Here is a 50,270-nt window from a genome sequence, read left to right as displayed (position 1 = left end):
CGCCTCAGACAGCGTATCGCGAGTCGCGGTCGTGGTCGACTTCGGCGACGCCGAGACCGACGCCTACCCAGGCGAGCAGCCGCCCGCCGCGCTCACCAGGTGCGTCAGCGGGGCCGAGGGGGCCACGGGCGTGGACCTCCTCTCGCTCGCCGGCAGGGTGCGCGCCGAGGGCGCGGGCGCGGTCCTCGCGGTCAACGACTACCCCGCGAGGGCGAAGGGCGGCTCAGAGGTCGCCGCCGCGCCCTCGGAGCCTGCCGAGGGCGGCCTTCCCGTTCTGTGGATCGCGGGAGGCGCGGGCGCCGCGGTGCTCCTGGCGGGAGGGGTCCTCGTGGCGCGACGCTCCCGCGGGCGTGCCACGCTGTGAGGCGTGCTTGTCAGGTTCATCGGTACGGCGGGGCGCGAAGGCTGGCCCTCACCCGGCTGCTCGTGCGTCTCGTGCGCGTCGCTCCCATCAGGATCGCGGTCACCGCTGGAGGTGGTGGTCGACGAGGCGCTCAGGCTGCCCGGTGAGGGGCTCGCGCCCGGCTACCGCCTCGACGGTCCCGTCCTCGTCGCCCCTGACGGCTCCCGGCTCCTCTTCCCTCCCTTCCCCGCACCATCCGCCTGGGCCTCCCCTCGGGAGGCGGCCTGCGACGTCGTGCTGCTCGATCTGATCCGCGACCCCTTCGTCCTCGGCGACCTGCGCGGGCGCGGCGTCGTCACCTCCTCGACCCATGTGGTCGCCGTCGGGCTCGACCACCGCGTCAGGCCCGAGGAGCTGGCCAGGCGGCTGGCCCTGTGGGGGGCGAGAGCCGTACCCGACGGCGGCGTCCTGGACACCTCCCACACCCCCTCGCCCATGCCGCCTCCCGCGCGGCGCACGCTGCTGCTCGGCGGCTCACGCTCGGGCAAGTCCGCGGAGGCCGAGCTACGGCTGGCCGGCGAGCCGCACGTCACCTACCTCGCCACGGGGCCCTCGGGTCACGGCGATCCTGAATGGGCCGCGCGGGTGGCCGCCCACCGGGCCAGGCGCCCCGCGCACTGGGCAGGCGAGGAGACGACCGCGCTGGCCGAGGCGATCGCGCGGGCCACGACGCCGCTGCTGGTGGACGGGCTCGGCACGTGGCTGGCGGCGATGTTCGACGAGGCGGGCGCGTGGGAGGAGCCCTCCCGCCGCGACGAGGTCGTACGGCGCTGCGACGAGCTCGTCGAGGCGTGGCGCTCGACCCCCCAGCGCGTCGTCGCGGTGTCGGACGAGGTCGGACTCGGCGTCGTCCCCTCCACCTCCAGCGGGCGCGCCTTCCGCGACGCGCTCGGCCGGCTCAACCAGCGTATGGCGGCCGAGTCCGAGGATGTCGCACTCGTCGTCGCCGGCCGTCTCCTGCCCTTGTAGGCACACCGCTTCCAGCGGCGCGGCGGACCGGCCTCGGCAGGCGCGCCGCTTCAAGGGAGAGCAGCGGACGGCGCGGGCCTCCTCCGACCTCCGGAGGCACGCGCCGCCTCAGGGGAGCGGCGGACGGTGTGGATCTCCTCCTGTCTAGGTGGGCGCGCTGCTTCAGGGGCGGGGGCTGCGGACCGCGCGGGCCGACCAGCGCCCTTCCAGGCGGTCCACGCGCAGCTCGCGCCCGAAGCACTCCGAAAGCGCCGGCGCGGTCAGCGTCTCCTCCACGGGACCGGCCGCCAGGATGCGGGTGTCGCGCATGAGCAGCGCGTGCGTGGTCGTGGCCGGCACCTCCTCCAGGTGGTGCGTCACCGTCACCGTGGTCAGCCCTTCGCGCTCCGCCAGGTCCTCGACGGCGGTGATGAGGTCCTCGCGCGCGGGGAGGTCGAGGCCGGCGAAGGGCTCGTCGAGCAGCAGCATCGCCGGCTGGGCCATGAGCGCCCTCGCCACCCTGATCCTGGCCCTCTCCCCCTGCGAACACACCATGAACAGCCGGTCGGCCAGGTCCTTGCAGCCCATGTCGGCCAGCAGCGCGTGCGCCCTGTCGTGCTCGGCCTGCCCGTAGCGGTCCCAGAGCGGGGCACTGGTGCCGGTGTGCCCGGTGAGCACGACGGTGTGCGCGGTCGCGCCCTCCTCCTCCAGCAGGCTCTCGTCCACCAGGCGCTGGCTGGCGGCGACGAGGCCGATGTCGCTGCGCAGCTCCCTGAGGTCGACCCTGCCCAGACGGCGGCCGAGGACGGTGGCCGCGCCTTCGGTCGGATGCCGTACGGCCGCCGCCAGCGACAGCAGCGTGGTCTTCCCCGCGCCGTTGGGACCGAGGATCACCCAGTGCTGGCCGTAGGCGACCCGCCAGTCGATCCCCGCCAGCAGCGCCCTGCCGACCACCTTGACACTGACACCTTCGAGTTCCACGGCATGCATCCGGCCACCCTAGCCACCGCCGCTCCACCGATCGGCCCGAGGGTTCGAGATACAGGGCCGCCATCAAGGGGTACGGGGGGTGTCCGACGCAACGAGGGATGTCCGAGGCAACCAGGGGTGCCCGAGACGAGCGGGGGTGCCCGAGGCGAGCGGGGGTGCCCGAGGGGTGGGGTGGGTGGGAGCTTAGGATCGGCGGTCATGGTCGGGTCGGCGGGGCTGCGGTTCGCGGTGGGGACGCTGAGCGTCTTCCCCGTCAGGGTGGACCGGGTGGATCGCGAGGTGGCCGGTCACGCGATGGTCCTGGCGCCGGTGGTCGGCCTCGCGCTCGGGGTGGTGAGCTGCCTCCCGCTTCTGCTGCCTGGCTCGGGACTGCTCGAAGCGGCGCTGGCGCTCGGGCTCCTCGCGGTGCTGACCAGGGGGCTGCACCTGGACGGCCTGGCCGACCTCGCCGACGGCCTGGGCAGCGGGAAACCCGCCGCCCAGGCGCTCGACATCATGAAAAAGTCGGACATCGGGCCGTTCGGGGTCGTCACGCTGGTGTTCACGCTGCTCGTGCAGTGCGCGGCGCTCGCGCAGGCGGGCCCCGCGGCGCTGGTGACGGCGTGTGTGACAGGACGGCTGGCGCTCACCTGGGCCTGTGCCGACGGCGTCCCCTCCGCCAGGCCGGGTGGTCTGGGCGACATGGTGGCCGGCACCGTACGCCGCCGCACGGCCCTCCTGGTCACCCTCGCCGTGGTGGCCGTCGCGGGGGTCGCGGGCGTGGCGCTGTCCCGGTTGGCGCTCCCGATCGCGGTCGTGGCAGGGCTGGGGGCGGCCATGGCGCTGCTCCACCACGCCAGGCGCAGGCTGGGCGGGGTCACGGGTGACGTTCTCGGAGCGCTCGTCGAGACCGCGACCACCGCCGTGCTCGTGGTGTGCGCCGCGACCGGCTGACCCCATGCTCAACCGGCCGCATCAAGCCGGCCGTTCCGGTCAGCCGATGTGATCAGCCGAGCCGTGCTCAACCGGCCCATGTGATCGGCCGATCCCTGGTCAACCGGCCGATGTGATCGGCCGAGCCGCGCTCAACCGGCGGTGATCGGCCGAGCTCTGGTCAGCCGGCCGGCTGCTCCTGCCGGACGGGCCAGCGCCTGAACACCAGCGCGGTGAGGACGGCCAGCACCGCCCAGCCGGCCAGGCCCGTGATGCCCGCGACCACGGTGTCCGGCGGGGCCGCCGCGTCGCCGAGCATGAGCGCGAGCGAGGCGGCGGGGTTGAGCGCCGCGTGGCCGATCACGGCGGGCCACACGCTGCCCGTCCTCAGCCGCAGCCAGCCGAACAGCATGCCGGCCAGCACGCAGAACCCGACGAACAGCAGCGCCGCCCACGGGCCGAGGCTCGGGTAGTTGTAGCCGAGGGCGGTGGCCGGAGCGTGCCAGAGGCCCCAGATGACCCCGGACAGCACCAGCCCCGCGAACACCCCTCGTGAGGCCACCAGCTTGGGCAGCAGCCAGCCGCGCCAGCCCCACTCCTCGCCCAGCATGGGCACGAGGTTGAGCACGGGCAGGAGCAGGGTCGAGACCGCCAGCTGGACGAGCAGCGCGGCGTGCGGGTCGCCGGGCAGGGGCATGCCCGTGGCGCGCATCGTGGCGGTGAACAGGCTGAGGCGTCCGAGGTCGAGCGAGACGAGCCCGAGCGCCGCGGTCATGGCGAGCGTGCCGTACACGACCAGCGGGACGGCCGCCCAGGTCGCGAAGAACAGCCCGATGGTGCGGCCTCTTCGCTCGCCGAGGGTCAGGCCCGTCTCGCGCGCCCACGCGCGGAACGGGGTGCGCCTGACCGCCCACACGGCCAGCACGCCGAGCGCAGGGGTGAACATCATGAGGCCGACGAGAGGGCCGAAGGAGGGGTCGGCCAGGCCGCCGCCGAGCCAGAGAGGGAGTGCGGACAGCCAGGCCAGGCCGTACGCCACGAGCAGGAAGAGCAGGATCACGAGCGTCTCCGGGCAGAGGGGAACGGGGGGAGGCTCACTGCCGCGAGCGGTGGGGGTCGGCGGGCAGGAAGGGCTCGTGGCGGTTGGTCATCGTCCGACGCGCTCCGCGAGCAGGGCGTTGAGCAGGGCCGCGCCGCGGGCGGCGTCGTCGACGCTGACGACCAGCTGGCCGCCCGAGTGGTAGCGCAGCACCAGGCAGTCGCCGCCGCGCAGCATGATCGCCGCCATGCCCGGCACGCCGCGCAGCCCCCAGCCGCCGACCTGGCTCGGGTGGCGCACCTCGGACCACGCGCTCTCGATCTTGGAGAGCCTGATCCTGCGCACCGGCCAGCCGAGGGGGCCGAAGCCGATGGCCACGCCGTCCTGGGTGATCCGCACGGTGGCGGAGGAGGTGAGCAGCCCTGCCACCAGCAGGATCACCGAGACACCGAGCAGGCCGAAGGCCGCGCCCTCCATCAACCCCAGCGCCGTGGACGCGCCCAGCACCAGCGCCACGACGCCCGAGGCCACCGCCAGCGCGGCCAGCCAGGCGTTGGAGACGCGGCTGACCCACACCGAGCGCTGTCCCGCCTTCAGCCGCAGCCCGGGCGGGGCCTCTCCCGGCTCGGGGGCCTGGTCGGGAGCGCCTTTGAGGAGGTAGCCCGCCAGGACACCGGCCGCGGCGGCCACCGCCATGGTGACGGCGACGCCCCACCCGAGGGGCCTGGCCCGCGTCCAGTCGGAGACGTCGAGGTTGGAGTAGACGATCGACAGCTCCATGCCGATCACGAACAGGCCCCAGCCGACCAGGAAGCCCCACCAGTAGGCGCGGCTCAGCCGCCGCTCGAAGGCCTTTCCGTGCAGGGCGACACCGATCATGATCGCGAGTGCCACGAGCGCCATGGCGACGGTGAACAGCAGGTTCTGGGTGAAGGACATGTGGTTGTCGGGACCCGCGCCGCTCCAGTGAGTGGCCAGAGGGTCGGGAAGCCTGTCACGGAGGGCCAGGGGGACGCCCACGAGGACGGCGGTGACGATCAGCCCCCAGATCCCCGCCGCTGTCAATGCCCTGTTCATGGCAGCTCCTTCAGTACGTCGATGAGGTCGTCGCGGCTGTAGCCGTACTTCTTCGCCTCTTCCAGCAGGTCACGTGCCCGCTGGACGATGAGCGCGCGTCCCGTCGGGACACCGGCCACGCTCACTCCCCGCCCTCTCCTGAACTCCAGGAGCCCTTCGTCGCGCAGGTCGCGCAGGGCGCGGAGAACGGTGTTGGCGTTGATGCCGAGCGCGTCGGCGAGGTCCCTTGCAGGAGGGAGGCGATCCCCCGCCGCATAGGAGCCGTCGCCGATGGCGCGCCTGATCGCCCCGGCGACCTGCTCGTGCAGGGGGCGGGGGTCGTTGAGATCGAGCGTGAGCAACATGGTGCTATCAACACTAGCACCATTTCTTGGGAGAGTATTGGTAGGATGAACCCCTGTTTATGAATAAGCCGCCAACCGTGGATAGCATCGGTCTACGTGACCACTGTGCGGCTGAACTCAGCAGATCCCGTCTCGTTCGACACCGACGCGTTGGTCGTCGGATTCGTGTCCGGCCCGCAGGGCCCCCGCTCCTCGATCGAGGCGGTCGACGGCGCCTTCGAGACGGCGCTCGCCACCGTCGCCTTCACCGGCAAGGCCGGCGAACTGGCCAAGATCCCCACGTTCGGCGCCATCACCGCGCCGCTGCTGGTCGCCGTCGGTCTCGGCGACTCCGCCGACCAGGAGGGCCTGCGCCGCGCGGCGGGCGCGGCCGTCCGCTCACTGGCCGGCACCGCGCGCGCCGCGCTCGCGCTGCCCGCGACCTCGGCCGAGGAGGCCGAGGCGGTCACGCTGGGCGGCCTGCTCGGCGCCTACGACTACAGCCGGTACCGCACCAACGGCGAGCGTAGGGCTCCCGTCGCCGAGCTCGACGTGCTGACCTCGGCCGGAGGCTCCGCCGAGCGCGCCTCGATCGTCGCCGACTCCGTCGCACTGGTCCGCGACCTGGTCAACACCCCGCCCTCCGACCTGTGGCCCGCCAAGTTCGCCGAGATCGCCGAGCAGGAGGGCGGCAAGGCCGGTCTCAGCGTCGAGGTGCTCGACGAGAAGCAGCTCAAGGAGGGCGGCTACGGCGGCATCGTCGGCGTCGGCCAGGGCTCGGCCAACCCGCCGCGCCTGGTCCGCCTGTCCTACACCCACCCCGAGGCGGCCAAGACGCTGGCCTTCGTCGGCAAGGGCATCACCTTCGACTCGGGCGGCCTCTCGCTCAAGCCGTCCTCCGCCATGGACTGGATGAAGTCCGACATGGGCGGAGCCGGCGCGGTCTTCGGCGCCCTCGTCGCCATCGCCCGCCTCGGGCTCAAGGTGAACGCCGTCGGCTACCTCTGCCTGGCGGAGAACCTGCCCAGCGGCACCGCCACGCGCCCCTCCGACGTGCTGACCAGCTACAGCGGCAAGACCGTCGAGGTGCTCGACACCGACGCCGAGGGCCGCCTGGTCCTCATGGACGGCATCGCCCGCGCCGCGGAGGACGACCCCGACCTGATCGTCGACGTCGCCACCCTGACCGGCGCGCAGATCGTCGCCCTCGGCTGGCGTACGGCGGGCGTCATGTCCAACGACGACGCCGTTCGCGAGCACGTCGTCGAGGTCGCCAACTCCGTGGGCGAGGGCGCGTGGGGCATGCCGCTGCCCGAGGAGCTGCGCAAGGGCCTCGACTCCCCCATCGCCGACATCGCCAACCTCCAGCCCGAGCGCTGGGGCAGCATGCTGGCCGCCGGCATCTTCCTGAAGGAGTTCGTCCCCGAGGGCAGGCGCTGGGCGCACATCGACATGGCCGGTCCCGCCTTCAACAAGGGCGAGCCGCACGGCTACACCCCGAAGGGCGGCACGGGCGCCATCACCCGCACCCTCATCGGACTGGCCGAGAGGGCCGCAACGGGCCTTAACAAGTGAAAAGATGACGGCATCACCATCCGACAAGGAGCTTTCCTGTGGCCTACGACATCGTCGTCCTAGGTGGCGGTAGCGGCGGCTACGCCTGCGCACTGCGGGCGGCAGAGCTGGGCAAGACGGTCGCGCTGATCGAGAAGGACAAGATCGGCGGCACCTGCCTCCACCGCGGCTGCATCCCCACCAAGGCCCTGCTGCACTCGGCAGAGATCGCCGACGAGACCCGCGAGAGCGAGGCCTACGGCGTCAAGGCCCGTTTCGACGGCATCGACGTGCCCGGCGTCCACGCTTTCAAGGACAAGATCGTCACCCGGGCGTGGAAGGGCGTTCAGGGCCTGCTGAAGTCCGCGGGCGTCACGATCGTCGAGGGCGAGGGCCGACTCGTCGGCCCCAACCGCGTCCAGGTGGGCGCGGAGGTCTACGAGGGCGGCAGCATCGTGCTGGCCACCGGCAGCGCCCCCAAGTCGCTGCCAGGCCTCGAGATCGACGGCGAGCGCGTCATCACCAGCGAGCACACGCTGAAGATGGATCGCGTCCCCACCTCGGTCATCGTGCTGGGCGGCGGCGTCATCGGCGTGGAGCTGGCCAGCGTCTACCGCTCTTTCGGAGCCGAGGTCACGATCGTCGAGGCGCTGCCCCACCTGCTGCCGCTGGAGGAGGAGTCGAGCTCCAAGCTGCTGGAGCGGGCCTTCCGCCGCAGGGGCATCAAGTACGAGCTGGGCGTCTTCTTCGACAGCGTCAAGACCACCGACACCGGTGTGGTCGTCACGCTGGCCAACGGCAAGACCCTCGACGCCGAGCTGCTGCTGGTGGCCGTGGGCCGCGGCGCGGTCAGCGCGGGCATGGGCTTCGAGGAGCAGGGCGTCACGATCGAGCGCGGCGCCGTGGTCGTCGACGAGCACTGCCAGACCAGCGTGCCCGGCGTCTACGCGATCGGCGACCTGATCCCCACCCTGCAGCTGGCGCACGCCGGCTTCGCCGAGGGCATCATGGTGGCCGAGCACATCGCGGGCCTCAACCCGCCGCCCATCGACTACGACGGCGTGCCGCGCATCACCTACTCCGACCCTGAGGTCGCCTCGGTGGGCATCACCTCCAAGCAGGCGGCCGAGCGGGGCATCGAGATCGTCGAGCAGGTCTACGACCTGGCCGGCAACCCCAAGAGCCAGATTCTCGGAACCTCGGGGGCCGTCAAGGTCCTCGCCCAGAAGGACGGTCCCGTCGTCGGCGTCCACATGGTCGGCCGCCGCATCGGCGAGCTCGTCACCGAGGGCCAGCTGATCTACAACTGGGAGGCGCTCCCCACGGAGGTCGCCCAGCTGATCCACGCTCACCCGACCCAGTCCGAAGCCATGGGCGAGGCCATGCTGGCGCTGGCCGGCAAGCCCCTGCACGTCCACAACTAAGAACTCGAGGAAGTCATACCCATGCCGGTCTCCGTACAGATGCCCCAGCTCGGCGAGAGCGTGACCGAGGGCACGGTAACCCGTTGGCTGAAGAAGGAGGGCGAGCGCGTCGAGGCCGACGAGCCGCTCCTCGAGGTGTCCACCGACAAGGTCGACACCGAGATCCCGTCGCCGTCGGCGGGTGTCCTTACCAAGATTGTCGTCGCCGAGGACGAGACCGTCGAGGTCGGCGCCGAGCTTGCGATCATTGACGAGAACGGCACGGAGGGCGCCGCCGCCCCGGCTCCCGAGGCCGCGCCCGAGCCGGAGCCGGAGCCCGAGCCGGCTCCCGCGCCCGCCTCCTCGATCCCGCAGCCCGCGCCCGCCGCGCCGCAGGCCGCGCCCGCCCAGCAGGCTCCCGCGCCCGCTCGTGCTCCCGAGCCCGCCCAGGCCCAGGCTCCGCAGGCCCAGGCCCCGCAGGCGCCCGCTCCCGAGCCCGCCCAGGCTCAGGCGCCCGCCCAGGCTCAGGCCGCCACCCCGCTGCCGTCTGGTGGCGACAGCCCCTACGTCACGCCGCTGGTGCGCAAGCTGGCCAACGAGCACGGCGTCGACCTCGACTCGCTGAACGGCACCGGCGTCGGTGGCCGCATCCGCAAGCAGGACGTGCTCGAGGCCGCCAAGTCGCAGCGCGACCAGGCCGCTCCGGCTCAGGCCGCCGCTCCGGCCGCGGCGCCCGCCGCTCCCGCCGCCCAGGCGCCCGCCGCTCCCGCGGCAGCCGCCCAGGCTCCCGCGGCCGCGCCCGAGCCTGTCCAGGTCGACACCACGCTGCGTGGCCGTACCGAGAAGATGACGCGGCTGCGCCAGACCATCGCCAAGCGCATGGTCGAGTCCCTGCAGACCGCCGCCCAGCTCACCTCGGTCGTCGAGGTGGACGTCACGAAGATCGCCCGGCTGCGCAACAGCGCCAAGGACGAGTTCTTCCGCCGTGAGGGCGTCAAGCTGACCTTCACGCCGTTCTTCGCGATGGCCGCCGTCGAGGCGCTCAAGCAGCACCCGAAGCTGAACGCCACGATCAACAACGAGACCAACGAGGTGACCTACTTCGACGTCGAGAACCTCGGCGTCGCGGTCGACACCGACCGTGGCCTGCTCGCGGCGGTCGTCAAGAACGCCGGCGACCTCAACCTGGCCGGCCTGGCCAGGAAGATCACCGACGTGGCCGAGCGCACCCGCGACAACAAGGTGACGCCCGACGAGCTCACCGGCGGCACGTTCACGCTGACCAACACCGGCAGCCGCGGCGCGCTGTTCGACACGCCGATCCTGAACCAGCCGCAGGTCGGCATGCTCGGCACCGGTGCGGTCGTCAAGCGTCCCGTCGTGCTCGACACCCCCGAGGGCGAGGTCATCGCGGTCCGCTCGATGGTCTACCTCGCGCTGACCTACGACCACCGCCTGGTCGACGGCGCCGACGCGGCGCGCTTCCTCACCACGATCAAGCGCCGCCTGGAGGAGGGCCGCTTCGAGGCCCAGCTGGGTCTGGCGTAACACCCGAGGTGATCACACCGGGCGCCCGCGGAGCTCTCCGCGGGCGCCCGGCCCCTTTCCACCGCCGGTACGGCGGACGCGGCGGCCCCGGGCGTAGGGTGGATGAATGGCGATCATCGTGACGGGCGCGTCGGGGCTGCTGGGGACCGCGCTGGTCACCGCGCTGAAGGCCGAGGGCCACCAGGTCGTACGGCTGGTGCGCACGGCGCCGCGCGGCACCGAGGAGTCGCGATGGGATCCCGAGCGGGGCCTCGTGGACAGGTCGTCGCTCGAAGGCGCCCACGCCGTGGTGCACCTGGCGGGCGCGGGGCTCGGTGAGCACCGCTGGAGCGAGGCGTACAAGAGGGAGATCGTCGCCAGCCGCGTCGAGGGCACCAGGACACTGGTCACCGCGCTGAGGGGGCTGGAGCGGCCGCCTGAGGTGCTGCTGTCGGCCTCTGGAGCGGGCTTCTACGGCGATACGGGCGACCGGGTGACCGACGAGAGCGGGCCGCGCGGTGAAGGCTTCCTCGCCGAGCTCTGCGAGCGCTGGGAGGAGGAGGCGGCCGCCGCCGAGCAGGCCGGCGTCAGGACCGTACGGCTGCGCACGGCCATCACGCTGAGCGGCAGGGGCGGGGCGCTCAAGCAGATGCTGCCGGTGTTCAGGATGGGACTCGGCGCGCCGCTGGGGTCGGGGCGGCAGTGGTGGGCCTGGATCTCGCTGGACGACTGGGTCCGCGCAGCTCTCCATGTCCTGAAAAATCGTGATGTGGTGGGGCCGGTCAACCTGACCTCCCCCGAGCCGGTGACCAACAAGGAGTTCACGAAAGCCCTGGGCAGGGCGGTGAAGAGGGCGACGATGCCGGTCGCCGTGCCTGGCTTCGCGCTGCACACCGCGCTCGGCGGCTTCGCGGACGAAGGGTTGCTGATCGGACAGCGAGCCGTCCCGGCGAAACTGCTTGACACAGGCTTCAGGTTCCTGCATCCGACCCTCGACGACGCGCTGACCGCCGTACTCTAGTGAGCCATTCGTCCGACTCACCCGTGGGGGTTACACAATGAGCAGGTCAGGACAGTCGCACATCCTCGCCATCGGCGGCGGCTCCTTCAGGCAGACCGCCCGATACGGTTTCATCGAGGCCAGCCCCCTGCTGCGCTACGCCCTTGACCTCACGGGCCAGGACCGGCCGAAGCTCGGCCTGCTGGCCACCGCGACGGGTGACGACTCCGACTGGCTGCTGAAGATGTACGGCGCGTTCGCGGGCTGGGACGTCGAGGTGAGCCACCTGACGGTCTTCCCGATGCCCAATGTCGAGGACCCCAAGGCGTGGATGCTCGAACAGGACATGATCTACGTCAGTGGCGGCAGCGTGGCCAACCTGGCGGCGCTGTGGCGGCTGCACGGCCTCGACGAGGCCTTCGAGGAGGCCTGGAAGTCCGGCGTGGTGCTGGCGGGGCAGAGCGCGGGCGCGCTGTGCTGGCACGTCGGCGGCAACACCGACTCCTTCGGCCCCACGCTGCGGACCTGGGCCGACGGCCTGGCCATGCTCCCCTATTCCTGCGGCGTCCACTACAACTCCGACCCCCAGCGCCGCCAGCTGTTGCAGGCGTCGGTCGCCTCGGGCGAGCTGCCCGACGGCTACGCCGCCGACGAGGGCGTCGGCCTGCACTACGTGGGCACCGAGTTCATCCAGGCCGTCACCGTCGACCCCGCGGGCTACGCCTACAAGGTCGAGCACGACGGCGCCGGCGGCGTCAAGGAGTTCAGGATCGAGCCGAGGCTTCTCACGGCATGACGGCTGAGCTGGGGCAAAGGAAGTCCCACGGGCGCGTTTCTTGTGAGTAACCTTGTTCTGTGGCGAAGCTGACGATTGTCCGTCTTGGCGTGGACGTGCCCTACGAGCAGGCCTGGGCTCTCCAAAGACGCGTTCACTCCCACAGGGTCGCGGGATCGCTCGGGGACACCGCGCTGCTGCTGGAGCACGCCCCGGTCTACACCGCGGGCAAGCGCACGGCGGCGCACGAACGGCCGGCTGACGACACCCCCGTCGTCGACGTCGACAGGGGCGGGCGCGTCACCTGGCACGGGCCAGGCCAGCTCGTCGGCTATCCGATCATGCGGGTCGGCGACATCGGAGCCTACGTCCACGCGCTCGAGGACGCCATGATCCAGATCTGTGCCGACTTCGGCGTGGCCGTGCGCAGGATCGAGGGGCGCAGCGGTGTCTGGGTGCCCGGCGAGGGCGGCCCCGACAGGGCGCTGGGCGCGATCGGCATCAGGATCGCGGGCGGCGTCACGATGCACGGCTTCGCGCTCAACTGCGCCAACGACCTCAGGTGGTTCAACAGGATCGTGCCCTGCGGCCTTGCCGACGCGGCCGTCACCTCGCTGTCGCAGGAGGCGGGGCGGCGCATCGTGGTCGACGAGGTCATGCCGTACGCGGAGAAGCGGCTGGCCGAGGCGCTGGAGGCCGAGCCGTACGAGATGCACGAGGAGGACCTTCTCCAGGCGGTGGCCAGACAGCGCTGACATCGTCCTGAGCCGCCTCTAGGATCGGCGGCATGCGCAGGATCGCCGCGCTCGCCGTGTCCCTCGCCGTCCACGCGCTGACACTCGGCTTCGTCGTGCTCGGTGTGCTCATCGTCGTCGGCTCCCCCTCCCTGTTCCTGTCCTGGATGCTCGGCGCCCTCCTCGTCGCGATCGGGGTGCTGCTGCGTCCGCGCCTAGGCCGCCTGCCCGACGACGCCGAGGTGCTCGCCCCCTCCGCCGCCCCCGAGCTGTACGGCCTGGCCGCGCGCGTGGCGCACGAGGTGGGCGTGCCGCGCCCCGCGCAGGTCGCCGTGCTCGACCTGTCCACCGCCGCGGTCTACCTGAGGCTCGGCGTGCGCAGGGCCCCCGTCCTGCTGGTGGGGCTTCCGCTGTGGCTGGCCGTCTCGCCGAGGCAGCGGGTGGCGCTGCTGGCGGGCTCCTACGCCACGGCCGTCACCGACGACGGCCTCCTCGTGGAGGGCGCGCTGTCCACGCTCGGCGAGTGGCGGCACTCGCTCCTGGGCGCCGAACCGCTGAGCGCCCGCAGGGAGGCCGACGTCGCCATGGCGATGTCGCTCGGCGCCTGGGCGCCGAACTCCTCCTACAACGCCGTCGGCCTGCTCGGCAGGCTCGTCGGCAGGGCCTTCGGCTGGCCCGTGCTGATCGTCGAGCACGTCCTGACCAGGCTGGCCGAGGCGGGCGGCGCGCAGTCGGCAGGCCGGTGGCGGGCGCTCGCGCTGCGGGCGACGACGGAGGAGGACCTCGCCGACCTGGAGGAGCTGATCGCCAACGGCAGCTACCTGGCGCCGATGCAGGCGGCCGTGCTGCGCGGCGAGAGCGTCGAGGCGATCAGGGAGTCGGCGCTGACGAGGGCCAGGCTCGCCCCCGACGGCGTGCTCACGTCGGCCCCCGGCTCCCCGCTGCTCGACGCGGCCGCCTCGGCGGTCATCGACACCGAGCTGAGCAGGCACTACACCAGGGCGGCACGCGGGTTCGGCCTCATTACCTGAGAGACGTAAGCTTGAACGGTGACCGTTGCTCCTGAAGGCCGTAAGCTCCTCCGCCTGGAGGTGCGAAACGCCGAAACCCCTATTGAGCGCAAGCCCCCGTGGATCAAGACCAAGCTCAAGACCGGTCCCGAGTACACCGAGCTGAAATCGCTGGTGCGCAGGGAGGGCCTGCACACGGTCTGCGAAGAGGCCGGCTGTCCGAACATCTACGAGTGCTGGGAAGATCGCGAGGCGACCTTCCTCATCGGCGGCGACCAGTGCACCCGCCGCTGCGACTTCTGCCAGATCGACACGGGCAAGCCCAAGGAGTACGACAAGGACGAGCCGCGCAGGGTCGCCGAGTCCGTGCAGCAGATGGGCCTGAGGTACGCCACCGTGACCGGCGTCGCCCGTGACGACCTGCCCGACGGCGGCGCCTGGCTCTACGCCGAGACCGCCCGCCAGATCCACGCGCTGCTGCCAGGCTGCGGCGTCGAGCTGCTGGTCCCCGACTTCAACGGCGACCAGGCCCAGCTGGAGGAGGTCTTCTCCAGCAAGCCCGAGGTCTTCGCGCACAACATCGAGACCGTGCCGCGGATCTTCAAGCGCATCCGTCCCGCCTTCCGCTACGAGCGTTCCCTCGGTGTGATCACCAAGGCCCGCGAGGCGGGGCTGGTCACCAAGTCCAACCTGATCCTGGGCATGGGCGAGGAGCGCGAGGAGGTCGTCCAGGCCATGCGCGACCTGCACGAGGCGGGCTGCGACCTGCTGACGGTCACCCAGTACCTGCGCCCCACGCCGCGCCACCACCCGGTGGAGCGGTGGGTGAAGCCGGAGGAGTTCGTCGAGCTGCAGGCCGAGGCCGAGGCGATCGGCTTCGCCGGGGTGCTGTCCGGGCCGCTGGTCCGCTCCTCCTACCGGGCGGGGCGCCTCTACCAGCAGGCCATCGAGGCTCGCCAGATCGTCTGACCGATCATGTGAAAGGACCGCGTCCCACCAGGGGCGCGGTCCTTCTCGCATTCTCGATGTAACGCAATGGTCACAAACCTATCGATTAGTAGGTTTTCTGGTTAACACTGACTGCGTGGACTTCGACGAACTGATCAACCAGCTGGACCTCTCCACCAAGATCCGCCTGCTCACCGGCGCGGACATGTGGTCGCTGCCCGCCGTCCCCGAGATCGGGCTCGACCGGCTCGTGATGAGCGACGGCCCCATCGGCGTGCGCGGCGAGCAGTGGACCTCCGCCGACCCCTCGATCGCCCTGCCGAGCCCCACGGCGCTGGCCGCCACCTGGGACACCGGCCTGGTCCGCCAGGTGGGCCGCCTGCTGGCCCAGGAGGCCAGGCGCAAGGGCGTGCACGTGCTGCTGGCGCCGACGATCAACCTGCACCGCTCCCCCCTCGGCGGACGGCACTTCGAGTGCTTCTCCGAGGACCCCTACCTCACCGGCGAGCTGGGCGCCGCCTACGTCGAAGGCGTGCAGGAGGGCGGGGTCGCCACCACGCCCAAGCACTTCGTGGCCAACGACTTCGAGACCGACCGCTTCACCGTCGACGTCAGGGTGAGCGACAAGGTGCTGCGCGAGGCGTACCTGGCGCCGTTCGAGCGGGTGGTGCGCGCGGGCGCCTGGGGCCTGATGACCGCCTACAACTCCGTCAACGGCACCACGATGACCGAGCACTCCGAGCTGGTCAACGGCGTGCTGAAGCAGGAGTGGGGCTTCGACGGCTACGTGGTGTCCGACTGGACCGCCGTGCGCTCCACCGAGGCGGCGGCGCTGGGCGGCACCGACGTGGCGATGCCCGGGCCGTTCGGGCCGTGGGGCGACAAGCTCGAGGAGGCCGTGCGCGAGGGCCGGGTGCCCGAGTCTGTCGTCGACGACAAGGTCCGCCGCATCCTCCGCCTGGCCCACAGGGTCGGCGCGCTGCGGCCGCCGTCCGGCGCCCCGGCCGAGCGGGCCGAGCACGCCGCGATCGACGGGGTGGCGCTCGCGCGGGAGGTGGCGGCGCGCTCGTTCACGCTGCTCAAGAACGACGGCGACCTGCTGCCCCTCGAAGACGTGACGAGCCTGGCGCTCATCGGCTCGGCCGCCGACGAGGCGCGGATCATGGGAGGGGGAAGCGCGCAGGTCTTCCCCGACCGCACGATCTCCCCGCTGGAAGGGCTGCGCGCCCGCGGCGAGGTGCGCTACGCCCTCGGCACCGACCCGAGGGTGCGGCTGTCCCCGCTGGCCGCACCGACGACCGCGCAGTTCCTCGACGCGGAGGGGCGGGTGCTCGCCGAGCACCCGCTGGCGACGACGGAGGCCAGGTGGGTCGGCCAGCTGCCGCCCGACGTGGACGGCGAGCGGCTCAGCGCGGTACGGCTGCGCGCCGCCTACACCCCCGACCTCACCGGCGCGCACGAGCTGTCCGTCGCGGGCGTGGGCCCCTTCACCGTGCGCGTCGACGGCGAGACCGTCTTCGACGCGACCATCGAGCTGGAGGGCGACGACCCCGCCGCGGCGTTCCTGTCGCCGCCCGAGCGGCGCGTCGCCGTCGAGCTGACCGAGGGCAGGGCCTACGAGCTGGAGGTGACCCACCCTGCGGGCGCGTTCGGCGGCATGGCGTTCGTCGCCTACACCCTCGGCCACGCCAACCCCTCCCCCGGCGACGACGTCCTCATCGCCCAGGCGGTGGAGGCGGCGCGGTCGTGCGAGGTGGCGGTGGTGGTGGCCTCCACGACGCTCGAGGTGGAGAGCGAGGGCTTCGACCGCGAGAACCTGCGGCTGCCCGGCCGTCAGAACGAGCTCATCGCCGCCGTCGCCGCCGCCAACCCCCGCACGATCGTGGTCGTCAACGCGGGCTCTCCCGTCGAGATGCCGTGGATCGCCGACGCGGCGGCGGTGCTGCTCACCTGGTTCCCGGGACAGGAGGCGGGGCAGGCCCTCGCCGACGTCCTGTACGGCGACGCCGAGCCGGGCGGCCGCCTCCCCACCACCTGGCCGGTACGGCTGGCCGACAGCCCCGTCGTCGACGTCACGCCCGTGGAGGGACAGGTCCCCTACGAGGAGGGCGTCTTCATCGGCTACAGGGGCTGGGAGAAGCTGGAGCGCACGCCCGCCTTCTGGTTCGGGCACGGCCTGGGCTACACGAGCTGGTCCTACGACTCGATCGCCGCCGAGGGCTCGACCGTGACGGTCGCGGTCACGAACACGGGCCCGCGCGAGGGACGGGAGGTCGTGCAGGTCTACCTCTCGGCCCCGACGCCCGACGGCAGGCCCGCCAGGTGGCTGGCCGGCTTCGACGTGGTGGAGGCCGCTCCCGGCGAGACGGTGCTGACGACGGTGTTCCTGCCCGAGCGCGCCTTCCAGGTCTGGACGGACGAGGGCTGGACGACCGTGCCAGGCGAGTACACGGTCGAGGCGGGCCGCAGCGTCGCCGACAGGAGACTCGGCGCGACCACCAAGATCTGAGCCGTCATCACGAGCGCCCCCGCGAGCCACGCCGCTCGCGGGGGCGCTCGTCGTGAGCCCCTCCCGGTCATCCTCAGGATGACGCGCGGGCGCGGGCGCGCCGCGCACGATCGGCGCCACGCTCGTCGAGGAGCTGGCCTCCAGGGGCTACGCCGTCGTCACCGTCGACCACACCTACGAGGCGGCCCAGGTCGAGTTCCCCGGCGGCAGGCTCGAACGCACCGCCTTCCCTCAGCGGCCGACGCAGGAGGACATGGCCAAGGCGCAGCGGGTCCGCGAGGAGGACATGAGGTTCGTGCTCGACCAGCTCGCGCGGCTCGGGCGCGGCGACAACCCCGACGCCGAGCGGCGCGGGCTGCCTGCCGGCCTGCGCGGCGGCCTGGACCTGACGAGGGTCGGCGCGCTCGGCCACTCCATGGGCGGAGCCACGGCCGCTCAGCTCACGCACGGCGACCGGCGCGTCGACGCGGGCGTCAACCTCGACGGCGGCTTCCGCGGGTCGGTCGCGACCACCGGCGTCGCCAAGCCGTTCCTCCAGATCGCCGCGGAGAACCACACCAGGGCGAGCGATCCGTCGTGGAAGTCGTTCTGGGACAGGTCCACGGGCTGGAAGCGCGAGCTGCGCTTCACGGGGACGGCGCACTACAGCTTCTCCGACGCCGAGGCGATGGTGCCCCAGCTCGCGGGGGAGCTCGGCGTGCCGGCGAGCGACATCATCGGGACGATGGATCCCCGCCGCGCCGTGACCGCCCAGCGCGCCTACGTCAGCGCCTTCTTCGACCTGCATCTGAAGGGCAGGCAGACCACGCTGTTCGACGGGCGGAGCAGCCGCTTCCCCGAGGTGAAGCCCATCCCCTGAGGGGCCGCCCACGATGAGCCGCGCAAGGACGGGTCACGTTTTCATCTCCGGCGGGTGGTGTTTGTATCCTTCACAACATGGCTAAGCCCGTAGACCCAGAGAAGCCGGGGCGCATCAAGCAGCTCCGCATGATCGCGAAGATCATCCAGCAGGCCAACCCCAAGGGGATGCCGATCGTCTTTCTGTCGGCGGTCGCCACGCTGGCGGTGGTCATCGTGATCGGCCTGGTCACGGGCTGGATCTGGTATTCGATCTTCATCGGCATCATGCTCGCGTTCACCGTGGGCCTGATCGTGTTCGGCCAGCTGGCCCAGCGCGCCCAGTACTCCATGCTCGACGGCCAGACCGGCGCGGCCGCCGCGGTACTGCAGGGCATGCGGGGCAACTGGGAGGTGACCCCCGCGATCGCCGCCAACCGCGACCAGGACCTCGTGCACCTGGTGGTGGGCTTCCCCGGCATCGTGCTGGTCTCCGAGGGGCCGGGCAACCGCGTGCAGAAGATGCTGGTCGGTGAGAAGAAGCGGCTGCAGCGCGTGGTCATGGACGTGCCCGTCTACGACATCCAGTGCGGCGACGGCGAGGGCCAGGTGCCGCTCGGCAAGCTGCAGCGCCACCTGATGAAGCTGCCGCGCAACCTCAAGAAGCCGGCCGTCAACCAGGTCAAGGACCGGCTGCGCTCGCTGCCGAAGAACCTGCCGATGCCCAAGGGCCCGATGCCCAAGGGCGCCCGCATGCCGCGCGGCCCGAAGATGCGCTAGTGCTGTCGGCGTCGTCGCGGGCCAACCGCTTCTGGTGGGACGGCAACGCGGACGAGTACCAGGTGGAGCACGGAGACTTCCTTCGCGACTCCGGCTTCATCTGGTGTCCCGAGGGGGTCGACGAGGCCGAGGCGCACCTGCTCGGCGACGTCGCGGGCAAGGACGTGCTGGAGATCGGCTGCGGCGCCGCCCAGTGCGCGCGATGGCTGTCGGGGCAGGGCGCGAGAGTGGCGGCCTTCGACATCTCCCACCGCCAGCTGCGCCACTCCCAGCGCCTCGACCTCGACACGGGGCTGCGCGTTCCCGTCGTGCAGGCCGACGCCGAGAGCCTGCCCTTCGCCCCTGCCAGCTTCGACCTGGCGTGCTCGGCCTTCGGCGCGCTGCCGTTCGTGGCCGAGCCGCTGCGGGTCCTGCTCGAGGTCCGCAGGGTGCTGCGGCCCGGCGGGCTGTTCGTGTTCTCGGTGAGCCATCCGATCAGGTGGGCCTTTCCCGACGACCCGGGCGAGCGGGGGCTCACCTCCGACCGGTCCTACTTCGACCGCACGCCGTACGAGGAGAGGGACGACGAGGGCACGCCCACCTACGTCGAGCACCACCGCACGATGGGCGACTGGGTCTCCCTGGTGGTCGCCTCAGGTCTGACCGTCAGAGGCCTGCTGGAGCCCGAGTGGCCGCGCGGCCACGACCGCGTGTGGGGCGGATGGAGCCCGCTCAGAGGCCACCACCTGCCGGGCACGGCCATCTTCACCTGTAGCGCTTAGCCATGGCGTGGAAGACCTCCTTGGGCTCCCCTCCGGGCATCCTGACGACGCCGTAGGAGGCCAGGTCGTCCTCGCCCTCGTGGCTGTACCCGGCGAAGGTGAACCAGAAGGCGCTGTCGACGCCCTCGGCCTCGAAGACGTCCATGAGCTCGCTGAAGTAGCGGGCCTGCTCGCCCTCGTCGCGCACCGCGCCGGCGGGCGGGCGCCAGGCCATGCCGCCGAGCTGTCCCGCCCCCGTGTAGGCGCAGGTGCCGAACTCCGTGACGGCGACCGGCTTGCCGTGCTCGAAGTGGCCGCGGATCTCCTCGGCGAAGCTGCCTGCGTTGTAGGCGGCCCGGTAGGCGTCCACGCCGACCAGGTCGAAGGGGGTCCAGTCGATGAACTCCCACGGGCCAGAGGCGTAGGTGACGCGCCCGCCGAAGCGCGGCCTGACCGCCGCCTCCACGATGTCGGCGAGGAAGAGGCTCAGGCGCTCGAGCACGGGTCCGAGCCTGCCCCACCACTCCATGTCCGCCATGGCCATGGCCTCCATGCGCTCCATGTAGGTTTCACCCGACATGAATCCCCGGCCGAAGGCGCTGGTCTCGCATCCCGTGACGAACACCACCTCGGCGCCTGCCCTGCGCACCGCTTCGGCCCGGTCGGCGCAGTCGGCGTAGAGCCCGGTCATCTCCTCGGGCGTCAGGTCCACGGGGAAGGGCGCGAACCACACCTCAAGGCCGGCCGCGGCCGCCTGCTCGGCGGCCACCGACAGCCGCTCGGGCACCACCCCCGACACCCGTACGGCGGTGCAGCGCAGCTCCTCGGCGATCACCTTCATCTCCCTGGCCACGTCGGCGGGGTCGAAGGTCTTCCTGGAGAGATCGGGCAGGAAGCCCGTGTCGTAGTTGATGCCCCTGGCGCGCACGTCAGTGTCCCCTCATTCCGTTCTCGAGCAGGTCGAAGGCGAGTTTCACCGCGTCGTCCGTGAGGCGCCCCTCGAAGAACAGCTCCTGCAGGGCCGTCACGGTGGACATGAGCTGCGCCGCCATCAGGCGGGCGGTGATCTCGTCCCGCTCGGCGGCCAGCACGGCCGCCAACTCCGCCCGCTGTCCCGCCTGGACCGCCTGCAACCCCACGAGCAGCGCGGGGCTGCCGGAGATGATCCTGACCAGGGTCGCCACCTCGGGGGCGTCTGCCCGGACCATCAGGGCGCAGTGGTCGCGCACCGCGTCGACGACCGACCGGCCGTCCTGGCGGGCGGCGACGATTTCCGCGAAGTCCTCCTTGACGCCGTCGAGGACCAGCGACTCCTTGGAGGGGAAGTACTTGAACAGCGTCACCTTCGCCACCTCGGCCGCCTCGGCGATCTCGTTGACCGTGACGTCGTCGAAGCCCCGCTCGGCGAACAGCCGCATCGCCACCTGCTCGATGCGGCAGCGCGTCTGTTCCTTTTTACGCTCGCGCAGACCAGCCATACCGAAACCATACCAGGTTCACAGATGAACCGGGTTCAGAATTTGGGGCGCCTGCCCTACATGCGCACGACCATGGTGTTCGACACCCTGTCGTGCACGCCGCGCTGGTCGCGGTCGAAGATCACCGCGGGGACGGCCAGGCAGAGCAGGATGGTGCGCACCAGCACGGGAAGCCACCTGGGCCGCCCGCCGTCCATCGCCGCGACCCTGATGCCCATCAGCCGGTGGCCGAAGGTCTGGCCGAGGAAGCCGACCAGCAACAGGTACTGCACCGCGAAGATCGCCACCGGCACCCACGGCGACTCGGCCGGGTTGATCCGAAGCAGCGCCTGGGCGATGGCCCACGTGCAGATCAGCCAGTCGATGACCAGGGCGCCGAACCTGCGCCCGAACCTGGCCATCGAGCCGCTGCCCTCCTCGGGCACGCCCAGCCGCTCTCCCGGGTACCCGAGATCGACCCCCGCCGACCTCACCCCTCCCAGCCAGGTCTGGGTCCACCGGGGCTGCTCCTGCTTGCCGCTCATACCCCAACGGTATCCGCCCGGGGTGCCGGTCCGTATCATGCCTCGACACCCCCCGAAAGGCACGAGCCATCCATGTCCCCCGACGATCTCGACGACCGCTTCAACGCGCTCGTCTCCCAGGTGGAAACCGAGCAGCGACGCCCGAAGACCACCGCCCGCCCGTCCCGCCGCCGGATCACCGTGGCCGCCGTCGCCGTCGCGGCGGTCGCCGTCGTCGCCGTGCTGATCGCGGCGGGAGGCACGGTGGCGGGCAGGCTGCCTGACCTGCTCGCGGCCGTCGAGGCCGCGCTGCCGACTCTCGGACCCGTACCCGAGGAGACCGAGCCGGTGGCCGGCTCGCCCGAGGAGGTGGGGCCCTTCGAAGGCTCCAAGGCCGAAAGCTACCCCAACGGTGCGGCGGGCCTGGTCATGCCTCCCGCCAAGGCCATGCACGGCCTGTCGAAGAAGGACGTGGCCACCGCCCTCAAGCGGGTCAAGGCCCTCATGGCCGCCTCGCACCTGGACGTGCCGACCCTCATGGGAGGCAGGCCCAAGGCCTTCGCCGACCTGCTGCCCCCGGAGGAGCGCGCCTGGTTCAGGAAGAACCTCGACAGGACCCGCGGGTTCGCGGCGAAGGACGACTTCAACACCAGGGCGTGGGTGCACAGCTTCGCGCCGAAGACCGCCGAGCTGGCCACCCCTGTCGTCAAGGTGAAGGGCAAGACCACGCTGGGCCGCTACAGCGACGACGGCCGCACCGGCGTGAAGATCTCGATGAGCTACGTCTTCGTCTACGCCGTCCAGCGCCCGGGCCAGCCGTGGACCCGGCACCGGGTGGTCTCCCACCACGTCGGCGAGGCGCACGTCTACCGCGAGGACGGCGAGTTGGTCGTCTGGGTCTACACCTGGAACACCGGCGGCGTGACCCCCGCCAGGTGCGACGTCGACGACTCCTTCGTCCACCCTTTCTATCCCGACTCGCCGCGCGACAAGGTCGCCGAGCGGGCCACCGAGCACGCCGGCGACCCCTACGACCTCACTCCCGAGGACAACGAGGAGTGCACGATCTCCTCCGAGACGTGACGGGCTTAACACATGCGAAACAATCGGGACACGGGCTGGAAACGGCCGACCCCTACGGTCGGCCTGATAGCCCATGCCCCTGGGAGGTTCGAGAGTGTTTAACTCCGCCGACGACGTCCTGAAGTTCATTAGGGACGAAGGGGTGCAGTTCGTCGATGTCAGGTTCACCGACCTGCCGGGGACGACGCACCACTTCACCTTCCCGGTCGAGAACTTCGGCGCGAACGTCTTCTCCGACGGCCTCATGTTCGACGGCTCGTCGATCCGCGGTTTCCAGGCCATCCACGAGTCGGACATGCTCCTGCTGCCCGACCCCTCCAGCGCCGTGCTCGACCCGTTCCGCCAGCACAAGACGCTCAACATCAACTTCTTCGTGCACGACCCGCTGACCGGCGAGGCCTACAGCCGCGACCCGCGCAACGTCGCCCGCAAGGCGGAGGAGTACCTCAAGGGCACCGGCATCGCCGACACGGTCTACTTCGGCCCCGAGGCCGAGTTCTACATCTTCGACGACGTGCGCTTCGAGACCAACCAGCACTCGAGCTACTACTACGTCGACTCCATCGAGGGCGCCTGGAACACCGGCAAGGCGGCCGAGGGCGGCAACCTGGGCTACAAGCCGCGCTACAAGGGCGGCTACTTCCCCGTCCCGCCGATGGACCACTTCACCGACCTGCGCTCCGAGATGGTCCGCAACCTCATCGAGAGCGGCATCGAGGTCGAGATGCAGCACCACGAGGTCGGCACCGCGGGTCAGGCGGAGATCGACTTCAAGTTCGGCACGCTGCTCAAGACGGCCGACAACCTCATGCTCTACAAGTACGTCATCAAGAGCACGGCCCTCGAGTACGGCCACACGGTCACCTTCATGCCGAAGCCGATCTTCGGTGACAACGGCTCGGGCATGCACTGCCACCAGTCGCTGTGGAAGGACGGCTCGCCGCTCTTCTACGACGAGGTCGGCTACGCGGGCCTGTCCGACACCGCCCGCTACTACATCGGCGGCCTGCTGAAGCACGCGCCCTCGCTGCTGGCCTTCACCAACCCGACGGTGAACTCCTACCACCGCCTGGTGCCGGGGTACGAGGCGCCCGTCAACCTGGTCTACTCCCAGCGCAACCGCTCGGCCTGCGTGCGCATCCCGATCACGGGGTCCAACCCGAAGGCCAAGCGCATCGAGTTCAGGGTGCCCGACCCCTCCTGCAACCCGTACTTCGCCTTCGCGGCGATGCTGATGGCGGGCATCGACGGCATCCGCAACAAGATCGAGCCGCCGGAGCCCGTCGACAAGGACCTGTACGAGCTGCCTCCGGAGGAGGCCCGTCTCGTCCCGCAGGTGCCCGGCTCGCTGTCGGAGGTCCTCGACGCGCTCGAGGCCGACCACGACTACCTGCTCGAGGGCGGCGTGTTCACGCCCGACCTGATCGAGACGTGGATCGACTACAAGCGCACCAACGAGGTCGACCCGATCCGCCTGCGCCCGCACCCGCACGAGTTCGAGATGTACTACGACGTGTGAGCGCGTCATGTGAGTAGGCCGTCGGCCGTGCCCGCCCCGGGCGCGGCCGACGGCCTTGTCAGCTGCGGTCGGTACCTGAGGCACCGAGCCTCGCCGGCCGGGCGCCTCGGTCAGCGCGCGGAGCAGCTCTCCCCCCACCTTCACCACCGAGAGCCGCCGGCCTGGCCATGGCCTTCGAACTGGTCGAGTCCGCCCAACGGCGCCCGCCTGAAAGATCTTGGTGCACGCGATGGCGGTCCCTTCTCCACCGGATCCGCGCGGATACCCGTGACGCCCTGCTGCGCAGGGCTCGGTCCGTTCGTTACCTTCTGGCGCCCGCGCCCGTCATAGGAGCGACGGCCGTGTAAGCCCACGGTCGTCGGACCAACGACGAGATGGGAGACCAGGGTGCTGACGAACCTTATGTATGTGACGGTCCACGTCACCGATCAGGACCGCGCGCTGAAGTTCTACTCCGAAGGGCTCGGCCTGGAGAAGCGCGTCGACTACCCGGGGCCGGAAGGACGCTTCCTCACCGTGGGCGTCGCCGACAGTCCGGTCCAGATCCTCCTCTGGTCGCATGCGCCGGCCGCGGGACAGCCGGTCGAGCAGCGGCCGGGTGCCGCCTCCGGTCCGCTCATCCTTGAGTCGGATGACCTGAGGAAGGATTTCGAGGTGTTTCGCCAGCGAGGCGTAACATTCGAGCAGCCCGAACCGGAGGACTACCCGTTCGGCGTTCGCATCGAGGCGGTGGATCCGGACGGCAACCGGATCTCGCTCCGCCAGCAGCGCCGCCGCAACCGTGCCGATGGCTGACCGGCCGTAGACCATGCGACGATCCAGGCCCGTCATCACCCATGAGCAAGCAGATCCGAGGAAGACCACAGGATGACTGACACCAACCGGACGGACCTGCTGGCCGAAGCGTTCGAGGCCCAGCGCGACCGGTTGAGCGCGGTCGCCTACCGCGTGCTCGGATCGCACGCCGACGCTGAGGACGTGGTCCAGGAGGCCTGGATGCGGCTCGCCCGCCAGGACGCGACGACCATCGCGAACCTGGCGGGCTGGCTGACCACGGTGGTCGGCCGGATCAGCCTGGATGTCCTGCGGTCCCGCCAGACCCGCCCAGAGGCGTCCTACGGAGACGGGTTGTCCGAGCTCGTGATAACGGTCGACGACAGCGCAGAGCCCGAGGAAACCGTGTCGCTCGCCGACTCGGTGGGGCTCGCGCTGCTCGTCGTCCTGGACGCGCTCGGGCCCAGCGAGCGGCTGACGTTCGTGCTGCACGACCTGTTCGGGGTGCCGTTCGCCGAGATCGGCCAGATCCTCGGCAAGTCCGCCGACGCCACCAAGATGATCGCCAGCCGCGCTCGCAGGAAGGTACGGGCGACCGAGCGGCCGACGATCGTCGGACGAGAACAACGACAGGTCATCAAAGCCTTCCGCGCGGCCACGACGGGCGGCGATTTCGAGGCGCTGCTGCGCGTGCTCGACCCGGACGTGAGGCTGACGGTCGACACTCCGAACGGAGTGGTCGTCACCCTCGGCGCCACCGCAGTCGCCTCCGGTGCGCGGATGGTCTCCGGCGCTGTCGCACGACATCGAGCGGTGCTCGTCAACGGCCTTCCCGGGTACGTCTCGTGGCGCGAGGACGGAACCCCGCTCTCGATCATCTCGTTCACGGTCGCCGACGGCCGGATTGCCGCCATCGCGATCGTGGCTGATCCCGCCAGGCTCGCCTCCATGCACCTGCCAGACCCTGCGTGAGTCACGCTCACCGATTCCTCCATGTCCTTGGTGCGCTCCGGCAAGAGGGCGGAGGCGTCATTGAGACCTATTGACCTCGCTTCCCGGGCGATATGATCAAAAGTGATGAGTTACATCGCCGAGCGCATCGATAGTGACAAATGGCTGATCACGCCGGCGTCCTCAGGCGGGTCGGTCCTCATCGGCATCGTGGTGCTGGTTCTCATCCTCAAGGCATGCGCCTCGGGCGTCGAGACGCCTGCGCCCCCCGACTACCTGAAAGTCGCCTCGCCCCGCCCTTCCACGGCCTCGATACCGGCGCTGGAGACGCGAACGACAGCCGATGGCATGCGCAGGCTGGGCCGTGCGATCACCTCGCCCGACAAGCTGGTCGCCTTCGCCAACGCCCACATCGCCCCCTGCGCGTACCCCCGCGAAGTCGGCGGGCGGGAGATCGCCGCCTACCTGCCGGACGGCGCGGCGGCCCTGCTCGCCCACGCGGTGGTGTGCGAGGACAGCGGGGGCCCGATTCTCGGCATCATCCGGTCAAGAGCCTCGACCGGGTTCCAGAAGATCTACAAAAAGGCGTTTCTGGACGATCCCGATCTGTGGAAGAGGGCGAGCCACCAGATGTGGTTCGGCAACGGCTTCTTCCTCATCGGCGCCGACGCCGGCCAGGCCGCCGTGGGTCTGGCCAGACTCATCTGCGAGCCCGACCCGCACAGCGTGCACTTCGCGGACCAGGCGGACGTTTCCGGCTGCTATTTCACCACGGCGGACCTGTGACGACGCCGCGGTCGCGGGGCCTCGCGGCGCTCGCGTTGGTGGGCACACTGAGCGCGACCGGCTGCGGAGCCCTCACCGAGTGGCCCGACCACAGCGCCATGCCCGACGTCTGCAAGGCCCTGTGGCAAGAGCCCGCCACCAGGGCCATCGTGGGAGAAGAGCCGCCGTGGAGAGCCGTCCAAGGAGGGCGCAGCTTCTGGAGTTCGGAGGTGCGCCCCGACGAGGGCACCGGCAAGTCGATCGTCTGCGAATGGCGCGCCACCCAGACCAGGGACGGCGACCACATCAGCGTGCGGACGGTGGTGTACGGCCTCGAAGTGCAATCCAGTTTCGCGGGCCACCTGGAGGAGCCGGAGTGGCAGTGGGATGGGAGCCGTTGCGATATCTCCGACGCGGATTCGGGCTACGACGTCCGCCTGACCGCAGCCAATCCTCAGGCACTGCTCCTGCGTGGGCTCATGCGCGTCGACGACAACGTGATCACGTTGGTAGAGATCCAGACCAGGAAGCGGGTCGGGAAGAGCGGGCTCGCCTCTCAGGTGCCTCGGCCCCGAGATGCCACGGCAGTCCTGTTGCAGGGCGTCGCTGACTCCTTCGGTGCGGCGAAGCCCGTGTCGATGCCCTCGGGCAAGCCCGAATGCCACCAGGGGTAGCGCCCTGCCCTTTTCCGGAGACGCGTGTGGCTCTGACCAGCCGGTACGGCACGCGCCCGCAGAGTGGGCCGGTCCTGGCGGGGCTCGGCGGCCATGCCGTGCATCGCCGCCGAGCCTCGCCTGCCGAGCGCCTGGGTCAGCGCGCGGGGCAGGCCTCGCCGTACTTCACCGTGCTGAGGAGCACCGGGCCGCCGGTGAGCGGCTGACCGGCGGCGGGAGTCTGGGTGCAGATGCGCCAGGCCGTGTCCCAGAAGACGAGGCGGTTCTGCCCGGTGGCGTCGGTGATCCTGATGGTCGTACGGCGCGGCAGCGACTGCCGGGCGACCCGGACGCTCTTGCCTCTGAGCGCGGGCATGAAGCCCGGCCTGACCGGCGCCTCCACGCGCGTGGGACAGCTCTCCCCCACCTTCACCACCGAGAGCTCGACCTGCGCCTGCCTCTGCGTCTCCGCTCGCGCCGCTCCCGCGCCAGGCTGCTGGCGGCACACCTTCCAGTCACGCCGCACGACCACGATGCGCCCCCGCCCGCTGACGTCGGTGGTTTTGATGCGCTCGTAGCCCGCGTCCCTGAGCGACTGCACCGCCATCACCAAGCCCTGGCCCGCGACGTCGGGCACCGGCGCCACGACGGTCGAGGCCAGTACGATCCCGGCGATCATCCACATGTGAACTCCTCCCACTGAAACCATGGGGGGAGTGAGGTGATCTTACTTGGTGGAGCGCAGACCGGTGATGCGGCGCAGGACGTCCCACCAGAAGGGCGCGCCGAACAGCAGCGCCAGGTAGGTGACCAGGAAGCCGGGCCAGTGGCTGAGCGTGGTGAGGCGCTCCCACCACACGCCGCCGTTCCACGAGAGGGACGGGTCGCCCTCCTCCGGGATCACGACGCTGACGATCGCGTGGTCGAAGATCTTGACCAGCGCGGGCGAGCTCAGCGTCTCGGTCACGCAGCGGTACGGGTTGCCCGGCGTGGCGCACTCCTCGCGCAGCGGTTCGAGCCGCTCGGTGTCGCCTCCCGCGATCGCCGAGACGGCTGAGCGGTAGGCGTTGTCGCGCAGCAGCGTCTTGGCGTACTCGAGGCCGTCCATGCTGAACAGCAGCATGACCACGAAGCCGAGCACCGCCACGACCCACTTGACGTAGCGCCTGTAGAGCATGGACAGGCGCTGCATCTCGGCGTCGAACCAGCTCTCGACGCCCTGCCTGAAGCGGTTGAGGTCGCGCTGCGAGCCCTCCCACAGACCCTGCAGATGGCCGTGCAGCGGGCTGCCGACCGCCTGCAGCTTGGCCAGCAGTCCCTCGACGCCGTCCTTCTCCGCGGAGGCCATCTCCATCATCGCCACCGAGAACCGCTCGGGCGGGATGTCAGAGATGGTGGTCCTGCCCCGCTTGGCGTAGTCGATCTCGCGGACCCGCTGGTAGAACAGGCCGGTCAGGGCGCCTTCGCGCTCGGGCACGGGGGCGACCTCGGATGGAGAGGGCTGCTCGTTGTGCGCGGGGCGCGGATCCTCGGAGAAGGGCAGCTTGGCGAAGACGTCGGAGACCCTGCTGGGCAGCCACGAATGGCCCGAGGGCGCCGCGCCGTCCATGGTGTCGCGAAGGTAGGCCCACAGGAACTTGCTGCGGATCGACAGCAGCCTGACGAAGCCCTCGTTGAGCCCGCTGACCAGCAGCGACAGCAGCAGGAACGACGTCACGAGGCCGAGCGCCAGATCCACGTAAACAGACAGCAAACCGATCACCCCGCGCTCTTGATACACCCCCGCGCGTGGCCCCGCAATCAATCCCCGTAGAAGACTCTCTCCACGACCTTGCGGGCGCGGCGGGTCACCCTGCGGTAGTCGTCGACGAAGTCCTCCGAGCCGTCGGGCGGATAGCCGAGAGTCCCGGCGATCAGCCGCCGCTCGTTGACGTCGGTGGGCACCATGTCGCCCGCCCTGCCCTTCACGAGCATGATCGTGTCGCGGATGCGGGAGGCGAAGCGCCAGCTGTCGGCCAGCACCCGCGCCTCGTCCGCTTCGAGCAGTTCCTCGTGTACGGCCGCGCGCAGCGCCTCGAGGGTCCTGGTGGTGCGCAACGAGCTCAACGAGCCCGCGTGCTGGAGCTGCAGCAGCTGGGCCACCCACTCGACGTCGGACAGCCCGCCCCTGCCGAGCTTGGTGTGCAGGGCGGGATCGGCGCCGCGCGGCAGCCGTTCGGCCTCCATGCGCGCCTTCAGCCTGCGGATCTCCCTCACCGACTCGAGGGGCAGCCCGCCCGGCGGGTAGCGCAGCTCGTCGACCATGGAGACGAACGCCTCGCCGAGTTCGGGGTCGCCGGCGCTGAAGCGGGCGCGCAGCAGCGCCTGCGACTCCCACGGCGACGACCACCTGCCGTAGTAGGCCCGGTAGGAGGCCAGCGTGCGCACCAGCGGCCCCTGCCTGCCCTCGGGCCGCAGGTCGGGGTCGATCAGCAGCGGCGGATCGGGCGCGGGCAGCGCCAGCAGCCGCCTGAGTTCGTTGGCCACGGCGAAGGCGCTCTCCATCCGGTCGCAGACGAACATCACGTCGGCGTCGCTGGCGTAGGAGCACTCCATGCCGCCGAGCCTGCCCATCGCGATGACCGCGAACCTGCCAGGTGACTCGCCCCTGCTCTCGAGCCGCACCTTGGCGATCGCCGCGTCGAGCGCCGCCTGGATCGTCACGTCGTTCAGCTCCGACAGCGCCACCCCGACCTGCTCGATGTCGGTCAGGCCCGACAGATCGGCTACGGCCGTACGGAACAGCTCCCTGCGTCGCAGCGCCCTGACGGAGGCGACGGCGGTCTCGGCGTCGTCGTGCCTGGAGACGGCGGCGGCAGCCTCGGCCCTCAGCGCCGCGAACGGCCTGGCCGCCAGGTCGGCGTCGGAGCCGAGCATGGCGACGGCCTCGGGCGCGCGGGTGAGCAGGTCGGTGGCGTAGCGGCTGGTGCCGAGGACGCGCGCCATCCGGGCGGCGACGGCGGTCTCGTCACGCAGCAGCCGCAGGTACCAGGGCGTCGTGCCGAGCTGGTCGCTGACCTGGCGGAAGCCCAGCAGCCCCGCGTCGGGATCGGGGGTGTCGGCGAACCAGCCGAGCATGACCGGCAGCAGCGTGCGCTGGATGGCCGCGCGCCTGGACACGCCCGTGGTGAGCGCGGCGATGTGGCGCAGCGCGCCCGAGGGGTCGCCGAAGCCGAGCGCCTTCAGCCGGGCGGTGGCCGCGGCGGTGGACAGGCGTGTCTCGGAGTCGGGCAGCCTCGCCACGGCCTGCAGCAGCGGCCGGTAGAAGAGCTTCTCGTGCAGCCGCCGCGCCTCCCTGGCGTGCTTCTTCCACTGCCTGACGAACTCCGCCTCGGGATCGGGGCCGAGCCTCAGCCCTCTGCCGAGCCTGCGCAGGTCGCCGGGGGCCGAGGGCACGATGTGCGTACGGCGCAGCCTGTGCAGCTGCAGCAGGTGCTCGACCTGGCGCAGGAAGGTGTAGGCCTCGGCCAGGCCCCTGGCGTCCTCCCTGCCGACGTAGCCGCCCCTGGACAGCGCGGCGAGGGCGGGCAGCGTGGCCCTGCGGCGCAGCAGCGGATCGAGCCTTCCGTGCACGAGCTGGAGCAGCTGGACGGCGAACTCGATGTCGCGCAGCCCTCCTGGGCCGAGCTTGAGCTGCCGCTCGCCGTCCTCGCGCACGTGCGCCTCGACGCGGCGGCGCATCGACTGGACGTCCTCCACGAAGTTGTCGCGGGAGGCGGCGTGCCAGACCAGCTCGTCGACGGCAGAGACGTAGGCCGCGCCCAGCTCGGCGTCGCCCGCGACCGGCCTGGCCTTGAGCAGCGCCTGGAACTCCCAGGTCTTGGCCCAGCGCCGGTAGTAGGCCAGGTGGCTGGTGAGGGTGCGGACCAGGGGGCCCGCCCGGCCCTCAGGGCGCAGCCCCGCGTCGACCTCCCACAGCTCGGCGCAGGCGCGCATCATGCCCTGCGCCAGCCGGGTGGCCACGCGCAGCGCCTTGGTCTCGTCCGCGCCCTCGGCGGGTTCGGCGACGAAGATCACGTCGACGTCGCTGATGTAGTTGAGCTCGCGCGCGCCGCACTTGCCCATGCCGATCACGGCCAGCCGTACCGTCGAGAGCTCTTCGGCCGCGAGCCCGCCGTCGGGGCCGGCCTCGGCCCTCGCGACCGCGAGACCTGCCTCCAGCGCGGCGCCCGCCAGGTCGGACAGCTCAGCGGTGACCTCGGTGAAGGAGGCGGCGCCGGTGACGTCGCGGGCGGCCAGGCGCAGCAGCCGTTCGCGGTAGGCGCTCCTGAGCTCGCGTCCTGGAGAGGCCACGCTCGCCCGTGGCTGCCTGTCGGCGGGCTCGGCCCCGACCGCGCGCAGGAGGGCGGCCCTCAGCTCGCCCTCGCCGGGGCGCAGGACGGCCTGCTCGCTCGCCAGGGAGCGCCAGTGGCCCTCATGGGTGACCAGGTGTTCGCCGAGCGCGGCGCTCACCCCCAGGACGCCGAGCAGCCGTGAGCGCAGCTCCTCGTCGGAGCGCAGCGCGTCGAGCAGGGCGGGCTCCCGCTCGGCCACCCGGGTCAGCGACAGCAGGGCGAGGTCGGGATCGGCGACGGCGGCGAAGTCGTCGAGCAGCCATTCGGCGCCGGCCTCCTGGACCAGGCGCTCGGCACGGGCCGGATCGGCGAAGCCGAGCTTGGCCAGGCGGGCGGCGGTGGACTCGATCCTGGGCACGCCCCCATCCTCTCAGGTCGGCGTATAGTGAAAAATGCAACGCAACGTCGCGTTGTGTTGAGAAGGGAGAGATCATGGCTGCCTGGGGTTTGCTGGCCGCGTGGACGCTGCACGACGCCGAGGAGCTGGCCACGATGGCGAGCTGGGCGCATGAGCACAGGGCCGAGCTCACCGAACGCTTCCCCTGGATCCCCGAGCGCGTATGGGAGCTCGACCAGCGGCACGTGACCGTCGCCATCGGCCTCATGGGCGCGCTGGTGGCCTCCGCCGCCGCGAGCGGCCCGAAGAGCGGCCTCTACCGGGCGGCCGTGGCCTCCTTCGGCGTGCACGGGGTGATCCACCTGGCCCAGGCCGCGGCCATGCGCGGCTACACGCCGGGCGCCGTCACCGCGCCGCTCGTGGTGATCCCCTACTCGGTGTGGGCCTGGCGGAGGCTGGAGGACAGGCGGCTGCCCGCGTGGAGCTGGCTGCTGCTCCCCCTCGCGCTGGGCGGCGTCCACGCCGCCGCCCACGTGCTCACGAAGCCGCGTGACCGCCACTTCTGACCGCCTGGTCCACGACCTGCCTGCCGAACGCCTCGGCCATCGGCCTCCACGCCTCGACCAGGTCCTCCTCGGCCCGCTTCACCTCGACGACGAGCCCCTCGTCCGCGCCCCAGCCGGCGAAGATCTCGGGCGTGGCCTCGGGGTGGAACTGCACGGCCCATGCCCGCTCGCCGAGGCGGTAGGCCTGGTTGGGGTACTGCTCGCCGGCGGCCAGCCGTACGGCGCCCTCGGGCAGGGCGGTCATGGCGTCCTGGTGGTACTGCACGGCCACCGCCCTGCCGAGCGCGCCGAACAGCGGGTCGGCCGCCGCCTCGGGCAGCGCCACGACCTCGCGGGCGCCGACCTCGAGCCCTTCGCCGCCGCGCTCCACCGCGCCACCGCAGGCCAGGGTCATGAGCTGGGCGCCCAGGCAGATCCCGAGCGTGGGCGTGCCGTTCGCGACGCTGGTCCGCAGCAGGTCGCGGGTGGCGGGCAGCCAGGGATAGCCCTCGTCGTCCCATGCCGAGGCCTCGCCGCCCAGGACGATCAGCCCGTCGGGCGCGTGCGCGGGCACGCTCTCGCCCAGGTACGGCCTGACGACCTCGCAGGGCACGCCGAGCCAGTCTTCGAAGAAGCCCAGACCGGCTCCGGCCTCGTGCTCGATCACGGTGATGCGCATAAGCGCAATTATCCGGCCTCGGGGGCGATGCCCGGATCGGCCGCCGGACTAGGGTGTGCCCATGAAGCTCGACGACGTCGACGGCCTGCGCGTCGCCACCTTCGGGTCCGGCCCGAGGCGGATCGTCGCGGTGCACGGCATCACCGCCTCGCTCATGGCGTGGAACGCGGTGGCGCGACGGCTGCCGCAGGGGTGGTCGCTGGTGGCGATGGATCTCAGGGGGCGCGGCCACAGCCGCGACCTGCCGGGCCCCTACGGCCTGGCCAGGCACGCCGAGGACGTGCTGCGCGTGGCCGAGCACGTCGGGGCGGGCTCCGACTCGGTGCTGGCAGGCCATTCGATGGGCGCGTACGTCGCCGTGCTCGCCGGCGCGCGACGGCGCTTCGGGAAGGTGGTGCTGGTGGACGGCGGGCTGCCACTCCCCGCACTGGCGCCGGGCGCCGACGTGGACGCGGAGATCGAGGCGACCCTCGGCCCCGCGATAGCCAGGCTGAGCCAGACCTTCGCCACGGCCGACGACTACGTCGGCTTCTTCCAGTCGCATCCGGCCTTCGCGGGGAACTGGACCCCCGAGGCGGAGGAGTACGTCAGGTACGACCTGTTCGGGCCCCCGGGGGCGCTGCGCTCACGGGCCGTGGGCGAGGCCGTCCGCGAGGACGGCAGGTGGATGAGGCTCAACGGCGAGCAGATCGGCGCCGCGCTCGCCGCCGTCGAGGCGCCCATCGAGCTGCTGAGGGCCCCTCGCGGGCTGCTCGACCAGAGCGTCGGCATGTTGCCCGACGAACTGGCGAAGGCGTGGACCTCCAGGGTCGCGCTGCTTCGCGACGAGGCGGTGCCCGACTGCAACCACTACACGATCATGTTCGACGACCGGTGCGCGTCGCTGGTGGCGGGCCGCCTCACGAGCTGAGACGGCCCGCGCCCGCCTAACGCGGAGCGATCCAGGTCGCCTTGGCCGCGGCCACGATCGTCCCGTCCACCTCGTAGATGGCGCTCTCGCCGAAGAGCTTGCGGCCCTCACGCCCGGTGGCCTTGGCCACGACGGAGTACGTGCCGCCGGGGTAGACCCGGCGGTTGACCTGGAGGGTCAGGCGGCCGAGGAGAGCGGACTCACCGGGCTGGAAGTGCGCCCATCCGGTGACGCAGTCGAGCACCGCGCCCACGACGGAGGCGGGCACGACGCCGTCGGCGTCGGCCACCGTGAACGGGACGCGCCAGCCCGCGGCGACGACGTCGGCGCCCTCGACGGGGCCGGGGAAGACGCGCAGGCCGTCACCCGGCTCGCGCAGGCCGCACGCGAAGCACTCGGGGAAGGCGTGGCCCCGCCAGCCGGGGAAGCCGGCCTCGGCACGGGCGGCCTCGTTGAACGGCACGAAGCCGGGGCCGCTCAGGTGCTCGGCGACGGGGATGGCCTCGACCAGCAGCGTGCCCTCGTGGGAGAGGGTCGCGGAGTTGGCGACGTGTTCGAGCCTGAGCTCGGTCTCCAGCGGGGTGGGAGCATGGAGGGTGACCTCGACGGCCGATTCGAGACCGTTCAGCGCGTCGGCCACGGTGCCGGAGATCCAGCCGCCGTTGGCCATCCCCTCGGGTCCGCGGAAGCGCCGGGGAACGGTCAGCACGGTCTGCAGGGCAGCCGTCGTCATGCCACACCCTCCTATATGTCCGGAAATATCGTTTGAAGCGGGCCGATTTTAGCTGAGCGCCGCTTTGTCAAGCGAACCAGGGGCGGTCATGACCGGCCAACATCCTCGCGCCCGCAGGGCTTCCCGCGCGCGACAGTGATCCTTGTCACTCTTCCTCGCTTCGCACGTCAGGTTGACCGCACATCACCTGATGTTCGGACATGTCCTCTAGGATGCTGACTTCCTGACACGGATGTGATGTGGGGGCCAGAAGTGACTGTGCTGAGCCGTCGGAACCTGCTGAAGGCGGGCGCCGCCGCCGTACCCGCGCTGACGCTGGGCCTGCAGCCGGGCAGGGCCGAGGCCGACCTGCTACCCAGCGGGACCGTGCCGGCGCAGCTGGCCGCCTTCGACAAGACCCTGCAGAAGTACATGACCGAGCGGAACATCACCTGCGGCCAGCTGGCGGTGGCCAGGAAGGGCAAGCTGCTGGCCGCTCGCGGTTACGGGACCTACCGGCCGAACTCCACCAACCCGATGGTCCGCCTCGCCCGCGTGCAGCCGACCTCGCTGTTCCGCATCGCCAGCCTGAGCAAGAGCATCACCTCCGCGGCGATCCTGCGCCTGGCCCAGGACGGCAAGGTCAGCCTCACCTCCCCCGTCACGACGCTCCTCGGCCTGTCGGCCGCCGCCGACCCCCGCCTCGAGAAGGTCACGCTCTGGCGGCTGATGCAGCACACGGGCGGCTGGGACAGGAACGTCAGCAAGGACCCTCTCTGGCTCGACGCGACGATCTCCGCCTCCCTCGACACCCCGCTGCCGATCAGCCACGCCGACATCGTCAGGTACGTCACCGCCAAGCCGCTCGACTTCGACCCCGGCAGCAAGATGGCCTACAGCAACTACGGGTACATGCTGCTGGGCCGGATCATCGAGAAGGTCTCCGGGCAGAGCTACGAGTCGTACGTCCAGTCCAAGCTGCTGTCGCCGCTGGGGATCTCCAGGATGAGCCTCGGCGAGAGCCTGCGCTCGGAGATGTCGCCGAGCGAGGTCGGCTACAGCTCCGCGTACACCAACAAGAGCGTGGTGGACGACTCGGGCAAGGTCGTGCCGTACCCGTACGGCGGGTTCAACATGCCCAACCAGGACGCCAACGGCGGCTGGGTCGCCTCCGCCGTGGACATGGTCAAGTGGGGCAGCGTCTTCGACGCGGCGGGGCCCGTGCTCAACGCCACCTCCCTCTCCCGCGCCTTCGCCAAGCCGGAGATCGGCGTCAGCGGCGACGGCTGGTGGTACGGCTGCGGCTGGTACGTGCGGACCTGGGGCAGCGGGCTCAACACCTGGCACACGGGCTCGATGCCCGGCACCTTCACGCTGCTGGTGAGGAACGCCGCGGGGGTGAGCTGGTGCGTGCAGTTCAACCGGCGCGAGGAGTCGGGCTCCCCCGACTTCGACGTGATCGACCGGTTGATGTGGCAGGCCCACGACACCGTGACGTCCTGGCCGACCACCGACCTCTACCCCAAGTACCTCTGATCCCGCCGGCCGCCGGGCTCACCGCTCGGCGACCGGTTCCACACCCAGCCCGCCCTCCGGCGGCGATGTAGGACGCCGCCGGACGGCACGCCGACGGCCTCGCTGGTCACGACCCTTGCGGTGACGAACAAACCGGCGCGCTCATGCCCGGCCATTCGGTGGCCGACGGGAATGACGCGACAGTGCCATGGGTCGTGAATTCTTCACTGGCTGTGGATTCGCCGGCCTCCGAAGATCGAGGACATGACGCACCTCAAGAGCCCGGCGCCCCGCCAGGTCATCCGGGCCCGTCCCGCCGATCTCCTCGTGTTCCTCGCCGTGGCGTTCGGCTGCGCGTGGCTGGCCGCCATCCCCCTCTGGACCGCACCCCCGGACGCTCCGGGCTCGGCTCTCCAGATCACGCTGGCGGGCATGCAGCTCTCCCCCACACTCGCGGTGCTGGCCGTCTGGCTGCTGCGCAGGGACAACGCCCGGGTGTGGGCCCGCGACACCGGCCTGACGTTCGGCGGCAGGCCAGGGCGCGCGCTCGGCGTCACGGCCCTCACCTGGGTCGCCGTCCCCCTGGTCGTGGCGGCCACGATCGCGATCAGCGCGCTGGTCGGCGTCTTCCCCACGGACCTGGCGACCCTGTCCGGCTACCGCCAGGTCTTCCCCCAGAGCACGCACGGCTTCGCCGCCACCGGGCTGGCCATCGCGCTCGTCGTCCATCCGCTCCTCTTCGCGATCGGCGCGTTCGGCGAGGAGTGGGGCTGGCGCGGCTGGCTCCTCCCCCGGCTGATGCCGCTCGGCCAGGGCAAGGCGCTGCTGCTGTCGGGCGTGATCTGGGGCGTGTGGCACGCCCCGCTCACCGTGACCGGCCACCACTACCCCGGCCTCGGCTGGTGGGGGGTGCCGCTGTTCACCGTCGCCTGCGTGGCCATCGGATCCGTGCTGGGCTGGCTTCGCCTCCGTACGGCCAGCGTCTGGCCCTCCGTGATCGGGCACGCCGCGCTCAACGGCACGATGCCCGCGCTCTACCTCGTGGCCTCGGACGCCCGCCACCCCGCCGACCCCGTCCTCGGCGGCGTGTTCGGCGTGGTCGGCTGGGTGGTGGTCGGCGGCATCGCCTTGCTGCTGACGACGAGACGGCGGCCAGATCCCGCATGAGGTCCCGGTTACCTCAGACGTGGCGTACGGGGGCCCGCCATGACCTGTCGCCCGAGGCCGATCCGCTGGAGCATGGGACACGGCGGACATGGCCACCTCCAGCTGATCGGGTACCTTGTCGATGTGCCGACCGGCGAACGCCCCCTGTCAGCTGAGGAACGCGCCGTGATCATGGCGCTCCTCGCGCAGGACCTCCCCGGCGCGGGCGGGCTTCGCGCGCAGGTCCCTTTCGCGACCGTGACGGGAGGCTGCGGCTGTGGATGCGCGACGGTGGACCTTCGTGTGAGGGAGGACCCTCATGCGCTCGCCGCTCCAGTACAGGACGGCATGCTGATCTCCGCCACCGTACGCGGGCGGAATGACGGCGTCCTGCTCTTCACCGGGGACGGTCGTCTTTCCTGCCTTGAGGTCTACTCCGTCGAAGACGAACCTGCCTCGCTCCCCCGGCCTGAAGACCTCGTCGTCGACCGACCGGACCCAGGACACTGAGATTCCATGGCCGACATGTGGGCCTTCCGAAAGGATCATCGCCATGACGGACATCGACGATCTGCTCCGGCGGGTCCTGGCGAAGGCGACTGCGACCGCGGAACGACTGCCTCCCCCGGCAACGGCGAAGGAGGTGGCACGAGCGGAGAGCCTCTTGGGGTTCGGGTTTCCTCCCGTGCTCGTACGGCTCTACCGTGAGGTGGCCAACGGGGGCTTCGGCCCCGACTACCAGCTCTTCTCCCTCCTGGGAGCGGGGCGTACCGCCGTGACCGTCTACCGTGAGGAACGTTCGGTGACGGGGTCGGACGGTGAGCCCCACTGGCCGGCGGAAGTCCTGCCGATCCTGGACTGGGGATGCGGCATGTACGCCGCTGTGGACTGCAGGAGCCCCGAAGGCACCGTGTTGGTCTTCGAACCCAACGGGATCGAGGACGACTGGCACCGCGCCTGGTACGTCGACTCCGAGAGTCTGGCCGGCTGGCTGGAGCGCTGGCTGGCGGGAACAGGCTGGTACGAGGAAGCCGCCGACGAGGACAGCGAGATGCAGCCGTGGAAGCTGGCTCGGCAGCGGTTGTCCGAGAGTGAGATCGGTGTGGCTGCCTCTTGAGCTGTCCGAGGGGACCGACCTGACCAGCGGGGAGCCACTGACACAGGGGTTGCGCGAGCATCTGAAGGCGCGCAAGGACGTCCGCTTCGATCACGTCGTGGCGAAGATCACCGCGCGCATGCCGTCGGCGGATGAGGCCAGGAAGCTCGCCATGCCGAAGAACACGCCGCTGCTGGCGGTCTTCGGGGCGGTCCGGGATGCGTCCGGCCTGCCCCTCGTGGTGGTGGAGGTTCTTCTCCCGGCCGACCGTCACGAGCTGGAAGACGCCTATCCGGTCTCATAGGGCGCAACGCCAGTCCCAGTCGCTGTCGTGGGAGTCGTAGACCTCCAGGATGTACCCGCGCCCGTACCACTCGTCGGGTTCCGCGAACCACAGAGTGATCTGGGCTGGGTGCTCGGCTCCTGCGATCTTCGCCTTGCTGTAGTAGCGGCGGATCTCGGCTTCCGAGAGCGAGGTGTGCAGGGTGATCCTGACCCGGTAATCGCAGTAGTCGCCGCTTCCGCCGCTCATGTTCTTCTGAATGGTCGCGTCACCGTCGCCCCAGAACTCGTTGCGCGTGTTCGGTGGAAGCGGGTAGTTGAGTGCCCGGTCGTAGAGGGCGTCGAGCCGTGCGTTGTCCCGCCGGACAGGGATCATGATCAAGACGAGCAGTACGGCAAGCGGCACACAGATCGCCGCTAAGCATCCCCAAGCACCCCGTGTCATGAGCCAGCACCATAGGGCATGGGGCGGTTCCCGCTCCTGGAAGATGGTCCGTGTGAACCGTCAGGGACGGATCATCCGCAGCCGGCTGGTCTTCTCGTTGCCCAAGCGGAACAAGACCCGATCAGTGCCCATGCCCGCATCGGTGGCCGAACGACTGATGGAGCAGATCGACAAGTTTCCCCCGGTGAGCGTCACCCTGCCATGGCGGGTACCTGACGGGGAGCCCAGACTTACGTACGGGACAGCGGCCACGCGGTGCGCAAGGGCTCGTTAAACCACACCTGGCGCGGGGCGATCGAAACGGCGGGGATCGTGCCGCCCACTCCCCCAGGAACCCGGCGCACGCCGTACCGGGAGCACAGATGCCACAAGCTCCGCCACACCGCCGCGTCGGCCTGGCTCGCCGTCGGCGTCGACATCGTGACCGTGGCCGAGTACCTCGGGCACAGTGACCCGGCGTTCACTCTGCGGGACCTGCACACACCTCATGCCCAGTGCGACCGAGCGCGCGAGGCGGGCCATGGACACCTTCTTCAGCGGCGGCTTGAGTGCCCTGGATGTGCCCTGAGCATGATCAGGATCGAAACACGCCCTGCTGCCGAGCGACCCTCAAACATGCGGGACCGCTCGACGGCAGGGCGTACCTCCTGGTCAGAGGACGGGCAGGTAGCGGCCGAGTTCGAACTCGGTGACGTGGCGGCGGTATTCGCGCCACTCCGTCCGCTTGTTGCGCAGGAAGTAGTCGAAGACGTGCTCGCCCAGCGTCTCGGCGACCAGTTCGCTTCGCTCCATCACGGCGATGGCCTCGTCGAGGGAGCCGGGCAGCGGCTGGATGCCGAGGGCTCGCCGTTCTGCGCTGGTCAGGGCCCAGACGTTGTCCTCGGCGGGGGCGGGCAGCTCGTAGCCCTCCTCGATGCCCTTGAGCCCCGCGGCCAGCACCAGCGCGAAGGCCAGGTAGGGGTTGCAGGCCGAGTCGAGTGAGCGGAACTCGATGCGGGTGGAGCCGCCCTTGTGCGGCTTGTACATCGGCACGCGCACCAGGGCCGAGCGGTTGTTGTGGCCCCAGCAGATGTAGGAGGGCGCCTCGCCGCCTTGTCCCGCGATGGCCTCGGCCCCGCCCCACAGCCGCTTGTAGGAGTTGACCCACTGGTTGGTGACCGCGGTGATCTCGGCGGCGTGCCTAAGCAGCCCCGCGATGAACGAGCGGCCGATCTTGGACAGCTGGTAGTCGGCGCCCGCCTCGTAGAAGGCGTTGCGGTCGCCCTCGAACAGCGACATGTGGGTGTGCATGCCGGAGCCAGGGTGCTCGGTGAACGGCTTGGGCATGAAGGAGGCCCAGATGCCCTGCTCCAGCGCGACCTCCTTCATGACCAGGCGGAAGGTCATGATGTTGTCGGCGGTGGTGAGGGCGTCGGCGTAGCGCAGGTCGATCTCCTGCTGGCCCGGCGCGCCCTCGTGGTGGCTGAACTCCACCGAGATGCCCATCGACTCGAGCATCATGATCGCCTGGCGGCGGAAGTCGTGGCCCGCGCTGTGCGGGGTGTGGTCGAAGTAGCCGCCGGAGTCGATCGGCTCGGGCCTCTCCCCGCCCACCTCGGGCCGGTTCTTCAGCAGGAAGAACTCGATCTCGGGGTGGGTGTAGAAGGTGAAGCCCATGTCGGCGCACTTGGCCAGGGCCCGCTTGAGCACCCAGCGCGGGTCGGCGTGGGAGGGCGAGCCGTCCGGCATCAGGATGTCGCAGAAGATGCGGGCCGCGCCGGGCACCTCGCTGCGCCAGGGCAGGATCTGGAAGGTGGCGGGGTCGGGCTTGGCGAGCATGTCGCTCTCGTAGACACGCGCGAAGCCCTCGATCGCCGAGCCGTCGAAGCCGATGCCCTCGGCGAAGGCGCCTTCGAGCTCGGCGGGCGCGATGGCGACGGACTTGAGGAAGCCGAGCACGTCAGTGAACCACAGCCGGATGAACCGGATGTCGCGCTCCTCGAGTGTGCGGAGAACGAACTCCTGCTGACGGTCCAAGGCATCCCCTTGACTGAAAAGACATGTCTGGTCCCCTACAGTCTGCCCGTCGCGTGTTTCGCGCACGTTACGGGGACACATCACGGCGTGGCCGGTGAGGTCTTCTCCTCCCTCGCGCCCAAGTGAAGAGCGCGTGCCTCACTGACAACGCCCTTCGCGCCTCCTAGGGTGATCAAGCACCGCTGTCTCGGGGGAGGCACCACATGAGCGCTGAGCTGCGCAAACGCAAGCTCGACAAGGCTTTCAGGCACATCGACGTCAACGGCGCGGGGGCGATCGAGCGCGACGACCTGCTGGGGCTCGGCGCGCGCCTGCTGGTCGGGTTCGGGGAGTCGCCCACCTCGGTCAGGGGCGACCGGCTCGTGCAGAGCTTCGACCGCATCTGGACGGCGTTGTCGTCCCAGCTCGACAAGGACGGCGACGACTCCATCTCCAGCAAGGAGTTCCACGCGGGGATGACCGCCGCCTTCATCGAGGGCGACGGGTTCGACTCCGTCTTCAGGCCCGCCGCCCGCGCGGTCGCCGAGCTGTGCGACGGCGACGGGGACGGCAGGGTGCGGGCGGGTGAGTTCCGCATGCTGCTGAGCGCCTTCGGCACCGCCTACGACGACGTGGACGACGCCTTCGACCGGCTCGACCACGACCGTGACGGCACGCTGGCCGTGGACGAGCTGGTCGAGGCGGCCAGGCAGTTCTACGCCGGCGACGACCCGCAGGCCGCGGGCAACTGGCTGTTCGGCCCGATCTAGGGGGATCGGCCGTGCTCACCATGACCTCAGCGAGCGTGCTCACACCGCTCATCGAACGCGTCCCCGCTCTGGCGGCGCCGTGCAGGATGCACCGCTCGGTCTACGCGATCGAGGCCGCGGTCATCGACTGGACCAGGAGGACGGGCCTGCGGGTCGACCGCAGGTCGAGCTGTCATCGCCTGGCCGCCCGCGCTTTCGCCGAGTTCGACGCGGGCTCCGCCGCGCTGTTCGCGCAGTGGCTGACCTGGCTGTTCCACCTGGACGACCAGATGGACGAGGAGCGCCAGCCGTACCCGAGGCTGTTCGACGGCAACGGCGAGCATCCGCTCGAGGCCGCCTTCGCCGACCTGTGGAAGATCACCAGCGTGTCGATGAGCGACGACTGGCGGCTGCGCTTCGCGACCAACCTCCAGCGGCAGGCGGACGCGTGCCGTACGGAGGCCGACAACAGGGCGTCCGCGCGGGTGCCCACGATCGAGGAGTACCCGGGGCTGCGCAGGGGGACGGCGGGGCCCTACCTGTACGACCTGGTCGAGCCCTGCCTCGGCGTGGAGGTGCCGCCCGAGCTTCACGAGGGCGAGCCGTGGCAGGCGCTCGTGGAGTCCTGCGCCGACGTCTCGGCCTGGTGCAACGATGTGGCCTCGCTGGCCAAGGAGCGCGGTGACGCGCACAACTTCGTGGTGATCGCCGCGCGTGAGCTCGGTCTGAGCGAGCCCGAGGCCCTGGACTGGGTGCTCGACAGGATCGCGGGGCGGTGCGCCGACATGCGGGCGGCGGCGCGGCGGCTGCCCCTGGACACGCTGCCGGTGAAGGTCGCCAGGGACGTGAGCAAGGTGGCCTGCGCCTACCTGACCGCGCCGCGCGCCCACCTCGACTGGATCAACGAGACGGAGAGATACACGTAACGTCACCAGCCAATTTCCCTATGTATTCAGCATGGGGGGACGACATGCGAAGCGGACGACCTGGCGGCGCAGGGGCATGGCGGGCACGACGGTGCTCGCCGCCCTGGCCGTCACCTTGTGGGTGGTGAGCTTCCTGCGGCACGACGGCTGCGCGGCCGCCGGGACGGACCCGGCCGTGACCGGCAGGGCGATGTACTACCAGGGCACGGCGGGCCACTGCTCGATCACCGGCGGCGAGCTGTACGCCTCGGTGTCGTCGGGAGAGTACGCGGGCTCCAGGCTGTGCGGCGGCTACCTCGACGTCACGGGCCCCCGCGGCACGGTCCGCGTGCAGGTGGTCGACAGCTGCCCGTCCTGCCGCTCGGGCGAGGTGGACCTCAGCAGGGCGGCCTTCACCAGGATCGCCGACCCGGGCGCGGGCGTGACCGAGGTCGTCTACCGCACGGTTCGCAACCCGGAGCTGACCAGGGGCCTGGCCTTCAGGGTGCGCCAGGGCTCGACGGCGGGCTGGCTGGCGCTGCAGGTGATCGACCACGGCAACCCGCTGAGCGGGGTGGAGCTCCGCCGCGACGGCGAGTGGCGCGCCCTCGACCGCGGCTCCGACGGCTACTGGGTGGCCCCGCGCGGGGCCGGCAGCGGCCCCTTCCAGCTGCGGGTGAGCGACGTCCACGGCCAGCGCGCGACCGTCAGGGGCGTGAGTCTGGCGCCTGGCCGGATCCAGCGGACCACCGTCAGGCTCTACGAAGGGGCGAAGGCCGCCGAACCGGTCACGGCGTCGCCGCCCGCGCCGACCCCCTTGCCGCTGTCGGCCGCAGGGGTCAGGCGGCGGTGCTAGCCAGCGCGTCGCCCGTGGGCGTGCGCCGGTAGACGACCTCCTTGCCCAGGCGCCTGCCGACCGCCAGGCCGCCCGCGGACAGAACGCCCAGGTGCTGGCTGACCGCGCCGGCGCTGAGCGACATCCGCCGGGCGAGCGAGGAGGTGGTGGTCGGCTCGGCGAGCGCGGTGAGGATCTGGGCCCTGCTGCGCCCGATGAGGGCGGCCAGGGCGTCGGGCGCGGGCGGCGGGCCCTGCTCCCACAGCGTGCCGACCCCCTGAACCGGGTAGACGACCATCGACTGGTAGGGCGCCGACATGACCGCCACGCTCGGCCAGTAGAACGCCGAGGGCACCAGGACCAGGCCGTCGCCGTACAGGTGGGCGGAGTCCACGCACCACGGCCTGTCGATGATCAGCTGCTCGCCGTTCCACACGATGGCCTGGTCGAGACCCGCGAACAGCTGCCGCGCCCCTCCGGTCGCCAGCTCGCGGGAGCGGCGCAGCACGTCGCGCTCCAGCAGGCCGTACACGCGGGGCCAGTACTCCGCGAAGCACGACTCCCAGTAGGCCTCGAGCGCGTCGGCCACCCTGGCCACGCCCGCCGCCGGGTCGGCACGGAAGCGCTCGGTGCCCGCCAGGAGCGCCGCCTCCTCGGCCGCGCGCTCGGGAGGCGTCCGGCGTACTCTGTCGAGCTCGGCGGCGAAGTCGGGCAGCGGGGTGTCGGGCGGAGGGGTGAGGAAGTCGGCGAGGTAGCCGCTCGGCGGCACCAGGGCCAGCAGCTCGACCAGGTCGAGAGCGGGTAGCCTGGGGCGCACCGCCCTGATCCACGGCAGGTGGACGACCTGGCGGGCCGGGTCGCGCAGGGTGCGCAGGCTCGCGACGAGCTCCCACATCGGCGAGAAGGCGAACCTGATGCGGGCGACGTCCTCTGACCTCAGGGTCCACTCGATGGCCATACCTTTTAGTGTGCACTAAATCGTTCGCGGGTCGGACAGAAACCCATCAAGGTCTCACCTGTGACTACCGCACTCGCTGAGAAGCCCTCTTTCCTGCAGTCGAAGATCGGCGGCCTGCCGCGCCCCTTCTGGGCGCTGTGGAGCGGCACGCTGGTGAACAGGCTCGGCACGATGGTGATGCCGTTCACCGGGGTGTACCTGACCCAGTCGCGTGGCCTGTCGCTGACGGCCGCGGGCATGGTGATGGCGGTGTTCGGCGCGGGCTCGCTGGTCTCCCAGCTGATCGCGGGCACGCTGGCCGACCGCATCGGGCGCAGGGCGACGCTGGCGGGCGGCATGCTGGCCACCGCGGTGGCGATGCTGGCGCTGGGCTACAGCACGACGCTGCCGGCGATCCTGGCCTCGATGTTCGTGCTCGGCCTGGTGATCGACGCCTACCGGCCCGCCTCCAGCGCCCTGGTGGCCGACCTGATCGCCCCGGCCGAGCGGCCCAGGGCGTACGGCCTGCTGTTCTGGGCGATCAATCTGGGCTACGCGGTCGGCATGACGGCGGGCGGCTGGCTCGCGCAGTCGGGTTTCATGTGGCTGTTCTGGTTCGACGCGATCAGCAGCGTGGTCTTCGCCGTCCTGGTGTGGAGGGCGGTGCCCGAGACGAGGCCCGCGTCCTCGGAGACCACCACGGGCGGTGGGATGCGCCAGGTCCTGCGCGACAGGCTGATGCTCGGTTTCACCGTCATCGTGCTCGGTGACGCGCTGGTCTACAGCCAGACCTTCACCACGCTGCCGGTGGCGATGAAGCTGGCGGGCCTGAGCACCGCCCAGTTCGGCGTGGCGATGGCGGCCAACGGCGTGCTCATCGTGGTGGTGCAGCCGCTGGTGTCCGACTGGCTGGGCCGCAGGGATCCCAGCAGGACCTTCGCGCTCGGCATCGGCATCATGGGGGTCGGCTTCGCGCTGACCGCCTTCGTCAGCTCGACGATCACCCTGGTGGCCACCATCGTGGTCTGGACGATCGGCGAGATCGTCACCGCGGGCATCGCGGGCGCGATCGTCGCCTCGCTGGCCCCTCCGCACCTGCGCGGCAGGTACGCGGGGCTGTTCGGGTTCGCGTGGGCGGTGGCGGGCATGGCGGCCCCGCTGATGACGCCGCTGCTGGAGATCAGCAGTCTCGCGCTGTGGCTCACGGTCGGGGTCATCGGCCTGGTGACGGCGGGGGCAGGGGTGGCGCTGGGCCCGGCGATCAGGCGCAGGGCGGCGCTGAACGAGGGCTGATCGGCCGTCGGCGGCACGTCGGCGCCCCGCGCTCCCACTTTGAAGGGAGCTTTGGGGCATGTCGCCATATGCCACACCCGCATGTCGCTCTACGCTTACGCCTGCCATGGTGACCTTCAGCGCATTGGGACCGTTCCAGGTCTGTCTCGACGCAATCCCCCTCGATCTCGGCGGCCAGCGCCAGATGGCCGTACTGGCCAGGCTGCTGGTGGCCAGGGGCAGGGCGGTGCCCGTAACCACGCTCATCGACGAGCTCTGGCCAGGTGACCCACCCGCGCAGGCCCTGTCGACCATCCAGGGATACGTCTCCCGCCTGCGGCGCGCTCTCGAGCCCGACAGGGCGCCGCGCTCGGAGGCGGCGGTCCTGGTGTCGGCTCCGCCGGGCTACGCGCTGCGCGCCGCGACCGACCAGGTGGACTGCTGGCGATTCGAGCGGCTGGCCAGGGCCGACGGGACGGCCGCTGAGATCTGGGATGCCACGGAGGCCGCGCTCGGGCTGTGGCGGGGCCCCGCGCTGGCCGAGTTCGCCGAGCTGGGGTGGGCCTCGACCGAGGCGGGCCGGCTGGAGGAGCTGCGCCTGGTGGCCGTCGAACGGCGGGCGGAGGCGGGGCTGCGGCTCGGGCAGTCGGCCTCGCTCGTGCCCGACCTGGAGGCGCACGCCGCGGCCCACCCGCTGCGCGAGGAGGGCTGGCGGCTGCTGGCCACCTCCCTCTACAGGAGCGGACGGCAGGGCGACGCGCTGGGCGCGCTGCGCAGGGCCAGGACGATCTGGCGTGAGGAGCTGGGGCTCGACCCCTCGGGCGTCCTGCAGCGGCTGGAAGCCGACATGCTCAGCCAGGCCCCCCACCTCGACCTCCCGGCCGGCGAGGGCACCGTGGCCGTGTCACGTCAGCAGGTCGCGCAGCGGGGTCCGGCGGAGCGGACGCTGCGCGTCGTGGTGGCCGACGACCAGGCGCTGGTCAGAACAGGGCTTCGGGTCGTGATCGACACCGAGGAGGGGCTCGAGCTGGCCGGCGAGGCCTGTGACGGCGAGCAGGCCATCGTCGTCGTCCGCGACACCAGGCCCGATCTGGTCCTGCTCGACATCCAGATGCCGAGGCTCGACGGCCTGACCGCGGCCCGCAGGATCCTGGCCGACCAGGACCCTCCCAAGGTCATCATGATGACCACCTTCGGCACCGACGAGAACCTCTACGCCGCGCTGCGGGCAGGGGTCAGCGGGTTCGTGCTCAAGACCTCGGCCCCCGAGCAGCTCGTGGCCGCGATGCGCGCGGCGGCGGCCGGGGACGCGCTCATCGACCCCGCGCTCACGACGCGCATCATCTCCGCCTTCGCCGGCAGGCCCGACCCCTCCGCTCCCCCGGCCCTCGCCGGGCTGGCCGACACCAGGCTCGACGTGCTCAGGCTGATCGCGCGCGGGCTGACCAACCGGCAGATCGCACGGACGCTCGCCGTCCCCGACGACGAGGTGGCCGAGGCCGTGGCGGGGCTGCTCGACCACCTGGGCCTGTTCGACAGGGCGCAGCTGGTGGTGGCCGCCTACGAGACGGGTCTGGTGACTCCCGGAGACAATGGGTGACTTATCGTCGCTTTGAGGATAAAAAGGGCAGAGTATTAGGGTGGGTGATGTGGCACTCCTGCGCATTGCCCTGGCTCAGACCAATCCGATCGTCGGCGACCTGACCGCCAACGCCGACTCGCTTGTGAGGTGGACACGCGACGCCGCCGACCGCGGCGCGCACCTCGCCCTCTTCACGGAGATGTTCCTGACCGGCTATCCGGTCGAGGACCTCGTGCTGCGCACGTCCTTCGTGGACGCCAGCATCAGGGCGCTCGAGCAGGTCGCGGCGCGGCTGGCCGACGAGGGCCTCGGCGAGCTGCCCGTCGTGGTGGGCTACGTCGACAGGGCCGGGCTCGCGCCGCGCGTCGGCCAGCCCAAGGGCGCGCCGCTCGACGCCGCCGCCCTGCTCCACAGGGGCAGGATCGTCACCAGGACGGCCAAGCACCACCTGCCCAACTACGGCGTCTTCGACGAGTACCGCTACTTCGTCCGCGGCGACCGGCTGCCGATCTTCCGCCTGCACGGCGTCGACGTGGCGATCGCGGTCTGCGAGGACCTGTGGCAGGAGGGCGGTCCCGTCGCCGTCGTGGGCGAGGCGGGAGCGGGCCTGCTCGTGGTGCCCAACGCCTCGCCGTACGAGAGAGAGAAGGACGACGTCCGCCTGGAGCTGGTCGCGCGCAGGGCGCGCGAGGCGGGCTGCGCGCTCGTCTACGCCAACCAGGTCGGCGGACAGGACGAGCTGGTCTTCGACGGCGACTCGCTGGTCGTCGACGGTTCGGGCGCGCTCGTGGCCAGGGCGGGGCAGTTCCGCGAGGAGCTGCTGGTCGTGGACCTCGACCTGCCCGTCTCCGACGCCGAGCCCGGCCTGTTCCCCTTCGACGCGGGCGACGGCACGACGATCACGGTGGAGCGGGTGGTGCTGTCGGCCGAGCCCGTCGCGCCGTACGAGCCGGTGACGCCCGAGGTGGAGCCCAGGCTGGACGACACCGGCGAGGTCTACCACGCCCTGGTGCTGGCCGTGCGCGACTACGTGGCCAAGAACGGGTTCGGCTCGGTGATCCTCGGCCTGTCGGGCGGTATCGACTCCGCGCTCACGGCCGCCATCGCCTCCGACGCCATCGGGCCCGAGCGCGTGCACGTCGTCATGATGCCCTCGCGCTACTCCTCCGAGCACTCGCTCGGCGACGCCGAGGAGCTGGTGCGCAGGCAGGGCATCAACGCGAGGATCGTGCCGATCTCCGACATCGTCGACGGCTTCGAGAAGGAGATCGCCCTGTCGGGCCTGGCCGCGGAGAACCTCCAGGCCAGGGTGCGCGGGATGATCCTCATGGGCCTGTCGAACGAGCACGGCCACCTGGTGCTGACCACGGGCAACAAGAGCGAGCTGGCCACCGGCTACTCCACGCTGTACGGCGACTCGGCCGGCGGGTTCGCGCCGATCAAGGACGTGCCGAAGACGATGGTGTGGGCGCTGGCCAGGTGGCGCAACGAGCACACCGACCCCTCGTTCCTGATGAGCGCCGAGCGGCCGATCCCGGACAACTCCATCACCAAGGAGCCCAGCGCCGAGCTGCGGCCGGACCAGCGCGACACCGACTCGCTGCCGCCGTACGAGGTGCTCGACCGGCTGCTGGACGACTACGTCGAGAAGGACATGGGCTCGGCGGAGCTGATCGCGGCGGGCCACGACCCTGCGCTGGTGGCGCGGATCATCCGGCTGGTCGACCTGGCGGAGTACAAGCGGCGGCAGTACCCGCCAGGCCCGAAGATCACCCCGAAGAACTTCGGCAGGGACCGCAGGCTACCGATCACCAACAGGTGGAGGGAGACGCCCTCCTAGGTAGGAGCGCAGCAGCAGTTTGGTCTCCTCCACCAGTTCGGGCTCGTCGTGGTGCGCCCTGAGCAGCGCGTCGGCGGCCTCCACCGCCACCAGCATCGCCCCCGCGCCCTCGCGCAGCCCGAGCAGTTCGGCCAGCGCGCCCGCCACCTCGGCGTTGTCGCCGAAGTCGAGGACGGCGAAGCCGGGCACCGTGGCCTTCATGTCGAGGTACTCGTCCACGACGGTGTCGATGACGGGGTCCCACCCCGAGGCCCCGGCCAGCTTCGGCTCGAGCCTGGCCAGGAACTGCTCCAGGTTGCGCCTGGTCAGCGCCGCCGCCAGCGAGCGTTTGTCGCTGAAGAAGCGGTAGATCGAGCCGATCGGCATGCCGGTGCGGGTGGCCACGGTGCGCGTGCTCAGCGCGTCGTAGCCGCCTTCGTCCAGCAGCGCGGCCGCCGCGTCGAGCATCCGGTCGACCCTCTCGGCGCTGCGCCGCTGGAGCGGAGTGCGTCTCATGCGGCAAACAGTAGGGTCAGACCGCCGAGGGTGTAGCAGACCATGAGCACGAACAGCGGGATCTGACCCGCGACGGCCTTGGCCGGTTCGAGCAGGCGCACCGACCTGTCGTGCGCGGCCACCACGCCGATCACGTGCCCTGCCACGATGGCCAGCACCTGGACGGTGGCGATGCCGCCCGCGCTGACGACGTCCTGGTCCACCTGCGCGTCCAGGCCCAGCGCGAGGATCACCGCCCGCTGCCCCTCGATGACGAACAGCGAGAAGTAGTGGGCGACCAGGTAGCCGATCGCGATCGGCACCAGTGAGTGGGCGAACCTGGGCGTCAGCCCGCGCGCGCCGCCGATCAGGCCCGCCGCCCAGAGGCATGCGGTGTAGAGGGCGG

At 71.0% G+C, this 50,270-nt stretch carries 51 protein-coding genes and 1 pseudogene (1 of these 52 only partly in view); 34 read left to right on the top strand and 18 right to left on the bottom strand.

Annotated elements, in window-relative coordinates:
- Both ABFX55_RS49595 and ABFX55_RS49590 read left to right on the top strand, forming a co-directional pair.
- Window positions 1–364 (top strand): hypothetical protein (locus tag ABFX55_RS49595; RefSeq protein ID WP_346131229.1); only part of this gene is annotated, 364 nt, incomplete at its 5' end.
- 3 nt (window positions 365–367) lie between these two features.
- Window positions 368–1,372, top strand: coding sequence for a bifunctional adenosylcobinamide kinase/adenosylcobinamide-phosphate guanylyltransferase (locus tag ABFX55_RS49590; protein WP_346131227.1), 1,005 nt, complete (start codon window positions 368–370; stop codon window positions 1,370–1,372).
- A gap of 162 nt (window positions 1,373–1,534) precedes the next feature.
- On the opposite strand, the gene ABFX55_RS49585 is transcribed toward ABFX55_RS49590, so the two are convergent.
- Window positions 1,535–2,341: an ABC transporter ATP-binding protein gene (locus ABFX55_RS49585; protein WP_346131225.1), complete on the bottom strand. Its 807-nt coding sequence runs from the start codon at window positions 2,339–2,341 to the stop codon at window positions 1,535–1,537.
- Between the two features lie 198 nt (window positions 2,342–2,539).
- Between ABFX55_RS49585 and ABFX55_RS49580 the strand changes: the two genes are divergently transcribed.
- Window positions 2,540–3,274 (top strand): adenosylcobinamide-GDP ribazoletransferase, encoded by a 735-nt coding sequence (locus ABFX55_RS49580; protein WP_346131223.1) that lies wholly within the window; start codon window positions 2,540–2,542, stop codon window positions 3,272–3,274.
- 160 nt (window positions 3,275–3,434) lie between these two features.
- Here ABFX55_RS49580 and ABFX55_RS49575 read toward each other — a convergent pair whose 3' ends face one another.
- The 3 genes from ABFX55_RS49575 to ABFX55_RS49565 all read right to left on the bottom strand — a co-directional run bounded on the left by ABFX55_RS49575 (window position 3,435) and on the right by ABFX55_RS49565 (window position 5,713).
- A complete protein-coding gene (locus ABFX55_RS49575; RefSeq protein WP_346131222.1) occupies window positions 3,435–4,313 on the bottom strand; it encodes a CPBP family intramembrane glutamic endopeptidase in 879 nt (292 codons plus the stop codon).
- An 87-nt stretch (window positions 4,314–4,400) separates the two neighbouring features.
- The gene (locus tag ABFX55_RS49570) at window positions 4,401–5,369 is read right to left on the bottom strand and encodes an SdpI family protein (protein WP_346131220.1); all 969 of its coding nucleotides are present in this window, start codon (window positions 5,367–5,369) and stop codon (window positions 4,401–4,403) included.
- A complete protein-coding gene (locus ABFX55_RS49565; RefSeq protein ID WP_346131218.1) occupies window positions 5,366–5,713 on the bottom strand; it encodes a GntR family transcriptional regulator in 348 nt (115 codons plus the stop codon). The genes ABFX55_RS49570 and ABFX55_RS49565 overlap by 4 nt, the downstream gene beginning before the upstream one ends.
- Window positions 5,714–5,809: 96 nt before the next feature.
- On the opposite strand from ABFX55_RS49565, the gene ABFX55_RS49560 reads away from it, so the two are divergent.
- The 12 genes from ABFX55_RS49560 (at window position 5,810) to ABFX55_RS49505 (ending at window position 19,530) form a co-directional block, all read left to right on the top strand.
- Window positions 5,810–7,267 carry a leucyl aminopeptidase gene (locus tag ABFX55_RS49560; protein WP_346131216.1) on the top strand — a complete coding sequence of 486 codons (1,458 nt, stop codon included), beginning with the start codon at window positions 5,810–5,812 and terminating at the stop codon, window positions 7,265–7,267.
- A 38-nt stretch (window positions 7,268–7,305) separates the two neighbouring features.
- Entirely contained in the window at window positions 7,306–8,670 is a 1,365-nt protein-coding gene (gene lpdA, locus ABFX55_RS49555; protein WP_183658682.1) for a dihydrolipoyl dehydrogenase, read from the top strand.
- Between the two features lie 21 nt (window positions 8,671–8,691).
- Window positions 8,692–10,197 carry a 2-oxoglutarate dehydrogenase, E2 component, dihydrolipoamide succinyltransferase gene (gene sucB, locus ABFX55_RS49550; protein WP_346131214.1) on the top strand — a complete coding sequence of 502 codons (1,506 nt, stop codon included), beginning with the start codon at window positions 8,692–8,694 and terminating at the stop codon, window positions 10,195–10,197.
- A 106-nt stretch (window positions 10,198–10,303) separates the two neighbouring features.
- Complete coding sequence (locus ABFX55_RS49545) at window positions 10,304–11,197, top strand: TIGR01777 family oxidoreductase (protein WP_346131212.1); 894 nt, start codon at window positions 10,304–10,306, stop codon at window positions 11,195–11,197.
- Between the two features lie 37 nt (window positions 11,198–11,234).
- The gene (locus ABFX55_RS49540) at window positions 11,235–11,972 is read left to right on the top strand and encodes a Type 1 glutamine amidotransferase-like domain-containing protein (protein WP_346131210.1); all 738 of its coding nucleotides are present in this window, start codon (window positions 11,235–11,237) and stop codon (window positions 11,970–11,972) included.
- Window positions 11,973–12,031: 59 nt separating this feature from the next.
- Window positions 12,032–12,706 carry a lipoyl(octanoyl) transferase LipB gene (gene lipB, locus ABFX55_RS49535; protein ID WP_183658674.1) on the top strand — a complete coding sequence of 225 codons (675 nt, stop codon included), beginning with the start codon at window positions 12,032–12,034 and terminating at the stop codon, window positions 12,704–12,706.
- A 32-nt stretch (window positions 12,707–12,738) separates the two neighbouring features.
- Entirely contained in the window at window positions 12,739–13,716 is a 978-nt protein-coding gene (locus ABFX55_RS49530) for a M48 family metalloprotease (RefSeq protein ID WP_346131208.1), read from the top strand.
- Window positions 13,717–13,734: 18 nt separating this feature from the next.
- On the top strand, window positions 13,735–14,664 hold the full coding sequence (gene lipA / locus ABFX55_RS49525) for a lipoyl synthase (protein ID WP_183658670.1): 930 nt from the start codon (window positions 13,735–13,737) through the stop codon (window positions 14,662–14,664).
- A gap of 115 nt (window positions 14,665–14,779) precedes the next feature.
- A complete protein-coding gene (locus ABFX55_RS49520; protein WP_346131206.1) occupies window positions 14,780–17,152 on the top strand; it encodes a beta-glucosidase H in 2,373 nt (790 codons plus the stop codon).
- 109 nt (window positions 17,153–17,261) lie between these two features.
- On the top strand, window positions 17,262–18,011 hold the full coding sequence (locus ABFX55_RS49515; protein ID WP_379479189.1) for an alpha/beta hydrolase family protein: 750 nt from the start codon (window positions 17,262–17,264) through the stop codon (window positions 18,009–18,011).
- Window positions 18,012–18,088: 77 nt separating this feature from the next.
- Window positions 18,089–18,769 carry a DUF4191 domain-containing protein gene (locus ABFX55_RS49510; RefSeq protein WP_183658668.1) on the top strand — a complete coding sequence of 227 codons (681 nt, stop codon included), beginning with the start codon at window positions 18,089–18,091 and terminating at the stop codon, window positions 18,767–18,769.
- The gene (locus ABFX55_RS49505; RefSeq protein WP_346131204.1) at window positions 18,769–19,530 is read left to right on the top strand and encodes a class I SAM-dependent methyltransferase; all 762 of its coding nucleotides are present in this window, start codon (window positions 18,769–18,771) and stop codon (window positions 19,528–19,530) included. The genes ABFX55_RS49510 and ABFX55_RS49505 overlap by 1 nt, the downstream gene beginning before the upstream one ends.
- Here ABFX55_RS49505 and ABFX55_RS49500 read toward each other — a convergent pair.
- From ABFX55_RS49500 to ABFX55_RS49490, 3 genes are read right to left on the bottom strand one after another with little or no spacing between them, the layout of a single operon-like run.
- The gene (locus ABFX55_RS49500) at window positions 19,514–20,437 is read right to left on the bottom strand and encodes a glycoside hydrolase family 113 protein (RefSeq protein ID WP_346131202.1); all 924 of its coding nucleotides are present in this window, start codon (window positions 20,435–20,437) and stop codon (window positions 19,514–19,516) included. The two genes, ABFX55_RS49505 and ABFX55_RS49500, sit on opposite strands and share 17 nt — an antisense overlap.
- 1 nt (window position 20,438) lies before the next feature.
- On the bottom strand, window positions 20,439–20,987 hold the full coding sequence (locus ABFX55_RS49495; protein WP_346131200.1) for a TetR family transcriptional regulator: 549 nt from the start codon (window positions 20,985–20,987) through the stop codon (window positions 20,439–20,441).
- Window positions 20,988–21,043: 56 nt separating this feature from the next.
- Complete coding sequence (locus ABFX55_RS49490) at window positions 21,044–21,511, bottom strand: RDD family protein (RefSeq protein ID WP_183658663.1); 468 nt, start codon at window positions 21,509–21,511, stop codon at window positions 21,044–21,046.
- Between the two features lie 72 nt (window positions 21,512–21,583).
- Here ABFX55_RS49490 and ABFX55_RS49485 point away from each other — a divergent pair, with 72 nt between their 5' ends.
- The 6 genes from ABFX55_RS49485 to ABFX55_RS49460 all read left to right on the top strand — a co-directional run bounded on the left by ABFX55_RS49485 (window position 21,584) and on the right by ABFX55_RS49460 (window position 27,256).
- Complete coding sequence (locus ABFX55_RS49485; protein ID WP_346131199.1) at window positions 21,584–22,573, top strand: hypothetical protein; 990 nt, start codon at window positions 21,584–21,586, stop codon at window positions 22,571–22,573.
- Window positions 22,574–22,667: 94 nt separating this feature from the next.
- Window positions 22,668–24,092 carry a type I glutamate--ammonia ligase gene (gene glnA / locus ABFX55_RS49480; protein ID WP_183658658.1) on the top strand — a complete coding sequence of 475 codons (1,425 nt, stop codon included), beginning with the start codon at window positions 22,668–22,670 and terminating at the stop codon, window positions 24,090–24,092.
- 387 nt (window positions 24,093–24,479) lie between these two features.
- Entirely contained in the window at window positions 24,480–24,887 is a 408-nt protein-coding gene (locus tag ABFX55_RS49475; RefSeq protein WP_346131197.1) for a VOC family protein, read from the top strand.
- 72 nt (window positions 24,888–24,959) lie between these two features.
- Complete coding sequence (locus ABFX55_RS49470; RefSeq protein ID WP_346131195.1) at window positions 24,960–25,838, top strand: sigma-70 family RNA polymerase sigma factor; 879 nt, start codon at window positions 24,960–24,962, stop codon at window positions 25,836–25,838.
- Between the two features lie 105 nt (window positions 25,839–25,943).
- Window positions 25,944–26,603, top strand: coding sequence for a hypothetical protein (locus ABFX55_RS49465; RefSeq protein ID WP_346131193.1), 660 nt, complete (start codon window positions 25,944–25,946; stop codon window positions 26,601–26,603).
- Window positions 26,600–27,256 (top strand): hypothetical protein, encoded by a 657-nt coding sequence (locus ABFX55_RS49460; protein WP_346131191.1) that lies wholly within the window; start codon window positions 26,600–26,602, stop codon window positions 27,254–27,256. Before ABFX55_RS49465 ends, ABFX55_RS49460 begins: the two co-directional genes overlap by 4 nt.
- 136 nt (window positions 27,257–27,392) lie before the next feature.
- Here the strand turns inward: ABFX55_RS49460 and ABFX55_RS49455 are convergent, their stop codons facing one another.
- The 3 genes from ABFX55_RS49455 to ABFX55_RS49445 are packed head-to-tail and all read right to left on the bottom strand — an operon-like array spanning window position 27,393 to window position 31,966.
- Entirely contained in the window at window positions 27,393–27,920 is a 528-nt protein-coding gene (locus ABFX55_RS49455; RefSeq protein WP_346131190.1) for a hypothetical protein, read from the bottom strand.
- Window positions 27,921–27,962: 42 nt separating this feature from the next.
- Entirely contained in the window at window positions 27,963–28,988 is a 1,026-nt protein-coding gene (locus ABFX55_RS49450; RefSeq protein WP_379479183.1) for a hypothetical protein, read from the bottom strand.
- Window positions 28,989–29,035: 47 nt separating this feature from the next.
- The gene (locus ABFX55_RS49445; protein WP_346131187.1) at window positions 29,036–31,966 is read right to left on the bottom strand and encodes a bifunctional [glutamine synthetase] adenylyltransferase/[glutamine synthetase]-adenylyl-L-tyrosine phosphorylase; all 2,931 of its coding nucleotides are present in this window, start codon (window positions 31,964–31,966) and stop codon (window positions 29,036–29,038) included.
- A 74-nt stretch (window positions 31,967–32,040) separates the two neighbouring features.
- On the opposite strand from ABFX55_RS49445, the gene ABFX55_RS49440 reads away from it, so the two are divergent.
- Window positions 32,041–32,511, top strand: coding sequence for an HXXEE domain-containing protein (locus ABFX55_RS49440; protein ID WP_346131185.1), 471 nt, complete (start codon window positions 32,041–32,043; stop codon window positions 32,509–32,511).
- Here ABFX55_RS49440 and ABFX55_RS49435 read toward each other — a convergent pair.
- On the bottom strand, window positions 32,483–33,169 hold the full coding sequence (locus ABFX55_RS49435; RefSeq protein WP_346131183.1) for a type 1 glutamine amidotransferase: 687 nt from the start codon (window positions 33,167–33,169) through the stop codon (window positions 32,483–32,485). The genes ABFX55_RS49440 and ABFX55_RS49435 overlap by 29 nt on opposite strands.
- 61 nt (window positions 33,170–33,230) lie before the next feature.
- On the opposite strand from ABFX55_RS49435, the gene ABFX55_RS49430 reads away from it, so the two are divergent.
- Window positions 33,231–34,079: an alpha/beta hydrolase gene (locus ABFX55_RS49430; protein WP_346131182.1), complete on the top strand. Its 849-nt coding sequence runs from the start codon at window positions 33,231–33,233 to the stop codon at window positions 34,077–34,079.
- Between the two features lie 16 nt (window positions 34,080–34,095).
- Here ABFX55_RS49430 and ABFX55_RS49425 read toward each other — a convergent pair whose 3' ends face one another.
- The gene (locus ABFX55_RS49425) at window positions 34,096–34,812 is read right to left on the bottom strand and encodes a hotdog fold domain-containing protein (protein ID WP_346131181.1); all 717 of its coding nucleotides are present in this window, start codon (window positions 34,810–34,812) and stop codon (window positions 34,096–34,098) included.
- A gap of 258 nt (window positions 34,813–35,070) precedes the next feature.
- Here ABFX55_RS49425 and ABFX55_RS49420 point away from each other — a divergent pair, with 258 nt between their 5' ends.
- Window positions 35,071–36,327 carry a serine hydrolase domain-containing protein gene (locus ABFX55_RS49420; protein WP_346131180.1) on the top strand — a complete coding sequence of 419 codons (1,257 nt, stop codon included), beginning with the start codon at window positions 35,071–35,073 and terminating at the stop codon, window positions 36,325–36,327.
- Between the two features lie 243 nt (window positions 36,328–36,570).
- On the top strand, window positions 36,571–37,473 hold the full coding sequence (locus ABFX55_RS49415; RefSeq protein WP_346131178.1) for a CPBP family intramembrane glutamic endopeptidase: 903 nt from the start codon (window positions 36,571–36,573) through the stop codon (window positions 37,471–37,473).
- A 147-nt stretch (window positions 37,474–37,620) separates the two neighbouring features.
- Here ABFX55_RS49415 and ABFX55_RS49410 read toward each other — a convergent pair whose 3' ends face one another.
- On the bottom strand, window positions 37,621–38,016 hold the full coding sequence (locus tag ABFX55_RS49410; protein ID WP_346131176.1) for a hypothetical protein: 396 nt from the start codon (window positions 38,014–38,016) through the stop codon (window positions 37,621–37,623).
- Here ABFX55_RS49410 and ABFX55_RS49405 point away from each other — a divergent pair.
- On the top strand, window positions 38,006–38,569 hold the full coding sequence (locus ABFX55_RS49405) for an SMI1/KNR4 family protein (protein ID WP_346131174.1): 564 nt from the start codon (window positions 38,006–38,008) through the stop codon (window positions 38,567–38,569). The two genes, ABFX55_RS49410 and ABFX55_RS49405, sit on opposite strands and share 11 nt — an antisense overlap.
- Complete coding sequence (locus ABFX55_RS49400; protein ID WP_346131172.1) at window positions 38,553–38,852, top strand: UTRA domain-containing protein; 300 nt, start codon at window positions 38,553–38,555, stop codon at window positions 38,850–38,852. The genes ABFX55_RS49405 and ABFX55_RS49400 overlap by 17 nt, the downstream gene beginning before the upstream one ends.
- Here the strand turns inward: ABFX55_RS49400 and ABFX55_RS49395 are convergent.
- Complete coding sequence (locus ABFX55_RS49395) at window positions 38,847–39,206, bottom strand: hypothetical protein (protein ID WP_346131170.1); 360 nt, start codon at window positions 39,204–39,206, stop codon at window positions 38,847–38,849. The genes ABFX55_RS49400 and ABFX55_RS49395 overlap by 6 nt on opposite strands.
- Before the next feature lie 324 nt (window positions 39,207–39,530).
- Here ABFX55_RS49395 and ABFX55_RS49390 point away from each other — a divergent pair.
- Window positions 39,531–39,728 (top strand): annotated as a pseudogene (locus tag ABFX55_RS49390) (tyrosine-type recombinase/integrase); the annotation flags it as partial.
- A gap of 198 nt (window positions 39,729–39,926) precedes the next feature.
- Here ABFX55_RS49390 and ABFX55_RS49385 read toward each other — a convergent pair.
- The gene (locus ABFX55_RS49385; RefSeq protein WP_183658618.1) at window positions 39,927–41,291 is read right to left on the bottom strand and encodes a glutamine synthetase family protein; all 1,365 of its coding nucleotides are present in this window, start codon (window positions 41,289–41,291) and stop codon (window positions 39,927–39,929) included.
- 203 nt (window positions 41,292–41,494) lie between these two features.
- Between ABFX55_RS49385 and ABFX55_RS49380 the strand changes: the two genes are divergently transcribed.
- The 3 genes from ABFX55_RS49380 to ABFX55_RS49370 are packed head-to-tail and all read left to right on the top strand — an operon-like array spanning window position 41,495 to window position 43,780.
- Window positions 41,495–42,040 carry an EF-hand domain-containing protein gene (locus ABFX55_RS49380; protein WP_346131168.1) on the top strand — a complete coding sequence of 182 codons (546 nt, stop codon included), beginning with the start codon at window positions 41,495–41,497 and terminating at the stop codon, window positions 42,038–42,040.
- Between the two features lie 20 nt (window positions 42,041–42,060).
- Window positions 42,061–42,945, top strand: a complete 885-nt coding sequence (locus ABFX55_RS49375) for a terpene synthase family protein (protein ID WP_346131495.1) — start codon at window positions 42,061–42,063, stop codon at window positions 42,943–42,945.
- 31 nt (window positions 42,946–42,976) lie between these two features.
- On the top strand, window positions 42,977–43,780 hold the full coding sequence (locus tag ABFX55_RS49370; RefSeq protein ID WP_346131166.1) for an expansin EXLX1 family cellulose-binding protein: 804 nt from the start codon (window positions 42,977–42,979) through the stop codon (window positions 43,778–43,780).
- Here the strand turns inward: ABFX55_RS49370 and ABFX55_RS49365 are convergent.
- On the bottom strand, window positions 43,764–44,717 hold the full coding sequence (locus ABFX55_RS49365) for a DUF5937 family protein (RefSeq protein ID WP_346131164.1): 954 nt from the start codon (window positions 44,715–44,717) through the stop codon (window positions 43,764–43,766). The genes ABFX55_RS49370 and ABFX55_RS49365 overlap by 17 nt on opposite strands.
- 60 nt (window positions 44,718–44,777) lie before the next feature.
- Here ABFX55_RS49365 and ABFX55_RS49360 point away from each other — a divergent pair, with 60 nt between their 5' ends.
- From ABFX55_RS49360 to ABFX55_RS49350, 3 genes are all read left to right on the top strand, one after another.
- Window positions 44,778–45,989 (top strand): MDR family MFS transporter, encoded by a 1,212-nt coding sequence (locus ABFX55_RS49360; protein WP_346131162.1) that lies wholly within the window; start codon window positions 44,778–44,780, stop codon window positions 45,987–45,989.
- 106 nt (window positions 45,990–46,095) lie between these two features.
- The gene (locus tag ABFX55_RS49355) at window positions 46,096–47,568 is read left to right on the top strand and encodes a BTAD domain-containing putative transcriptional regulator (protein WP_346131160.1); all 1,473 of its coding nucleotides are present in this window, start codon (window positions 46,096–46,098) and stop codon (window positions 47,566–47,568) included.
- 49 nt (window positions 47,569–47,617) lie between these two features.
- Window positions 47,618–49,390 carry an NAD+ synthase gene (locus ABFX55_RS49350; RefSeq protein WP_346131158.1) on the top strand — a complete coding sequence of 591 codons (1,773 nt, stop codon included), beginning with the start codon at window positions 47,618–47,620 and terminating at the stop codon, window positions 49,388–49,390.
- On the opposite strand, the gene ABFX55_RS49345 is transcribed toward ABFX55_RS49350, so the two are convergent.
- Window positions 49,352–49,885, bottom strand: a complete 534-nt coding sequence (locus ABFX55_RS49345; RefSeq protein ID WP_346131156.1) for a TetR/AcrR family transcriptional regulator — start codon at window positions 49,883–49,885, stop codon at window positions 49,352–49,354. The genes ABFX55_RS49350 and ABFX55_RS49345 overlap by 39 nt on opposite strands.
- On the bottom strand, window positions 49,882–50,270 hold the final stretch of the coding sequence (locus ABFX55_RS49340; protein ID WP_346131155.1) for a hypothetical protein. It continues 832 nt past the right edge of the window; the window shows 389 of its 1,221 coding nt (coding positions 833–1,221); its start codon lies beyond the right edge, outside the window; its stop codon occupies window positions 49,882–49,884. The genes ABFX55_RS49345 and ABFX55_RS49340 overlap by 4 nt, the downstream gene beginning before the upstream one ends.

It is taken from the genome of Nonomuraea roseola (assembly GCF_039535395.1).
Classification (GTDB): domain Bacteria; phylum Actinomycetota; class Actinomycetes; order Streptosporangiales; family Streptosporangiaceae; genus Nonomuraea; species Nonomuraea roseola.
The sequence above is the reverse complement of the archived record's forward strand: the minus strand, read 5'-3'. Positions and strand labels throughout refer to the sequence as shown.

What these genes read in the sequence shown, in the direction of transcription:
- ABFX55_RS49585 (WP_346131225.1), bottom strand. Translation starts at nt 2,341, where the DNA reads ATGCATGCCGTGGAACTCGAAGGTGTCAGTGTCAAGGTGGTCGGCAGG.
- ABFX55_RS49580 (WP_346131223.1), top strand. Translation starts at nt 2,540, where the DNA reads ATGGTCGGGTCGGCGGGGCTGCGGTTCGCGGTGGGGACGCTGAGCGTC.
- ABFX55_RS49570 (WP_346131220.1), bottom strand. Translation starts at nt 5,369, where the DNA reads ATGAACAGGGCATTGACAGCGGCGGGGATCTGGGGGCTGATCGTCACC.
- ABFX55_RS49565 (WP_346131218.1), bottom strand. Translation starts at nt 5,713, where the DNA reads ATGTTGCTCACGCTCGATCTCAACGACCCCCGCCCCCTGCACGAGCAG.
- sucB (WP_346131214.1), top strand. Translation starts at nt 8,692, where the DNA reads ATGCCGGTCTCCGTACAGATGCCCCAGCTCGGCGAGAGCGTGACCGAG.
- ABFX55_RS49545 (WP_346131212.1), top strand. Translation starts at nt 10,304, where the DNA reads ATGGCGATCATCGTGACGGGCGCGTCGGGGCTGCTGGGGACCGCGCTG.
- ABFX55_RS49540 (WP_346131210.1), top strand. Translation starts at nt 11,235, where the DNA reads ATGAGCAGGTCAGGACAGTCGCACATCCTCGCCATCGGCGGCGGCTCC.
- ABFX55_RS49530 (WP_346131208.1), top strand. Translation starts at nt 12,739, where the DNA reads ATGCGCAGGATCGCCGCGCTCGCCGTGTCCCTCGCCGTCCACGCGCTG.
- ABFX55_RS49510 (WP_183658668.1), top strand. Translation starts at nt 18,089, where the DNA reads ATGGCTAAGCCCGTAGACCCAGAGAAGCCGGGGCGCATCAAGCAGCTC.
- ABFX55_RS49495 (WP_346131200.1), bottom strand. Translation starts at nt 20,987, where the DNA reads ATGGCTGGTCTGCGCGAGCGTAAAAAGGAACAGACGCGCTGCCGCATC.
- ABFX55_RS49490 (WP_183658663.1), bottom strand. Translation starts at nt 21,511, where the DNA reads ATGAGCGGCAAGCAGGAGCAGCCCCGGTGGACCCAGACCTGGCTGGGA.
- ABFX55_RS49485 (WP_346131199.1), top strand. Translation starts at nt 21,584, where the DNA reads ATGTCCCCCGACGATCTCGACGACCGCTTCAACGCGCTCGTCTCCCAG.
- ABFX55_RS49470 (WP_346131195.1), top strand. Translation starts at nt 24,960, where the DNA reads ATGACTGACACCAACCGGACGGACCTGCTGGCCGAAGCGTTCGAGGCC.
- ABFX55_RS49465 (WP_346131193.1), top strand. Translation starts at nt 25,944, where the DNA reads ATGAGTTACATCGCCGAGCGCATCGATAGTGACAAATGGCTGATCACG.
- ABFX55_RS49455 (WP_346131190.1), bottom strand. Translation starts at nt 27,920, where the DNA reads ATGTGGATGATCGCCGGGATCGTACTGGCCTCGACCGTCGTGGCGCCG.
- ABFX55_RS49440 (WP_346131185.1), top strand. Translation starts at nt 32,041, where the DNA reads ATGGCTGCCTGGGGTTTGCTGGCCGCGTGGACGCTGCACGACGCCGAG.
- ABFX55_RS49435 (WP_346131183.1), bottom strand. Translation starts at nt 33,169, where the DNA reads ATGCGCATCACCGTGATCGAGCACGAGGCCGGAGCCGGTCTGGGCTTC.
- ABFX55_RS49430 (WP_346131182.1), top strand. Translation starts at nt 33,231, where the DNA reads ATGAAGCTCGACGACGTCGACGGCCTGCGCGTCGCCACCTTCGGGTCC.
- ABFX55_RS49425 (WP_346131181.1), bottom strand. Translation starts at nt 34,812, where the DNA reads ATGACGACGGCTGCCCTGCAGACCGTGCTGACCGTTCCCCGGCGCTTC.
- ABFX55_RS49415 (WP_346131178.1), top strand. Translation starts at nt 36,571, where the DNA reads ATGACGCACCTCAAGAGCCCGGCGCCCCGCCAGGTCATCCGGGCCCGT.
- ABFX55_RS49405 (WP_346131174.1), top strand. Translation starts at nt 38,006, where the DNA reads ATGACGGACATCGACGATCTGCTCCGGCGGGTCCTGGCGAAGGCGACT.
- ABFX55_RS49410 (WP_346131176.1), bottom strand. Translation starts at nt 38,016, where the DNA reads ATGTCCGTCATGGCGATGATCCTTTCGGAAGGCCCACATGTCGGCCAT.
- ABFX55_RS49395 (WP_346131170.1), bottom strand. Translation starts at nt 39,206, where the DNA reads ATGATCCCTGTCCGGCGGGACAACGCACGGCTCGACGCCCTCTACGAC.
- ABFX55_RS49380 (WP_346131168.1), top strand. Translation starts at nt 41,495, where the DNA reads ATGAGCGCTGAGCTGCGCAAACGCAAGCTCGACAAGGCTTTCAGGCAC.
- ABFX55_RS49375 (WP_346131495.1), top strand. Translation starts at nt 42,061, where the DNA reads ATGACCTCAGCGAGCGTGCTCACACCGCTCATCGAACGCGTCCCCGCT.
- ABFX55_RS49370 (WP_346131166.1), top strand. Translation starts at nt 42,977, where the DNA reads ATGGGGGGACGACATGCGAAGCGGACGACCTGGCGGCGCAGGGGCATG.
- ABFX55_RS49365 (WP_346131164.1), bottom strand. Translation starts at nt 44,717, where the DNA reads ATGGCCATCGAGTGGACCCTGAGGTCAGAGGACGTCGCCCGCATCAGG.
- ABFX55_RS49355 (WP_346131160.1), top strand. Translation starts at nt 46,096, where the DNA reads ATGGTGACCTTCAGCGCATTGGGACCGTTCCAGGTCTGTCTCGACGCA.
- ABFX55_RS49345 (WP_346131156.1), bottom strand. Translation starts at nt 49,885, where the DNA reads ATGAGACGCACTCCGCTCCAGCGGCGCAGCGCCGAGAGGGTCGACCGG.